44 protein-coding genes (2 of these 44 only partly in view) are annotated in these 57671 nt (G+C 68.2%); 16 read left to right on the top strand and 28 right to left on the bottom strand.

Annotated elements, in window-relative coordinates; translation table 11 throughout:
- The 8 genes from ACWYRN_RS23500 to ACWYRN_RS23535 form a co-directional block, all read right to left on the bottom strand.
- Nucleotides 1–221 carry the beginning of a TonB-dependent receptor gene (locus tag ACWYRN_RS23500; protein WP_488690222.1) on the bottom strand. It extends 2695 nt beyond the left edge of the window, so 221 of the gene's 2916 nt are visible here — the first part of the coding sequence; it begins with the start codon at nt 219–221; its stop codon lies off the left edge, out of view.
- Between the two features lie 167 nt (nt 222–388).
- Nucleotides 389–1528 (bottom strand): ABC transporter ATP-binding protein, encoded by a 1140-nt coding sequence (locus ACWYRN_RS23505; RefSeq protein ID WP_488690223.1) that lies wholly within the window; start codon nt 1526–1528, stop codon nt 389–391.
- Between the two features lie 18 nt (nt 1529–1546).
- Complete coding sequence (locus ACWYRN_RS23510; RefSeq protein ID WP_488690224.1) at nt 1547–2395, bottom strand: carbohydrate ABC transporter permease; 849 nt, start codon at nt 2393–2395, stop codon at nt 1547–1549.
- The gene (locus tag ACWYRN_RS23515; RefSeq protein WP_488690225.1) at nt 2392–3294 is read right to left on the bottom strand and encodes a carbohydrate ABC transporter permease; all 903 of its coding nucleotides are present in this window, start codon (nt 3292–3294) and stop codon (nt 2392–2394) included. The genes ACWYRN_RS23510 and ACWYRN_RS23515 overlap by 4 nt, the downstream gene beginning before the upstream one ends.
- 9 nt (nt 3295–3303) lie before the next feature.
- Nucleotides 3304–4614 carry an extracellular solute-binding protein gene (locus tag ACWYRN_RS23520; RefSeq protein WP_488690226.1) on the bottom strand — a complete coding sequence of 437 codons (1311 nt, stop codon included), beginning with the start codon at nt 4612–4614 and terminating at the stop codon, nt 3304–3306.
- Nucleotides 4615–4679: 65 nt separating this feature from the next.
- Complete coding sequence (locus tag ACWYRN_RS23525; RefSeq protein ID WP_488690227.1) at nt 4680–5648, bottom strand: glycoside hydrolase family 43 protein; 969 nt, start codon at nt 5646–5648, stop codon at nt 4680–4682.
- Between the two features lie 143 nt (nt 5649–5791).
- Complete coding sequence (locus ACWYRN_RS23530; protein WP_488690228.1) at nt 5792–6742, bottom strand: LysR substrate-binding domain-containing protein; 951 nt, start codon at nt 6740–6742, stop codon at nt 5792–5794.
- 82 nt (nt 6743–6824) lie between these two features.
- Nucleotides 6825–8153 carry a VWA domain-containing protein gene (locus tag ACWYRN_RS23535; protein ID WP_488690229.1) on the bottom strand — a complete coding sequence of 443 codons (1329 nt, stop codon included), beginning with the start codon at nt 8151–8153 and terminating at the stop codon, nt 6825–6827.
- A gap of 143 nt (nt 8154–8296) precedes the next feature.
- On the opposite strand from ACWYRN_RS23535, the gene ACWYRN_RS23540 reads away from it, so the two are divergent.
- From ACWYRN_RS23540 to ACWYRN_RS23560, 5 genes are read left to right on the top strand one after another with little or no spacing between them, the layout of a single operon-like run.
- Complete coding sequence (locus ACWYRN_RS23540) at nt 8297–12109, top strand: DUF4132 domain-containing protein (RefSeq protein WP_488690230.1); 3813 nt, start codon at nt 8297–8299, stop codon at nt 12107–12109.
- A gap of 29 nt (nt 12110–12138) precedes the next feature.
- On the top strand, nt 12139–13239 hold the full coding sequence (locus tag ACWYRN_RS23545) for an ATP-binding protein (protein ID WP_488690231.1): 1101 nt from the start codon (nt 12139–12141) through the stop codon (nt 13237–13239).
- A complete protein-coding gene (locus ACWYRN_RS23550; protein WP_488690232.1) occupies nt 13236–15695 on the top strand; it encodes a DUF5682 family protein in 2460 nt (819 codons plus the stop codon). The genes ACWYRN_RS23545 and ACWYRN_RS23550 overlap by 4 nt, the downstream gene beginning before the upstream one ends.
- Nucleotides 15692–16816: a VWA domain-containing protein gene (locus ACWYRN_RS23555; RefSeq protein ID WP_488690233.1), complete on the top strand. Its 1125-nt coding sequence runs from the start codon at nt 15692–15694 to the stop codon at nt 16814–16816. The genes ACWYRN_RS23550 and ACWYRN_RS23555 overlap by 4 nt, the downstream gene beginning before the upstream one ends.
- Nucleotides 16813–18852 (top strand): SWIM zinc finger family protein, encoded by a 2040-nt coding sequence (locus tag ACWYRN_RS23560; RefSeq protein WP_488690234.1) that lies wholly within the window; start codon nt 16813–16815, stop codon nt 18850–18852. The genes ACWYRN_RS23555 and ACWYRN_RS23560 overlap by 4 nt, the downstream gene beginning before the upstream one ends.
- A 15-nt stretch (nt 18853–18867) precedes the next feature.
- Here the strand turns inward: ACWYRN_RS23560 and ACWYRN_RS23565 are convergent, their stop codons facing one another.
- The 8 genes from ACWYRN_RS23565 to ACWYRN_RS23600 all read right to left on the bottom strand — a co-directional run bounded on the left by ACWYRN_RS23565 (nt 18868) and on the right by ACWYRN_RS23600 (nt 28122).
- A complete protein-coding gene (locus ACWYRN_RS23565) occupies nt 18868–19557 on the bottom strand; it encodes an SOS response-associated peptidase (RefSeq protein WP_488690235.1) in 690 nt (229 codons plus the stop codon).
- 12 nt (nt 19558–19569) lie between these two features.
- Complete coding sequence (locus ACWYRN_RS23570) at nt 19570–19869, bottom strand: antibiotic biosynthesis monooxygenase family protein (protein ID WP_488690236.1); 300 nt, start codon at nt 19867–19869, stop codon at nt 19570–19572.
- 182 nt (nt 19870–20051) lie between these two features.
- Nucleotides 20052–21497 carry an NAD-dependent succinate-semialdehyde dehydrogenase gene (locus tag ACWYRN_RS23575; protein ID WP_488690237.1) on the bottom strand — a complete coding sequence of 482 codons (1446 nt, stop codon included), beginning with the start codon at nt 21495–21497 and terminating at the stop codon, nt 20052–20054.
- A gap of 72 nt (nt 21498–21569) precedes the next feature.
- Nucleotides 21570–23240, bottom strand: coding sequence for a mechanosensitive ion channel family protein (locus tag ACWYRN_RS23580; protein ID WP_488690238.1), 1671 nt, complete (start codon nt 23238–23240; stop codon nt 21570–21572).
- Between the two features lie 43 nt (nt 23241–23283).
- Nucleotides 23284–25116: an amidohydrolase gene (locus ACWYRN_RS23585; RefSeq protein ID WP_488690239.1), complete on the bottom strand. Its 1833-nt coding sequence runs from the start codon at nt 25114–25116 to the stop codon at nt 23284–23286.
- A complete protein-coding gene (locus ACWYRN_RS23590) occupies nt 25113–26714 on the bottom strand; it encodes a phytoene desaturase family protein (protein ID WP_488690240.1) in 1602 nt (533 codons plus the stop codon). The genes ACWYRN_RS23585 and ACWYRN_RS23590 overlap by 4 nt, the downstream gene beginning before the upstream one ends.
- 367 nt (nt 26715–27081) lie before the next feature.
- Nucleotides 27082–27609: a hypothetical protein gene (locus tag ACWYRN_RS23595; RefSeq protein ID WP_488690241.1), complete on the bottom strand. Its 528-nt coding sequence runs from the start codon at nt 27607–27609 to the stop codon at nt 27082–27084.
- A 105-nt stretch (nt 27610–27714) separates the two neighbouring features.
- On the bottom strand, nt 27715–28122 hold the full coding sequence (locus tag ACWYRN_RS23600; RefSeq protein ID WP_488690242.1) for an HPF/RaiA family ribosome-associated protein: 408 nt from the start codon (nt 28120–28122) through the stop codon (nt 27715–27717).
- Between the two features lie 193 nt (nt 28123–28315).
- On the opposite strand from ACWYRN_RS23600, the gene ACWYRN_RS23605 reads away from it, so the two are divergent.
- The gene (locus ACWYRN_RS23605; protein ID WP_488690243.1) at nt 28316–29935 is read left to right on the top strand and encodes a sensor histidine kinase; all 1620 of its coding nucleotides are present in this window, start codon (nt 28316–28318) and stop codon (nt 29933–29935) included.
- Nucleotides 29925–30536 carry a response regulator transcription factor gene (locus ACWYRN_RS23610; protein WP_488690244.1) on the top strand — a complete coding sequence of 204 codons (612 nt, stop codon included), beginning with the start codon at nt 29925–29927 and terminating at the stop codon, nt 30534–30536. Before ACWYRN_RS23605 ends, ACWYRN_RS23610 begins: the two co-directional genes overlap by 11 nt.
- A gap of 31 nt (nt 30537–30567) precedes the next feature.
- Here ACWYRN_RS23610 and ACWYRN_RS23615 read toward each other — a convergent pair whose 3' ends face one another.
- Together ACWYRN_RS23615 and ACWYRN_RS23620 are read right to left on the bottom strand one after the other, a co-directional pair.
- Nucleotides 30568–30774, bottom strand: coding sequence for a hypothetical protein (locus tag ACWYRN_RS23615; RefSeq protein WP_488690245.1), 207 nt, complete (start codon nt 30772–30774; stop codon nt 30568–30570).
- A gap of 116 nt (nt 30775–30890) precedes the next feature.
- Nucleotides 30891–33464: an alpha/beta hydrolase family protein gene (locus ACWYRN_RS23620; protein ID WP_488690246.1), complete on the bottom strand. Its 2574-nt coding sequence runs from the start codon at nt 33462–33464 to the stop codon at nt 30891–30893.
- Nucleotides 33465–33709: 245 nt separating this feature from the next.
- Between ACWYRN_RS23620 and ACWYRN_RS23625 the strand changes: the two genes are divergently transcribed.
- Nucleotides 33710–34468 (top strand): 3-keto-disaccharide hydrolase, encoded by a 759-nt coding sequence (locus ACWYRN_RS23625; protein WP_488690247.1) that lies wholly within the window; start codon nt 33710–33712, stop codon nt 34466–34468.
- A gap of 156 nt (nt 34469–34624) precedes the next feature.
- Nucleotides 34625–35389 carry a hypothetical protein gene (locus ACWYRN_RS23630; RefSeq protein WP_488690248.1) on the top strand — a complete coding sequence of 255 codons (765 nt, stop codon included), beginning with the start codon at nt 34625–34627 and terminating at the stop codon, nt 35387–35389.
- A 139-nt stretch (nt 35390–35528) separates the two neighbouring features.
- On the opposite strand, the gene ACWYRN_RS23635 is transcribed toward ACWYRN_RS23630, so the two are convergent.
- Nucleotides 35529–37730 (bottom strand): OsmC domain/YcaO domain-containing protein, encoded by a 2202-nt coding sequence (locus ACWYRN_RS23635; protein ID WP_488690249.1) that lies wholly within the window; start codon nt 37728–37730, stop codon nt 35529–35531.
- A 158-nt stretch (nt 37731–37888) separates the two neighbouring features.
- Nucleotides 37889–39022, bottom strand: a complete 1134-nt coding sequence (locus tag ACWYRN_RS23640) for a putative bifunctional diguanylate cyclase/phosphodiesterase (RefSeq protein WP_488690250.1) — start codon at nt 39020–39022, stop codon at nt 37889–37891.
- A gap of 202 nt (nt 39023–39224) precedes the next feature.
- Here ACWYRN_RS23640 and ACWYRN_RS23645 point away from each other — a divergent pair, with 202 nt between their 5' ends.
- The 4 genes from ACWYRN_RS23645 (at nt 39225) to ACWYRN_RS23660 (ending at nt 45777) form a co-directional block, all read left to right on the top strand.
- Entirely contained in the window at nt 39225–40424 is a 1200-nt protein-coding gene (locus tag ACWYRN_RS23645) for an efflux RND transporter periplasmic adaptor subunit (protein WP_488690251.1), read from the top strand.
- Nucleotides 40425–40436: 12 nt separating this feature from the next.
- A complete protein-coding gene (locus tag ACWYRN_RS23650; RefSeq protein ID WP_488690252.1) occupies nt 40437–43610 on the top strand; it encodes an efflux RND transporter permease subunit in 3174 nt (1057 codons plus the stop codon).
- Between the two features lie 62 nt (nt 43611–43672).
- The gene (locus ACWYRN_RS23655; RefSeq protein WP_488690253.1) at nt 43673–44353 is read left to right on the top strand and encodes a response regulator transcription factor; all 681 of its coding nucleotides are present in this window, start codon (nt 43673–43675) and stop codon (nt 44351–44353) included.
- Complete coding sequence (locus tag ACWYRN_RS23660) at nt 44350–45777, top strand: sensor histidine kinase (protein ID WP_488690254.1); 1428 nt, start codon at nt 44350–44352, stop codon at nt 45775–45777. The genes ACWYRN_RS23655 and ACWYRN_RS23660 overlap by 4 nt, the downstream gene beginning before the upstream one ends.
- A gap of 374 nt (nt 45778–46151) precedes the next feature.
- On the opposite strand, the gene ACWYRN_RS23665 is transcribed toward ACWYRN_RS23660, so the two are convergent.
- The 3 genes from ACWYRN_RS23665 to ACWYRN_RS23675 form a co-directional block, all read right to left on the bottom strand.
- Nucleotides 46152–46784 (bottom strand): flavin reductase family protein, encoded by a 633-nt coding sequence (locus ACWYRN_RS23665; RefSeq protein WP_488690255.1) that lies wholly within the window; start codon nt 46782–46784, stop codon nt 46152–46154.
- Between the two features lie 69 nt (nt 46785–46853).
- Complete coding sequence (gene lhpI, locus ACWYRN_RS23670; protein ID WP_488690256.1) at nt 46854–47792, bottom strand: bifunctional Delta(1)-pyrroline-2-carboxylate/Delta(1)-piperideine-2-carboxylate reductase; 939 nt, start codon at nt 47790–47792, stop codon at nt 46854–46856.
- Between the two features lie 84 nt (nt 47793–47876).
- Nucleotides 47877–49301, bottom strand: a complete 1425-nt coding sequence (locus ACWYRN_RS23675; RefSeq protein WP_488690257.1) for a carotenoid oxygenase family protein — start codon at nt 49299–49301, stop codon at nt 47877–47879.
- A gap of 367 nt (nt 49302–49668) precedes the next feature.
- Between ACWYRN_RS23675 and ACWYRN_RS23680 the strand changes: the two genes are divergently transcribed.
- On the top strand, nt 49669–50301 hold the full coding sequence (locus ACWYRN_RS23680; RefSeq protein WP_488690258.1) for a superoxide dismutase: 633 nt from the start codon (nt 49669–49671) through the stop codon (nt 50299–50301).
- Nucleotides 50302–50394: 93 nt separating this feature from the next.
- Here ACWYRN_RS23680 and ACWYRN_RS23685 read toward each other — a convergent pair whose 3' ends face one another.
- From ACWYRN_RS23685 to ACWYRN_RS23695, 3 genes are all read right to left on the bottom strand, one after another.
- A complete protein-coding gene (locus ACWYRN_RS23685) occupies nt 50395–52533 on the bottom strand; it encodes a glycoside hydrolase family 97 protein (protein WP_488690259.1) in 2139 nt (712 codons plus the stop codon).
- A gap of 133 nt (nt 52534–52666) precedes the next feature.
- Entirely contained in the window at nt 52667–54058 is a 1392-nt protein-coding gene (locus ACWYRN_RS23690; RefSeq protein WP_488690260.1) for a chemotaxis protein CheW, read from the bottom strand.
- Nucleotides 54059–54061: 3 nt separating this feature from the next.
- Nucleotides 54062–56146, bottom strand: a complete 2085-nt coding sequence (locus tag ACWYRN_RS23695; protein WP_488690261.1) for a PAS domain-containing protein — start codon at nt 56144–56146, stop codon at nt 54062–54064.
- 344 nt (nt 56147–56490) lie between these two features.
- Between ACWYRN_RS23695 and ACWYRN_RS23700 the strand changes: the two genes are divergently transcribed.
- Complete coding sequence (locus tag ACWYRN_RS23700; RefSeq protein WP_488690262.1) at nt 56491–56757, top strand: hypothetical protein; 267 nt, start codon at nt 56491–56493, stop codon at nt 56755–56757.
- A 53-nt stretch (nt 56758–56810) separates the two neighbouring features.
- On the opposite strand, the gene ACWYRN_RS23705 is transcribed toward ACWYRN_RS23700, so the two are convergent.
- Together ACWYRN_RS23705 and ACWYRN_RS23710 are read right to left on the bottom strand one after the other, a co-directional pair.
- Entirely contained in the window at nt 56811–57050 is a 240-nt protein-coding gene (locus tag ACWYRN_RS23705) for a hypothetical protein (RefSeq protein ID WP_488690263.1), read from the bottom strand.
- A gap of 105 nt (nt 57051–57155) precedes the next feature.
- A complete protein-coding gene (locus ACWYRN_RS23710; protein WP_488690264.1) occupies nt 57156–57395 on the bottom strand; it encodes a hypothetical protein in 240 nt (79 codons plus the stop codon).
- Here ACWYRN_RS23710 and ACWYRN_RS23715 point away from each other — a divergent pair.
- Nucleotides 57394–57671: the start of a phosphocholine-specific phospholipase C gene (locus ACWYRN_RS23715; RefSeq protein ID WP_488690265.1), read on the top strand. It continues 1966 nt past the right edge of the window; the window shows 278 of its 2244 coding nt (coding positions 1–278); its start codon is at nt 57394–57396; its stop codon lies off the right edge, out of view. The two genes, ACWYRN_RS23710 and ACWYRN_RS23715, sit on opposite strands and share 2 nt — an antisense overlap.

Raw genomic sequence — 57671 nt, forward strand, 5'->3', positions numbered from 1 at the left:
TGGGCTTGTGGGGCCTCGGCGCCCGCGCCGGTGCTGCCGGCCGCGCTGGCGCCCGCGCTGGTGCTCGGGCTGGCGCCGGTGCTGGAGCTGGCGCCGGTACTGGCACTAGTGCTGGTGGCAGCAGGCGTGTTATCGGTAGCGGTTTGCGCCAGCGCCGATGCGCTGGTTGCCGTCAGCAACATGATCGCCGCGCAAATCGGCTTGACTTCGAATCGTGTCATGCATGTCTCCTGAATTTATTATGAGAAACCACGTGCCCGCCGGTCGTTGCCGGCCCCAGGCCTCATCAAATACTAAAAGAGCAAGCAGGGCGCCACCAATAACGAAACACGCTAGAGCTATCTGAAATCGTCATGGCTGACGCACGAATGACACAGTTCCAGGCGCCTTATGGAATCTGTGCTACCGGTTCGGCCGTGCTGGCCACCCAGCCTGGCGCGAACACGCGGCCGTCGGCATCGAACAGGAAGGCGCGCGTGGCCGGGAACACCAGTTCGACCCGGCTGCCCAGGGCCGGTGGCGCGGAATCGGCATCGGTCTTCACCGCCACCATCTCCCCGCCCTCGCCCACCTGGGCATACACCAGGGTGACGTCGCCCAGGTACTCGACCAGCGCCACCGTCGCCGCGATGCCGCCGCCCTCCAGGCCGGGCCGGGCCAGCTGCAGGTGCTCGGGCCGCACGCCCAGGGTGACGCGGGCGCCGGCGCCCGCGCGCGCCACGTCGGCCGCCACCTCTACCCGCTCGCCGCTCGCCAGCTGCACGCTGGCGCTGCGCGTGCCCTGCCCGGCCAGCGTGGCCTCGAAGAAGTTCATGCGCGGCGAACCGAGGAAGCCGGCCACGAACTTGTTCGCCGGGCGCTCGTACAAGTCCGACGGCGTGCCCACCTGCTCGATGCGCCCGCCGTTCAGCACCACGATCTTCTGGCCCAGGGTCATGGCCTCGACCTGGTCGTGGGTCACGTAGATCATGGTGCTTTTCAGTTCGCGGTGCAGGCGCGCCAGTTCCACGCGCGTTTGCCCGCGCAATGCCGCGTCCAGGTTCGACAGCGGCTCGTCGAACAGGAAGACCTCGGGTTTGCGCACGATGGCGCGCCCGATCGCCACGCGCTGGCGCTGCCCGCCCGACAGCGCCTTGGGCTTGCGTTCCAGTAGATGCGCGATCTGCAGGATCTCGGCGGCGCGCCCTACCCGCTCGGCGATCTCGCTCTTGGGCACCTTGGCCAGCTTCAGGGCGAAGCCCATGTTCTCGGCCACGCTCATGTGCGGGTACAGCGCATAGCTCTGGAACACCATGGCGATGCCGCGCCGCGCCGGCTCGATGTCGTTGGCCACGCGCCCGCCGATGTCGAGCGTGCCCTCGGTGATGTCTTCCAGGCCGGCGATGATGCGCAGCAGGGTCGACTTGCCGCAGCCCGAAGGCCCGACGAAGACGACGAATTCGCCATCCGCGATCTCCAGGTCCACGCCCTTGATGACGCTGTTCTTTTCGTACTGTTTCTTGATGCCGCGAAGGCTGACCGATGCCATGATGACTCCTTTATGTTCTTATCCCTTGAGCCCGCTCGCGGCGAGGAAGCCCTGGGTTACCCGGCGCTGGAACACGACGTAGGCCAGCGCCACCGGCAAGGCGCCCAGCAGCGCCGCCGCCATCAGTTGGGCATAGCGCACGCCAAAGGCGTCGTAGGTCTGGGTCAGGCCGAGCGGGATCGTCATCATGTCGTTCGAGGTGACGATGATGAAGGGCCAGAGGAAGTTGTTCCAGGCGCCGATGAAGGTGACGATCGCCATCGCCCAGACGATGTTGCCCGAGATCGGTAAATAGACGCTCCACAGCACGCGCAAGGGGTTCGCGCCGTCCATCACCGCCGCCTCGCGGAAGTCGGCCGGAATCGCATCGAAGAACTGCTTGAACACGTAGATGACCACCGGCGACACCACCTGCGGCAGCACCAGGCCGGCGTAGCTGTTGATCATGCCCAGCTGGTGCATGGTGCGGAACAGCGGCACCAGCAGCGCCTCGAAGGGCAGCAGGAAGGCGAGCATGGCGGCGCCGAACAGCAGCGCGCGGCCGCGGAAGCGCAGCTGCGAAAAGGCGTAGGCGGCCATCAGGCTGATCGCCATCGTCACTACCGTCACCAAAAAGGCGACCAGGGTGCTGTTGAACAGCCAGCGCGGCACGTTGCCGGCGCTGAGGGTCTTGGCAAAGGCGTCCAGGGTCCAGGTTTGCGGCAGCCAGTGGAACACGGCGGACACGGTTTCGTGCTCGGGCCGCAGCGCCGTCGACAGGGCCCACAGCAGGGGGAACAGCCAGAGGGCCATCAGCACCACGCTGGCCAGCACGGCGGCGACGGTCCAGCCGAGCTGGGAGCGCATGATATGGAAGCGCACGCTCATGCCGCCCTCCTCGCCACCATGCGCGCCAGCAGCGACAGCGCGATGACCACGAACATGAAGGCCATGGCCACGGCGGCCGCGTAGCCGGCGTCGCTCTGGGTGAATGCGGTTTCGTACATATAGTGCAGGGTGACGCGGCTGGTGTTGTAGGGCCCGCCGCTGGTGAGGATATAGGTTTGCCCGAACACCTTGAGCGAGGCGATCAGCTGGATCAGCAGCGCGGTGCCGACCACCGGTTTCAGGGACGGCCAGGTAATGGCGCGAAACAGCGTGAAGCCGCTGGCGCCGTCCAGGGCCGCGGCCTCGTACAGCTCGCCGGGAATATTGCGCAGGCCGGCCAGCAGCATCAGCATGTTGAAGCCGACCGTCCACCAGATGGTGCCGATTGCCACCGCCGGCAGCGCCCAGTGCACGTCGGACAGCCAGGCATTCTGGCCGCCGACGATGTGGTTGATCACGCCCGACGAAGGCTGCAGCATCCAGTCGGCGATCAGGGTCATCACCGAGATCGGCAGCACGTAGGGCAGGAAGAAGGCGCCCTGCAGCCAGGACTGGAAGCGCACGAAACGGTTCACCAGCAGCGCCATCACCAGGCCCAGCGCCGTGAGCGGAATCACGGTCAACAGCGCGAAGTAGAAGGTGTTCCAGAGCGAAGACCAGAACGAGGGGTCCTGCACCAGGGTCGCGTAGTTGGCCAGGCCGACGAACGCGCTGGTGCGCGTCAGGCTGCTCTCGGTCAGGCTCATGTAGAAGGTATGCAGCGCCGGCAGCAGGAAGAACAGCAAGAAGGCGGCGGCGAACGGCGCCAGCAGCAGCGCGGCGGGGATGCCTTCCCGGCGGCCCTCGGCGTGTTTCCTGGTGCGCGCCCCGGCGGCGGGTGTCAAGGTCGTGGTTTCCATGGGTGGCAATCAGTAGCGCGGCGGGCGTTTACGCAGCAGGCGCGAAGCCTCTTTCTCGAACATGTCCAGCGCTTCGGCCGGGGTCAGCTGGCCGGACAACGCGCCCGGCATGAATTTCGAGGCCATGGCCTCGACCGGCCCGGCCGCGCCCATGTACCAGCCGTCGGGGTCGTAGACCACGTTTTGCGCGGCCTCGGCATACAGGGCGTTCGGCATTAGCGCCCTGGCCGCGGGCGATTCGGCCACCGGGCGGTAGGCCGGCACGTGGCCGCCTTCGGCCCAGCCCATCGAATGACGGCTAACGTAGGCCATGAAGGCGAGCACGCCCTGCAGCTTGGCCGGGTCGATGGGCTTGCCCTCGTTCGAGGGCATGGCGAATGCGTGCGAGTCGGTCCAGACGCTGGCGTCCTGGTACAGGCGCGGCAGCGGCACGATGCCGTACTCGAAGCCGAGCGTGCGCTGGCGCGTGGCGCGCACCAGTTCCGGCACTTCCCACACGCCGTTGAGCATGAAGCCGGCGCCGCCGCCCATGAACTGGCTGGTCGAGGCCGGATAATCGAGGCCGGCCGGGCCATAGCCGCGCGTGAACCAGGCGCTGACCTTGGCCAGTTCCTCGACGCCGGCGCGGCCGTAGGCAAAGCGTCCGTTCTCGATCAGCGTGGCCTTGCGCTGGTTCAGCAGCGACAGCCACAGGCGCCAGATGGCGTACGAGCCCTGGCTCGCTTCCATCGCCAGGCCGGCCTTGCCGCTGCGCTCGCGCACGCCGGCAAAGGCGGCCGTCAGGGCCTCGTAGCCGACGATGGGTTTGAGCACACCGGCGCCGTCGAGCAGCCCCGCCTTGCCGGCCAGGGTCTTGTTGTAGTACATGACCATCGGGTGCATGTCGAGCGGGATGGCGTAGTTGCGGCCTTCGTAGCGCGATTTTTCCCACTGGCGCGGGAAGTAGTCGCTGCCGCGCAGCCCGGCCGCCGCCAGCTCGGCGTCGCCGATCGGGCGCAGCACGCCGCCGCCGGCCAGGTTGGGCAGGCGCGACAGGTGGACGGTGGCGATGTCGGGACCGGCGCCGACCACCGACGAGGTGATCAGCTTGGTGTAGAAAGGCTCGCCCCACTTCAGGGTGGTGCTGGTCACGCGCACGGCGCGCTGGCTGGCGTTGAAGTCCTCGACCAGCGCGCGCATGCGGGCGCCGTCGCCGCCGCTGAGCAGGGTCCACATCCGTATCTCGATAGGCCGCTGCGTGGGCCGCTGCGCCCGCGCCACCAGGGGGGCACCCATGCCCAGCAGCAGGGAAGCCGCGATAAAACGTCTGCGTTGCGCCACGATGTCTCCGTTTTCTCCGCTTTTTTTCTCGCGCCCGGCCTGTGCCGGCCGGTGCGCCATGTCTGTTACCTGATCAGGGTCGTGCCCTTCACCACCGGCTTGCCGTCCACCCAGTCGAGTTTGTCGATGTAGAGGAAGCGCCGCTCGGCGCGGGTGCCGTCAGGCTTCAGTTCCCACGCATGATAGGCGATGAAGTCCTGTTCGCCCACACGGAACACCACCTGGTGGCCGGGGCCGTACAGGTTGCGCTCGGCGCGGCTCTTCAGGAAAGGCGAGTCGTCGGCCGGCTGGCAGGGGCCGACCGGGCCGGCGCAGGTGGCGTAACCCACCGCATAGGTGCCGTTGCCGAAGTCGTTGGCCGAGTAGAACAGGGTGTACTTGCCGCCACGCTGCACCATGGTCGGCGCCTCGATCACCTTGCCTTCCCAGCTGCGGCCGTTCGTCAGCAACCAGGTCGGCTGGCCTGTCACGGCCAGGCCGTCGGGCTGCAGTTCCTGCACGAAGATGTGGGTCGGCTGGTTGCAGCAGTTGCCGTCGCTCTTGAAGTACAGGTAGAGCCGCCCGCCTTCGAGGAAGGGGCTGGCGTCGATGGTGCCGCCCAGCTCGGCCTGGCAAATCAGCGGCTTGCTGGCCTTGTCGACGAAGGGGCCGGCGGGCGAATTCGACTCCGCCACGCCCACGCACTGGCGGTCCGAGGCCAGGTCGTGCGCCGTGTAGTACAGCACGTAGCGCTCGCCGAGCTTGATGACTTCCGGCGCCCAGACGTGCGGCACTTCCTTGCGCACCCAGCTGGCCAGTACCGGCATCGCGTCCGGCAGCGCGCGCCAGGATTGCAGGTCGCGCGAATGCAGGGTCGGCAGGTTCTTGCCGTCGCCGTTGGTGGCGTAGGCATAGTAGCCGCCGGCGTCGGGTAGCACGAAGGGATCGGGGAAGTTGCCGATCGAACTCGTGACCGGCGAGGTCGGTGCCTGCGTCGTTGCGCATCCTGCCAGCACCGCCGCGCACAAGGCCACGGGCAGGACTGCCCAGCGCATCACGCCCCGCCTCCGCTCACATTCACAGTCCGCAAAAAGTCCACCATCGTCCCCTCCTCGTCTTGTCATTGCTGAGATCATACGGGGCGCAACCCCTGCCCTCCATAACGAAACGCGCGCGATGTATGCCAAATCCGTATTCGTCAGGTATGTACAGGAGGCGTCAGCCCGGCCGCTTCGCGCAGGGCCGCCAGCATCGCCTCGGCCGAGGGCGGCAAGTGATGGCGCTTGCGGGTGACGATGCCGTAGACGCCGGCGCGCAGGTCGACAGCGAGCGGCAGCACGGCCAGCGTGCCGGCGTCGAGCGCGGACTGTACCAGCTCGAGCGGCAGCGCGACCACGCGGTCGCTGTCGGCAAGCAGGCGCAGCACCAGCGGCAGCGAAATGGTTTCGACCACATCGGCAGGCTGCGGCAAGCCCCTGGCAATGAACAGCGCCATCAATTGCTCGCGCAGGCGCCCGGCCAGCGGCAGTATCCAGGGCGCCTGCGCCAGGTCTTCGAAGCCGAGGTCGGCGCGGCCCAGCCAGGGGTGGCCGGCGCGCACGATCAGGCTGTGCGGCTCGTCGGCCAGCGGCTCGAATTCGAGTTCGGCGGCGGCGCCGGGGTCGAGGATGCGGCCGATCACGATGTCGAGCTCGCCGGCGCGCAATCCCTCGATCATGGCCTGGCTGGTGTCGCTCGCCACCGCCACCTGCACGCGCGGATTGCGTTCCTTCAGCAGCCGGATCGCCTGCGGCAGCAGGGTTGCCGCCGCCGCGCGCACGCTGCCGATGGCCACGCGGCCGCCGAAGCCGGCCTGGCCCTGCATGATTTCCTGGTGCGCCGCATCCATCTCGGCGAGGGCTGCACCGGCGCGCCGGATCAGCACCTGGCCGTACCAGGTCGGCACCACGCCGCGCGGCAGGCGCTCGAACAGCGGCACGCCGAGCGCATGTTCCAGCTCGCCGATGAGTTTCGAGGCCCCGGGCTGGGTCAGCCCGGCCGCTTCGGCCGCGTGCAGGATCGAGGCGTGGCGGCCCAGTTCGACCAGCAGCACCAGGTGGCGCGTCTTGAGGTGAAAGCGGATGAACCTTGTAGACGATGAATCGCGCATGCCGCTTTGTGAAATTTTTGTTAAGAAATCTTACGGCATGCGCGGGCCGGGCGTCAATGTCGTTCCGGCAAAATGTTGTTTATCAGGAAATGATACCCTTTGCCTTTGCCGCCTTTACCCAGTCCGGATACTCGTCCATCAGCAGGTCGTAGAGGGCAGCGTCCGCATGCTCGTCGGGGCGCTCGACCGAGAAGAAACCGGCATTGTCGACCAGGCGGCCATCGAGCTCATCCAGTTTTTCAAGAAAGGGGAAATCGGAATCGGCGAAATTGATGAGCCGTTTGCTCTTCGATTTCTTGCCCTTGCCGATGCCCATGAACTGCCAGAAGATCGGCTCGCGGCTCGACCATCGCAACTGGCGCTCGGTGAGCGGCTTGTCCGAGGTGCTGCCGTCGGTAACGAACATCACGTACACCGGCAGCGCGGCCTGGCACGGCGTCTTGCGCTCGCCGCCGCGGGCGTCGGGAAAATAGTGGCGGCGCACGGCTTCCATCGCCGCGCCATAGCGGGTGTCGCCTTCCAGCGGGTGGCGCTCGATGATCTCGCGCACGTAGTTGGAGAAATTCCCCAGTCCCATCGCTTCGCCGCGGTGCACGTTGCGGCCGAACAGGAAGACATCGATCTCGCCGTCGTCGTCGAAGCGGCAGCCCAGCGCCAGGATGCGCTCGGCAAAGCGCTGCACCAGCCCTTTTTTATACAGCGCGCCCATCGAACCCGAGATGTCCAGCACCAGGCAGACGCGGGCGCGGTGCCCGGCCAGGCCGACCTTCGCCAGCGAGACCCCGGCCGACTTGACCAGGCTGACCAGCTGGGGCGCGGCCTGCTCGACGCGCTTTTCCAGGTTGATCGCGGCCGGCCTGGGCGGCGCCGGTGGAGGCACAGGCGCAGGCGTATCGGCGACGTCGGCCCCGAAGTGCTTGACCAGCGCCGCCAGCCCGCCATTGAAACCCTGGCCGACCGCCATGAAGCGCCAGCCGCCGTCCTTGCGATAGAACTCGCCCAGCATCACGGCCTGCTCGGCGGCGAAATCGCGCCCGCTGAAATCGAAGCGGGCGAACTCGCCCTGCGCGCTCACCAGGCGCAGGCAGCCGGACTGCAGCTGGGACATGGTGCCGCCGCCGTCGATGCTGGCGGTGATGGTCACGCGCTCGACGGAGGCCGGCAGCCGGGCCAGCTGGAACAGGAAACCGTGGGTGTCGCCGCCCACCGCGCCGGCACGCACGCCGCCGCAGGGACTTTCCGGCTGGTTGAAGAAAGTCATGTAGCGGTCGTCGACCAGCTTGCCGCCGGCATCCAGGCCGAAACAGGCGAAGTCGAGCGTCAATCCCTGTGCCGACAGGCCGGCCTGCACCATGCCATCGGCTGCATACTGCGCCAGCGGCAGGCGCTCGCCTCGTGTCATTCCCTTCATGCTCCCTCCCTCCAGTGCGATGCCCTATTCTCTCCCATCTGACGATTCTGAACCGCAATATTTCGGCACACGACAGACATTCCATGCAGGACACATATCCGCGCCACGGCCGGGCTTGGCAATATTGCACTTGAATATATTTCATGGCAGCATGGCGCACCACTTCCTACGGCCAGGCCATGCTCAATTCGATCCTCGGTGCACTCGACAGCGCGCGCAAAGCCCTGTCTTCCAACACGTCGCTGATCCGCCAGCTTGTCGCGCCCCTCGAGCGCATCGACCCGAAACTGGCCGCGCGCGCCGCCGCCTACCTCGCCGACGGCAGCGAAGCGACCGTGCTGGCCGAGCTGGCCCAACATTCGGCCAGGGCCAGCACCCTGCTCGGGCAGCCGGGGCGCCTGCGCAGCATTTTCTGGTACGTCGACAACGACAAGGCCGAACGTGCCAGCATCGACTCAGGCATGGCGGCGCGCCACACCCTGTACGGCCGCATCGAGTCCACGCCCGCCGACCTGGCCCTGCTGGAGCGCCTGGGCCGCCTGTTCGAAGCGGCCGACCATGGCATCACGCTCGACCGCGCCGGATCGAAGGCGCCGGACTGGCTGCAGTACGTGCTGAACGACGCACTCTGGGCCAGCGCACCGTCGAGCAACAAACACGAAGAGGACGCCGCCAGGCTGCTGGCGGCGCGGCGCGCCTGGGACATCCGCCTGCTGCGCGCGCTGCTGGACGAGACCGGCCTGGCCCAGTCGCTGGCCCTGCCCATCGTCTTCGAGCGCGGCGGCCTGCGCTCGCATTACCGCGACCAGGTGTACCGGCCGCTGCTGGTGCCGGGCGCCCTCGACGAGGACATGCTGGCCCACGCGGACGAGGTCCAGGCACTCGTCGGCACCCTGTCGGCTGATGGCCGGGTGGTGCTGGCCGGGCGCATTGCGGGCGCGCCCGCCCTGCACGCCCGCTTCGCCGGCGTGCTGGTACGCCTTGCGGCGAGCGACAGCAAGACCGTGCGGCTGGAGGCCACGCGCCACCTCGACGCGCTCGACCGCGACCTGTGCCTGGCCGAGCTGAGCGCCCTGCTAGGCGACGGCAAGGGCGAGGAACGCGGCCACGCCGCCGCCCAGCTGGCGCGCATGCAGGGAAACGCCGCCCGCGCCGTGCTCGAGGAAGCGCTGGCGCGCGAGACCAGCAAGCCGGTGCAGGAAGCGATCCGCCATGCCTTGTCGCGCATCGAGGCCGCCAGCGACGCCGCCGAAGTCGCGCTTCCGGAACCGCCGCCGCTGCCGGACCTGCCCGAGACCCGGCTGGCCGACGATGCCATGGACCTGCTGCTGGCCAACCACAAGCAGCTGCTCGACAAGCGGCGCCAGGAGGCGGAGCAGGAAGAGGAAGCCAACCGCACCAGCAAGCACAAGTCGCGCTGGAAGAGCCAGCAGTACGCGGCCTACCGCAAGCTGGGCGCCGGCCAGCTGCGCGATGCGCTGGCGGCCCTGAACGGCGAAGGCAACCCCAAGATCTTCTCGGACTACGAAGTGGTCCAGACCCTGGCCCTGGGCGGCCAACTGGAGGCGCGTGCCGACTTCGGCCTGCTGCAGGCCATGCGCTGGGAACTGGGTTCGCGCTCGGGCGAAAGCTGGGTCTGGTTCGGCCCGCGGCTGCAGGGCTGGCTGCGGCGCCAGGACCCGCACGCGGTGGACCTGCGCCAGCTGGACGCGGCGGCAACTCGCTGCGGCGCGGCGCCCGGGCTGTTTGCCAAGACCTGCCTGTACCAGAGCTGGCGTGCGGCCGCCCTGCCGCAGGCCACGCTGCCGCCCGAGCGCGTGTGGCCGCTGCTGATCCAGTTCCCGCAGCCGATCGACGAAGCCCTGGGCCTGGTGCCGACCGGGCGCAAGGGTTACGGCGAGCCGGGCGCCGCCGTGGCGCTGAGCGCGCTCGACACCTTCCCCATCGTGCCGGCGCGCTGGCTGCCGCGCGTGATGGAACTCGCCCTCGGCGACAGCAGGGTCCAGCGCCAGGCCGCCCAGCGCGTGCTCGGCAAGCTGCCCGACATCGGCAAGCGCGTGACCGAGGTGCTCGGTTCGAACAAGCAGGAACTGCGCATCGAGGCCGCGCGCTGGCTGGCGCGCATCGGCTACCGCGCCGCGGTCCCGGCGCTGTATGCGGCGCTCGACAAGGAAACCCGCGAACCGGTCAGCGCCGAACTCATGACCGCGCTGGAGCGCCTGGGCGAAGACATCTCGCCGCGCCTGTCGCCCGAGGCGCTGCTGAAGCAGGCGCGCAAGGGCCTGAAGGCCAAGGCGCCGTCCGGCCTGGCCTGGCTCAACCTGGAACAGCTGCCGGCCTGCGCCTGGGTCCATGGCACGGGGCCGGACGCGGTGGTCGATTCCGACATCATCCGCTGGTGGGTGATCCTGGCCGCCAAGCTGAAGGAACCGGCCGCCAACGCCCTGCTGGTGCGCTACCTCGGCCTGCTTGACGCCGCGAGCCGCGCCGCCCTCGGCCGCTTCCTGCTGCACCAGTTCATCGCGCGCGACACCGCCAACCCGCCGCTGGAAGAAGCCATCGCCTACGCCAACCAGCATGCGCCGGGCCGCTACCAGTCCTACCAGCAGGGCTTCAAGCAGTACCCCGAATATTATGCGGAAGTCGGCAAGCTGACCGAGGAACAGGTGTTCGAGGAGGCCAAGCGCGAGAAGCTGGCCGAATACACCGGCACCGCGATCAACGAAAAAGGCATCCTGGCGCTCACCTGCGGCGTGCCGGGCCACGAGCTGGCCGACGCGATCCGCCTCTACATGCGCGACCATTACGTGCGCCGCTTCCAGGTCGAGGCGATGCTGGAAGCGGCCAGCGTCTCGGACGATCCGGCCGTGATCCAGTTCGTGCTGGGCGTCTCGCGGCGCTACCGCACGGCCTCGGTGCAGCAGAAGGCGCGCCTGCTGGTCGAGCGTATCGCCGAGCGTAACGGCTGGACCCAGGACCAGCTGGCCGACCGCACCGTGCCCACCGGCGGCCTGGACGAAAGCGGCCGCATGACTTTCGCCTACGGCGCGCGCAGCTTCACCGTGGTGCTCGACGACAAGCTGAAACCCGTGCTGCACAACGTCGAGGGCAAGCCGCTCGCCGCCCTGCCCGCCGCGCGCCAGAACGACACGCCCGAATCGATCAAGGAAGGCAAGGCCCTGTTCACGACCTGCAAGAAGGAAGTCAAGCAGGTGGTCGAGATGCAGAGCGCACGCCTGTACGAAGCGATGTGCGCCGGCCGGCGCTGGCCGGTGGCCGACTGGGAGGAATACCTGCGGCGCCATCCGGTGGTCGGCCGCCTGGTCCAGCGCCTGGTATGGATGCGCTTCGACGCCGAGGGCCAGGTACTGGGCCTGCTGCGCCCGACCGAGGACGGCAGCCTGATCGACGCCGCCGACGACGAGGTCGAACCCGGCCCGGATGAAGGGATCGGCCTGGCCCACGCCAGCCTGCTCGACGAGGCGCAGGTCAATGCCTGGCAAGCCCACTTCAAGGACTACAAGGTGACGCCGCTGTTCGCCCAGCTGGCGCGCCGCTCGCCGCCACCGCAGGATGCAGGCGCCGATGCCATCGCCGACCGCCTCGGCTGGATCGGCGACACCTTCACCTTGCGCGGCGCCTTCGGCAAGCAAGGGTATGCGCGCGGCTCGGCCGAGGATGGCGGCGTGTTCTTCGAGTACATCAAGGATTTCGCCAGCCTCGGCATCCAGGTGCGCATCGCGTTCTCGGGCAGCGCCCTGCCCGAGGAGAACATGCCGGCGGCCCTGAAGGAGCTCGGCTTCGTGCGTCTCGGCGCAGGCGGCTACGGCGGCGGCAACCTGCCGCTGGCCAAGGTGCCGCCGGTGCTGCTGGCCGAAGCCTACGGCGACTATCACGCCGTGGCCGCCGCCTGCCAGGGCTTCGACCCCGAGTGGGAACGCAAGATGCCCTGGTAACGGGCCCGCAACGATACGACAGACCAACCATGACCCAACCCGAACCGGCCTCCGTCCTGCGCAGCAGCGCGGAAATGCGCTACCGCGCCGAACTCGACACCCTGCGCGGCGCCGACCGCGACCCGCGCCCCGCAGGCTGGCAGCTGTCGCCGCGCGCGGTGCGCCGCTTCATCCTGGGCGATGCGCAGCTTGGTGTCAGCCGCAAGTTCTACGGCGACGACCCGCTGGTCGAACGCGCCATCGTCACCCTGATGGGCAACCAGGGCCTGATGCTGGTCGGCGAACCGGGCACGGCGAAGTCGCTATTGTCCGAACTGCTGGCCACGGCGATCAGCGGCGACTCCGCGCTCACCATCCAGGGTGCGGCCGGCACCACCGAGGACCATATCCGCTACGCCTGGAACTATGCGCTGTTGCTGGCCGAAGGGCCGAGCGAACGCGCACTGGTACCCTCGCCGATGTACCGCGCCATGGTGGCCGGCAAGCTGGTGCGCTTCGAGGAAATCACGCGCTGCCCGCCCGAGATCCAGGACACCATGATCTCCCTGCTGTCGGAAAAGCAGATCGTGGTGCCGGAACTGGGCGACGGTGCTTGCGTGCATGCGCGGCGCGGCTTCAACGTCATCGCCACCGCCAATTTGCGCGACCGCGGCGTGCACGAGATGTCGTCGGCGCTGAAGCGGCGCTTCAACTTCGAGACCGTGCGCCCGATCCGCGACCATGCCTTCGAGGTCGAGCTGGTACTGGCGCAGGTGCGGCGCGAGCTCGATGGCGCCGGTCTGCAGGCGCGCATCGAACGCGACGTGGTCGGCCTCTTGGTGACGGTGTTCCAGGAACTGCGCGCCGGCAGCACGCGCGAAGGCACGCCCCTGAAGAACCTCGACGCCGTGATGTCGACCGCCGAAGCGGTGAACGTGCTGCACGCCGCCGCCCTCGAAGCCAGCTTCCTGGGCAACGGCCAGGTCACGCCGCGCGACATGGCGAACGGCTTGCAGGGTGTGCTGATCAAGGACAGCGCCGACGACGTCAAGCGCGTGCAGCACTACTTCGACACCGTGGTGCGCGAGCGCGGCCGCCGCGACAGCGCCTGGAAGAGCTTCGGCGACGCCGCACGCAGCCTGTGGGCATGACCGACAATCCGCAGGCACTTCCGGCAGAGGTCGCGGCCGGCCTGGCGCGCATGGCGATGGACGGCATCCATTTCGCGCCGGTGCGCCACCACAGCCCGGCTTGCGCCCTGGCGCTGCAGGCGATGCTGCGCGAGCTGCGTCCGGCCGCGGTGCTGGTCGAAGGGCCGGACAGCTTCGACGCCCTGCTGCCGCTGCTGCTGGACGCGCGCACCCGCCCGCCGGTGGCCATCCTGTCGCAGGCCGAGGCGGCGCGCGGCGACGATGGGCCGTCCACGCGCAGCGCCTTTTTTCCCTTTTGCGACTACAGCCCGGAATGGGTAGCCCTGCGCCTGGCGCACGAACTTGGCGCGCAGTTCAACTTCATCGACCTGCCCTGGGGAGCGCGCGAGGATGACGACGCGGGTGACGACGCGGGTGAGGTCGACCATGCACGCAGCCTGATGGCCGAGCGCTACCTGGCCCACAGCGATTACCTGGCCGCGCTGGCCCGCGCCAGCGGCTGCCGCCACCACGATGAACTCTGGGACCACCTGTTCGAGCTGCGCCCGGCGCCGGCATTGCGCGACTGGCGCAGCCTGTTCTCCGACGTCTACGCCTATTGCGCCCTGGCGCGCAGCAGCTATGAAACGGCGGTGCTGGAAGCCGAAGGCAGCCTGGCGCGCGAACGCCACATGGCCGGCCACATCCGGCGCCGCCAGGCCGCCCTGCGCGCGGCCGGCGACGGGCGCGCCATCGTGGTGGTGACCGGCGGCTTCCATACCCTGGCACTGCAGCAGATGCTGGCCGATCCGGCCCCGAAAGCGAGCAGGCCCGCGCCGGCGGCGGCCGCCGACTTCCTGATCCGCTACAGCTTCGACCGCCTCGATGCGCTGAACGGCTATGGCGCCGGCATGCCTTCGCCTGCCTGGCACCAATGGGTATGGGAAAGCGCCCAGGCCAGCGCCGATGGCCCGCAGCTGGAACAGGTGAGCGCCGAGGCCCTGGCCCGGTATGCGCGCCAAGGCCGCGAACGCGGCCTGAGCGAACAGGTATCGACCGCCGAGGTGCAGGCCGCCGTGCTGCAGGCGCAGCGCCTGGCCGCCCTGCGCGGGCACGCCGGCCCGGGCCGCGAAGACGTGCTCGATGCGCTGCGCTCCTGCTTCGTGAAAGGCGCGATCGACGAAGGCATGGCCGGCTTCACGGACGACCTGCGCCGCTTCCTGGGCGGCAGCGCGCTGGGCGACGTGCCGCCGTCGGCCGGTTCGCCGCCGCTGCTGGAAGACGCGCGGCGCCAGGCCCAGGCCCAGCGCATCCGCCTCGACGACAGCACGCCGCGCACCGTGCGCCTCGACCTGTATCGCAAGGAAAGCCACCGCCTGCGCAGCCGCTTCCTGCACCTGATGGATTACCTCGGCGCCGGCGTGGGCCGCTGGCAGGGCGGCCCCGACTTCCTGGGCGGGATGCGCCTGGAACTCCTGATCGAGGAATGGCAGGTGGCCTGGAACCCGCTGGTCGAGGCGCGCCTGATCGAGGTGGCCGGCGACGGCAGCACGCTGCAGGACGCGGCGCTGGCACGGCTACGGCGCGAGGAAGCGCTGCTCGCCACCCAGGGCCAGGGACGCAGCGCCGGCGCCGCCGTCAGGCTGCTGGTGCGCGCCTGCGTGATCGGCCTGCACGAACGCCTGCCGCGCCTGATGGATCTGCTGGCGCGCCACCTGGCCGAAGACGCCAGCCTGGCCTCGGTAACCGACTGCGCGCACCAGCTCCTGAATTTGCACCGCGCGCGCGAGCCGCTCGGCGTCCAGGACGACGATGGTGTGCGGTCGCTGCTGGAACTGGCCTGTTCGATCGGCCTGGGCCTGCTGCCCGACCTCGCCAACGTGAAGCAGGATGGGGAAGCCGCCGCCGTACGTACCCTGGTCGACCTGCGCGCGGTGCGCGCCGCGCTGGCCGGGGCCGAACCCGACGACGCCTGGCACGAGGCCCTGGCACGCCTGGCGGTGGCGCCCGCCGTGCCCGGCATCGCCGTGGCCGCCGGCGCCCTGCTCTTCCTCGACGGCGCCTGGGACGCGGCGCGGCTCGGCGCCATGCTCGGCGCCCACTTCGGTTCCGGCGCCCGGCCGCAAGAGGCGGTGCGCGCGCTGGGCGGCCTGATGGCGGCGGCGCCCGAATTGCTGCTCACCCAGCCCGGCCTGCAACGCGACCTCGACCGCATCCTGGCGGGCTGGGACGAAGCCGCCTTCATTACTTACCTGCCCGACCTGCGCCTGGCCTTTGCCCAGCTCAAGCCCTTCGAGACGGCGCGCCTGGCCGAAGCCCTGGCGCAGACCCACGTTGGGCTGGACGACGCCGTGGCGTCGGTCCAGTACGGCTTCTCGGAAACCGACATGGCCGCCGGCGCCCGGCTGCAAGGCGCGCTGGCGCTGTGCCTGGCGCGCGATGGCCTGGGCGCCTGGCTGGCGGAGGAAGCGGCATGAGCGATGAAGCGGCGCGCCGCTGGCGCCTGGTGCTGGGCCGCTATGCGGGCGACAACCTGGGCGGCGGCTTGAACGGGCGCGACCAGGAGCTCGACGCCACCCTCGACTATCTGTACGGGCGCGAGTACGCCGGCAAGGTCCGGTCCCCGCGCAATGGTCAGCGCGGGGCCGGCCTCCACCCCAGCCAGATCCAGGCGCTCGACTGGCTGCAGCGCAGCCGCAAGCTGTTCCCGCGCGAGGTGTTCGAGCGCGTGCAAGGCCATGCGCTCGACCGCTACGGCATCCGCGAACTGCTCGACGACCCGGCCACCCTGCTCTCGCTGGAACCGAACCAGGCGCTGGCGCGCACCCTGCTGCAGATGCGCGGCCGCATGAACGCAGCCACGCTGGACGCCGTGCGCAGCGTGATCCGCAAGGTGGTCGAGGAGATCACGCGCACCCTGCGCCAGGATTTCGTGAACGCCCTGCAGGGCCGGCGCAACCGCTTCCGCCAGTCGTCGCTGCGCAGCTTCCAGAACTTCGACTGGCGCGCCACCATCGGGGCCAACCTCAAGCATTACGACCCGCAATTGCGCCGCCTGCTGATCGAACGCCCGCGCTTCAACGCCCGCATCAAGCGCCAGCTGCCATGGGACGTGATCCTGTGCGTCGACCAGAGCGGCTCGATGCTCGACTCGGTGATGTACAGCGCGATCGTCGCCGGCATCCTCTCCAGCCTGCCGGCGGTGCGGGTGCGCCTGGTGGTGTTCGACACGAATGTGGTCGACCTCAGCCACCTGGCCCACGACCCGGTGCAGGTGCTCTTGACCGTGCAGCTGGGCGGCGGCACCGACATCGGCCGCGCCATGCAGTACTGCGAGAGCCTGGTGCAGTCGCCCCAGCGCACCGTGCTGGCCCTGATCAGCGACTTCATGGAGGGCGCCATGCCCGGCCCGCTGCTGGGCAGCGTCAAGCGCCTGAACGAGGCGCGCGTCAAGCTGCTAGGGCTGGCGGCGCTCGACCAGGAAGCGCAGCCGGTCTACGACCACGCCATGGCCCAGCGCCTGGCCGACCGCGGCATGCAGGTGGCCGCGCTGACACCGACCCACTTCGCGCAGTGGCTGGCCGAGGCGATGGCATGAGCGCACCGCTTGACTGGCGCGCCGTCTACGGCAACTACGACGACGATGCGCTCGCGGCCCTGGCCAGCGCCGGCCTGCTGCGGCGCGCGGCCAAGGATGTCGAAGCCGGCAAGGTCGGCTGGCACGCGGACGGCGGCGCGGCCGCAGGCGTGGTCGCGGCCGACGGCCAGCGCGTGCAGCTGGCGCCGCAAGGTCCGGGCGCGGCGCGCTGCGATTGCCCGGCGCCGGGCGTATGCAAGCACATCCTGGCCGCCGCGCTATGGCTGCGCACGGCGAGCGCTCCCGCCGCGGCCAATGAAGCTGTGCCGGATGCGGCGCCGGCGGAACAGGTCAACGTGCTGGACGAAGTGCTGGCGCTCGACGCCGACGCGCTGTTCAAGGCCGCCGGCGTGGCCGCCGTGCGCAAGGCGGCCGGCATGCAGGACGCCCTCGACACCGCTGAAATCGCGGTCCAGGGCGCGGTGCTGAACATCCGCCTGCCCGCCCTCGACCTGGTCTGCCGCTACATCGCCGGCACCGGCTATGCCGGCATGGTCTCGGAGGCCGAGCCGCGCCTGCGCAAGGCCCTGCACCTGCTGGCCCTCGCGGCGGTCAGGCGCGCGCACGGCCTGCCCTTCGCCTGGCCCGGTGAGGCCGAACAGGCGGCGGAACTGCCCGCCGGCCTGGGCGAGGACGAAACCCGCTTCCTGGCCCAGGCGCGCGACCTGGTGCACGAACTCTGCGCCGGCGGCTGGTCGCACGTGAGCGACATCGCCGCGCCGCAGCTGCGTGCCCTGGCCACCTCGGCGCGCGTCGAATCCTTTCCGCGCCTGGCCGGCCTGCTGCGCGGACTGGCCGGCGTCGCCGACCTGCTGGTGGCGCGCGACTTCGGCGTCGAGGAATCCCAGGCCCTGGCCTTGTCGGCGCAGGTGCACGCCCTGACCCGCGCCCTGGAAGCCGCCGCGCGCCAGGCCGACCCGGCGCTGCTGGCGCGCCTGCGCGGCACGGCACGCCGCAGTTTCGAGGTCGGCGCCGCGATGACGCTGCTGCCGCTCGGCGCCTACTGGTGGGAGGCGCGCAGCGGCGCACGCGGCTTGAGCTGCGCGTTCTGGGATGCGGACGCGGGCCTGCTGCGCCAGGCCGTGCTGGCGCGGCGCGACGACAGCGACCCCGGTTTCAGCCGCAGCAGCGCCTGGGGCCAGCACGCGCTGTGGCCGGGCGTGGGTCCGGCCGACAGCCTGGCGAAGGGCGCCCTGGTGCTCGAGCAGCCGCGCCTGTCCGAGGATGGCCGCCTCGGCCTGGGCGGCGTCACCCGCGCCAGCGTCACGCCGGCCTGGCAAGCAAACGATCCGCGCTGGCAGCAGGCCGGCTTCGACGACTGGAACGCCCTGCGCGGCGCCGTCGCCGGCAGCGCCGGCCTGCTCGGCGAGCCGCTGGACCTGGTGCTGCTGCGCCCCGCCGCCAGCGAGGCGCCCCGGCTCGACGAGATCAGCCAGCAGCTGGAATGGCGCGTGCTCGACCGCGAGCGGCGCGCGCTGACGCTGCGCCTGCCCTACGAACACTGGAAGGCCAGCCGCCTCGACAGCCTGGAAGCCTGGATCGCATCCGGCGTGACCGTGGCCGGCGTGGTTGCGCGCCTGGAACGCGGAGTGCAAGGCCTGCTGGAACCGGTGAGCCTGATCGTGGAACGCGGCGGCAAGCTGCAGGCGCTGTCGCTCGACTACGAACGCGGCCCGGTGCGGCCTTCGCTGGCGGCGCGGCTGGCGCGCATGCTACGCGGACGGACGGCGCCGGCAGCGGCCCAGGCGCCTGCGGCCCATGCGCGCGTGTTGCAGACGCTCCTGACGCAACTCGAACACAAGGCGATGAGCGGCCACCTGCACCTGGCCGGACCCGATGATGCGCTGCGCGCCCTGCACCCTTCGCTGCTGGCACTGGGCCTGGACGCGCCGGCGCAACTGCTGGCGCGCTACCTGGCCGCACCAGGCGTGGGCAAGGGGCTGGCCTTGTACCACGTCGGCCAGACCTGCCTGGAACTCGACACGGGATTCATGTAGGCGCCAGGCGGCGCGTCAAAACAGTTCGAGGTTCGGCGACGGTTGCGCCGGTTTGCGCCGCACCGGCGCCGGCGCCGCCGCCCAGTCGCGCATGCGCTCGGCCGGATAGTGGCGCAGGAAGGTATGGGCCATGTCCATGCTGCGGCATGACAGCCAATCCTCGACCTCTTCATGCGGCAGGATCACCAGCGAGCGTTTTTCGTCGCCCGGCTTGTGCATGCGGTTCATCAGCGGGTGGTCGTCGGCATTGATGGTGATCTGGGTGAACGACGAGGCGACGCTCCCATCGGGCTCGGGCCAGTCGCGCCACAGCCCGGCCACATAGAACAGCGATTCATCAAGCATGCCGATCGCATGGCGCACGGCGCGCCCGGTCTCGTAGCAGGGTTCGTAGAACCAGGCCATCGGCACCGCGCACAGTTGCAGGCGGCGCCAGGCCGGCGCAAACGAGCGGCGCTCGACCAGCGACTCGGCGCGCGCGTTCATGGTGTCGAAGGGTTTGACGTCGGGCGGGATCTGGCGCCGCGGGACCATGCCGTAGGTGGCGAGCAATGCTTCCGGACGGCCGTGTGCGCCGCGGCGCACGATCGGCGCCAGGTAATCCTTCCAGGTCTCTTCGGGCCAGCGCCAGTCGGCGGGCAGTTCGCTGAACGCGCCGATCGCGCCGAACTGCTCGGGCGTGGGCGGACGGTAGTTGACGCACATGGTGAACCCGCCTCAGAAACCTTCGAGCACCGTTTCCAGGTGGCTGACGCTCGGCGCGCCGTCGAAGCAGTGGCCGACCAGGCGGCGCCACTCCTGGAAATCCTCGCTGCCACGGAAGTGGACGTTATGGTCTTCCACCGTGTCCCAGCGCACCAGCAGGCGGTAGGCCAGCGGGTTTTCCACGCCGCGTTCCAGCCACATGCCGCGGCAGCCGCGCGCACGCTGGAACAGCGGCGTCGCCTGGCGCACGCCGGCTTCGAACTCGGCTTCCATGCCTTGCTTGATCAACAGCTCCGCACTCTCGATTACCATATATCTCTCTCTTCAGAAAAAAGGCGGGTTCGCGCCGTCATGCCGTTCAGTTCAGCAGTACTCCGTAGGGTGGACTCCCGAGTCCACCCTACCGGCTCTCATCGGCCGCGCCGCACGCTCGCCTACGTTCTCTCTCTTGAATTGAAAAAGGCCGGTTCGCACCGGCCTTCGTGATGGACGGCTCAGACGCCAACCATCGACACCGCCTTGGTGTTCAGGTAGGACTCCAGCGCCTCCGGGCCGCCTTCCGAACCGTAGCCCGAATCCTTGATGCCGCCGAACGGCAGCTCGGCGCTCGGCGTAGCCGGCTGGTTAATCCACAGCATGCCGACTTCGACGCGGTTCATCAAGAGTTGCGCGTTCTTGATCGAGCGCGTGAAGGCATAACCGGCCAGGCCGTAAGGCAGGCGGTTCGCTTCCGCAATCGCGTCTTCCAGGCTGTCGAAACCGCGGATCGCGGCCACCGGGCCGAAGGGTTCGTCGTTGAATACGCTCGCTTCGAGCGGCACGTCGGACAGGATGGTCGGCGAGAAGAAGTTGCCGGTCTCGCCGACGCGCTTGCCGCCCAGGGACACGGTGGCGCCCTTGGCCTGCGCATCTTCCACCACCTTGGCCATGGCCGTCAGGCGCCGTGCGTTGGCGAGTGGCCCCAGGGTCGTGCCTTCTTGCAGGCCGTCACCCAGTTTGAGGCCTTCGGCGTGCTGCACGAAGGCGCGGGTGAATTCTTCCTTGATCGCGTTGTGCACCAGGAAGCGCGTCGGCGAAATGCACACCTGCCCCGCATTGCGGAACTTGGCGGCGCCGGCGGCTTTCACGGCCAGGGCGACGTCTGCATCCTCGGCGATGATCACCGGCGCGTGGCCGCCCAGTTCCATGGTGGCGCGCTTCATGTGGGCGCCCGCGAGTGCAGCAAGCTGCTTGCCGACCGGGGTCGAGCCGGTGAAGGTGACCTTGCGGATGACCGGGTGCGGGATCAGGTAGCCCGAGATTTCGGCCGGGTCGCCGAACACCAGGCCGACCACGCCCGGCGGCACGCCGGCGTCGACGAAGCACTGCAGCAGCGCGGCCGGCGAAGCTGGCGTCTCTTCCGGTGCCTTGCACAGGAACGAGCAACCGGTGGCCAGCGCGGCCGACAGCTTGCGCACGATCTGGTTGATCGGGAAGTTCCACGGGGTGAAGGCGGCGACCGGGCCGACCGGTTCCTTCAGCACCAGCTGCTGGGCTTTCGGGTTGCGCGACGGGACGATGCGGCCATACACGCGCATGCCTTCGGCGGCAAACCAGTCGATGATCTCGGCGCCGGCCAGGGCCTCGCCCTTGGCTTCGACCAGGGGCTTGCCCTGCTCCTGGGTCAGCAGGCGGGCGATGTCGCCGGCGCGTTCGCGCAGCAGGTTGGCGGCGCGGCGCATGGTGGCGGCGCGCTCGGCGGCCGGCACGTCGCGCCAGGTGTCAAAACCCTTCTGGGCGGCGGCCAGGGCGCGGTCCAGGTCGGCGATCGATGCATGCGCCACGGTGCCGATCTCCTGCCCGGTAGCCGGGTTCAGTACCGGGATGGTCTTGCCGCCGGTGGCGTCTAACCACTCGTTGGCGATGAGGAGGCGGGTGTCGGGATAGCTGGACGTGGTCATGGCATGTCAATCCTGTGGTGGTTGAGACAAACATGATAACCCCTTACCGCGCGGCGTGCAGGGCCACCGGATTCAGCGGCCCGGCCGGTCCTCCTTCTCCAAACGGGGCCGCTCGCCGCTCTCCCTGCGCGCATCCCGTCCCTCCTGGCCGTCCTCCCTGACCTCGCCCTGGCCGTCGCCCTGGAACACGACGGTCTGGCTCGGATAGGCCAGCCGGATGCCCGCCGCCTCCAGCCGCTGGTAGATCGTGAACAGCAGGTTTTCGCGCACCGCCACCTGGACGTCGAACTCGGCGGTGTCGATGTACGAAAATACGTCGATATTGAAGGCGCGGTCGGTAATGCCGCCCAGGCGCGCGCGCCAGCCTTCGGCGATCTTTTCTTCGTCCGCCAGCACCCCGCGCACGATGCCGAGCGCTTCCTGCAGCTGGGCCGACGAGGTGGCATACGTCACCGCGATGGTCGGGTTGAACAGGAAGCGGTCGCGCGCGGCGAAGTTCTCGATCTGGCGCGCCGACAAGTCGCCGTTCGGAATGGTCACGATCGTGCGCTCCAGGGTGCGGATGCGGGTCGAGCGGATGCCCACGTCTTCCACGGTGCCGACCACGTCGCCCACCTTGATGAAGTCGCCCACCTGCAGCGGACGGTCGGCGATCACGGTCACGCTGCCGACCAGGTTTTCCACGGTCTTCTGGGCACCCAGCGCCAGCGCGATACCGCCGATACCGAGAGCCGCGATGCCGGTGGTGACGTCGATGCCGAAGGTGTCGAGGATGCCGATGCCGGAGAACACCAGCAGCAGGATCTTGACGGTGCGGCGCAGCAGCGTGACCACCGAGACGATCTGGCGCCGCTGGCGCCGCTGCATGCGCGCGATGATCAGTTCCGACACGGCGTCGACCAGGCGCAACCCGAACCACACCAGCGCGATGACGGTGACGATGCCGGTGTAGCGCAGCAGGGTCTGGCGCGCGACGATGGCCACCGCCAGGCGCTCGGCCCAGTTGTAGAAGATGGCCACCGCCAGCAGCAGGCTGGCCGGCGGCAGCGCCGCCTCGAAGAAGCGGTAGATGCCGCTAGCCGCCGAATCGGCCACCAGGCGGCGCATGGCGGCCACCACCAGCGCCGACACCAGCCACAGGCCGCCGAAGATCATCACGCCCAGGCCGAGCAGCATGCCCCAGTCTTTGACCGGCGCGCCGCCAACGAGGTATTCGTCCTGCGGCGCCTCGGTGCCCGCTGGCGTGCGGCGCGTGGCGGCCGCGATCTGGCCGAGCGTGGCCGAGGAGATGCGCCAGACCTGCTGGCCGTCGACCTCGGCGCGGGTGATCAGGATCGGGGTCTTCTTGTCTTGCACCGTGACCTCGCCAATGTTCTCCTGGTCCACGGGCAGGTCGTCATCGACGCGCCCGCTGGCCTGGTTCGACAGGGCGGCAAAGGGTTTCAGGGAGCCGCCATTGTCGAGCAGCGCATGGAAGGCGCGCGCCTGGCTGACCGCGTTCATGCGCTGACGGTTGCTGGTGGCGGCCGGCATCTCGAAGTACTGGGCGGCGCGGTCGTAGTCGAGTTCGGCCAGGGCTTCGATCAGGCCCGACACCATCGAGCGCGGCGTTTCGCGGCGCAGCGGGTCGGGGGCGGCTGTTTCTGCGGCGGGCGCCTCGGTCTCGGGCGCGGCAGGCAGGGCCTGGACCGGGCCGGCCAGGGCGAGAATGAACAGGAAGAGGAAAGAGAAGGAAAGACGCAAGCGCAAAACGGCTCCTTGGATGCGAGTGAGCTGAACGCCAAGTCTAGCATCCGATCACACAGCCCTCCGCACCGTTGCCGGACCGCGCCGGTTTGCGCCGCAAGGCGCGCGACTCGTACACGACCTCGCCGCCGACGACGGTCTGCAATACCCGGACCCTGGCGATGTCCTCATCCGGGATGGTCAGGACGTTGCGGTCGAGGACGATCAGGTCGGCCAGCTTGCCGGGTTCCAGCGATCCGGTCAGCGTTTCCTGGCGCAGCGTCCAGGCCGCGTCGGCCGTGGCGGCGCGCAGCGCGGCGGCGCGCGTCATGCCCGGCTGGGCGGTCAGGCGGCCGGCATACTCCTGGCCCGCATCCGGCGCGGCGCTGCGGGTCACCGCCACCTTCAGCGCAAACCAGGCGTCGAGCGGATCGACCGGCCAGTCGCTGCCGTAGGCGATGCGCGCCCCTGCCTGCTGCAGCACGGCCTGCGGTTCGACCCTGGCGTAGCGCGCCGGGCCCAGGTAGTCGCGCAGCGGGCCAACCGTGTCCGGCGCCGGCTTGGCCCACTGGAAGGAGAGCACCGGCGCGACGTTCAGTTGCGCAAAGCGCGGATAGTCAGCCGGGTCGACGATCTCGGCATGCGCCAGCGCCGGCCGCACCTCCTTTCCTTCCGGGCTCGCGCGCAGGTCCGCGATAGCGTCCAGCGATTCGCGTACGGCGCGGTCGCCGTCGGCGTGGATATGCGGGTCGATGCGCGCCCGCGCGAGTTGCGCCAGCGTGCTGCGCAGGGCCGGCCCTGTAAAGTAGGCCGGCGGCCCCGCGCTCGGGCCAGGCTGCCAGTCGGGCCGCTCCTCGCTGCCCCGGTTCACGAGGTAGGGTTCGAGCATGGCGCCGGTGAACGCGGGTGCGGCGATGACACCGTCCATGAACAGCTTGGCGTGGCGCACCTGCATCGACGGCGCCGCCCGCGTCGGGCCCTGATCGAATTGCCGCTGCTGGCGCAGCAGCTCGGCAACGGCGGCCTGCGGCGTGGCGCCCTTGTCGAGGTCGACCAGAACGGCGAAGTGGGCGCGCGCGGTCAGCCTGCCCTGGCGCTGCAGCGTCGCAAAGGCGGTCATGGTCTCGGGGTCGGTCCAGGCATCGAGGAAGCTGGTGATGCCCTGGCGCCGCATGGCCTTCAATGCCGCGCTCGACGCAGCCAGGTGCTCCTGTGCAGTGAGCGCAGGCACGAAGCGCATCGCCAGGTCCTGGGCCGCGTCTTCCAGCAGGCCGGTGGCGTTGCCATCGGCGTCGCGCACGATCTTGCCGCCGACTGGATCGGGCGTGTCGCGGCCGATACCGGCCAGGGCGATGGCGCGCGAATTGAGCTGCACCGAATGCCCGAACGAGGAGCGCACGATGACAGGGCGGGCCGTTTTCAGTGCGTCGAGGGTGGCCGCCGTGGTGCCGGTGCCGGCCGGCTCCATCCCCTGCTGGAACCAGTTGACCACCAACAGCGGGCGGTCCGGCGGCTGGCCCTTGTCGCGGTCGATGCAGGCCTGGATGCGCGCCTGGAACTGCGGCACGCTCAGGCGCAGGTAGTCCAGGCTGCAGTTAAGCAGGCGGCTGCCGCCGGATTGCGGATGCATGTGGGCGTCGACCAGGCCGGGCATCAGCATGCGGCCATGCAGGTCGATGACCCGGGTGCGCTTGCCGGCCAGGGCCATGGCCCCGGCATCGCTGCCGACATAGGCGATGCGCCCGGCGCGCACGGCCAGCGCCTGCCGCACGCTGTCTTGCGCGTCGACCGTGTAGACGACGCCGTTGCGGTAGACCAGGTCGGCAACGGGATCGGTTGCCTGCGCGCCGGCCCCGGCCAGCAGGAAGGCGACAACAACGAGGCGCCGCATCATGCGCGACGCCGGCGCAGGTCGCGCAGGACTTCGCGCGCCGCGTTGTGCCCCGGCGCCCCGGTCACGCCGCCGCCCGGATGGGTGCCGGCGCCGCAGGTGTACAGGCCGGGCACGGGCCCGCGGTAGTCGGCGTGGCCCAGCATCGGACGCGCCGCGAACAATTGGTCCAGGCCGAGGGCGCCGTGGAAGATGTCGCCACCTACCAGGCCGAAGCTGCGCTCCAGGTCGAGGGGGCTCATGATCTGGCGGCCCAGCACCGCGCGCCTGAAATTCGGCGCCCAGCGGTCGACAGTATCGATCATCAGGTCGGCTACCTCCTCGCGGTGCGCATCCCAGCTGGCGCCGTCGGGCAGCTGGGGCGCCACGTGCTGGCAGAACAGGCTGGCCACGTGCTGGCCGGGCGGCGCCAGGCCGGGGTCGAGCGTGGACGGAATCAGCATCTCGACGATCGGTTCGCGCGACCAGCCCCTGGCGCGCGCATCCATGTAGGCGCGTTCCATGTACTGCAAACTGGGCGCGATGATGATGCCGCTGCCGTGGTGTTCGGCGGCCGCCGTCCCCGGCAGGCAGCGGAAGCTGGGCAGCTCCGACAGCGCCACGTTCATGCGGAAGGTGCCCGAGCCGCAGCGCCAGGCCTGCATGCGGCGCAGGAAGTCGCCGGGCAGCGCGCCCGGGTCGACCAGCCTGGTGTACAGCAGGCGCGGGTTCAAATTCGAGACGACCACGCGCGCGGCGAGGCGTTCGCCCCTTGCGGTGACAGCGCCGCTGGCGCGGCCCTTCTCCAGCACGACTTCGCGCACGCCGTCATTCAGCCGGATCTCGACGCCCTGCGCCTGCCCCGCCCTGGCCATCGCCTGCGTGATGGCGCCCATGCCGCCCATGGCGTGGCCCCAGGCGCCCTTCTTGCCGTTGACCTCGCCGAACACGTGGTGCAGCAGCACATAGGCCGAGCCGGGCGCGTAGGGGCTGGCGTAGTTGCCGACCACGCTGTCGAAGCCATACGCCGCCTTGATCGGCGCGCTCTCGAACCAGCCATCAAGGTAGTCGCCGGCGGACTTGGTGAACAAATCGAGCAGGCCGCGCTGGGCGTCGAGCGACAGCGCGCGCATGCGGTTGCCGAGCCTGCCCGCCTTGATCAGTTCCGGCAGCGCGGCCAGCCAGCCGCCTTCCACCCGGTTCGGCGGCGTTTGCAGGACCAGCTCGCGCAACAGGTCGGCGGCGGCGTCGAGCTGCCTGGCGTAGTCGTCGAGGCGGCCGGCGTCGCGCTGCGAAAATTTCGCGACTTCGCCGGTGGTCTTGCCGGCGCCGAGCTTCAGGTAGTTGCCATCGTCCAGCGGGAGGAAGTTCGACAGGGGCCGCTCGACGACGCGCAGGCCGTGCCGGGCCAGGTCCATGTCGGCGATGACCTTGGGGTTGAGCAGGGAGACGGTGTAGGCGGCCACCGAATTACGGAAGCCGGGGTGGAATTCCTCGGTCACGGCGGCGCCGCCGACGACCTGGCGCTGTTCGAGTACGGTGACCTTCAAGCCGGCGCGGGCCAGGTAGAAGGCACAGACCAGGCCATTGTGGCCGGCTCCGATGATGATGGCGTCGCGCATCCGGTTCCTCCTGGGAGAATCCGGACATTATGCGCCTATGGAAGAGATGTGTAGCGGCTTTCTGCCGCTCCCGTGTCGTGGCCGCGTCCGGATGCCAGGCCTGAGGCGAGGCCGGCTCCTCGGCTACACAGGATGGGGGCAGGTATCGAATAGTCGCCGCCATTCGGCCGTCCGGCGCCCGGCGATACCGTTTCCGCCGCATGGAAAACGATCGGCGTCATGGCCAGCACCAAACATATGTTATGGATAAGCAAACAGTTGTTCATCCGTGCGGGCTCTGGTTCGATGTAGAAAAGGCCCACCCGCTGTGGGCGGGAGGGCCTTCGAATGGTGCCGAAACGGGCGGCTGCCCGCAAGCGCCCTTGGTTCAGTCGCCGGTTTCGAGATAGAAGATGGCGTAGGCCTTGGCCGGCGCGTGCTCGGTCGGCTTCTCGACCTGCAGCTGGGCGCAGTCTTCGGCGACCAGGCTGCGCCAGTTGCGGATGCCGGCGTTGGCGAACAAGGGGTTGGCCTTGGCGCCGAGGCTGATGTCGAGGGCCAGGCGGGCGTTGCGCGGTTCGGTCTTGCCATAGCTGACGCCGCGCAGTTCGATGCCGAAGGCGGCCAGCCATGGCTCCCACAGGCCGGATTCGGTGCCCATCACGATGCGCTCGAACATGTCGTGCAGCGACACGCCTTTCTTGACCACGCCGCGCAGCAGTCCCAGCGAAGGGGCGAAACGGGCGTCGGTGCTTTCCTTGCCGGCGCCGCGGTCGGCGATGGCCTTGAGTTCCTTCGAAAAGGTGGCGTCGCGTTCGGTGTAGTCGCGCACGCGGTCGTAGAACGCGCCGTCGATGAAGGGATTCTCCGGCCGGCCGCCCTGCGCGCCCGCCGATTGCTGTTTTTTGTTCGTCATGGTGTCTGCAGCCTCGTGATAAGGGCGCGAGTGTAGCACCTGCGCCCCCGGCGCGGACATGACGCTTGTCCGGCGCCGCGTCTCCTTGGCCGGCGCTCCCGGACTTTAGCCTGCCGGGACTGCGCCAACATCGGGCGCGTCGGCCACGGCCAGCGCCTCGGCCGCGGCGTAGCGGGGCCGGGCCGGGTTGCGGTGGCCCCAGCGCTCGAGGTAGCGGCGTTGCATCACCGCCTGGCGCAGCGTGTGGGCGGCGCGCTTGACGGCGCGGTCGATGGCGCTGTACAGGTCGGCCTGGACGTCGCGCACCACCAGCGCCGGCTGCCCCGGCACCGCGATCAGGATATGGCATTGCTTGTCGTTCCCGCCGCGCGGCCCGTTGATGTCGCCGAGACGCACCACGACGTCGCCGATCCGGTCGCGGGCGAAGGACAAGCCGGTGCGCAGGCGCCGTTCGGCATAGCCGCGCAAGGCCGGCGTGAGGGGGAACTGTTTTGCAAGCAGATGGACTTTCATGGCAAGCTCCTGTCGTCGTTGGGATGGCGGGACCACATCCGTGGCCCGGCTCCAGTCTCGCCCATCCGGCCGCGCTTGACCATTCGCCACTTCCCGTAAGGGTTTCCCTTATACGGTTTTCCTTTTTCCTGATACAGCGCGGGTTGCCGCCGATGCGGCGATAATGCCCGCTCCACCATCGACGAAAGGCCTTATGCACGGCACCTCCCCTGCCCGCTCGATCTGGCGCGGCTGCGCCTTCGTGGCCGCGTATGTCGCCTGCGACGTGCTGAGCGGCCCCGAGGCGCGCTACCAGGCCATCGCCCCGGTCTGGCATCCGGCCGCCGGACTGGCGGTGTACGCGGCAATCCGGCATGGCCGGCGCGCCCTGCTGCCGCTGGTGCTGGCGGCCCTGCTGGCGGCCAGCATCACGCCCGCCCTGCCGGCGCAGCCGCTGCTGTCGCTGCTGGCCGGCCTGTTGCCGGTGCCGTTGTACCTGGCGCTGGCGCTGTTCACGCGGCGCCGGCTGCCCGACGGCGCGTTCTTCGCCAGCCACCGCGGCATGCTGCTCTGGGCCGCCCTGGCGGCGCTGGCCAGCCTGCTCGGCGCCCTGCTGTATGCCGTAACCGTGCGCGGCCCCGGGACGGCTGCCGGCCTGTCCTGGGTCGATGTCCTGAGCCGCTACGCCATCGCCGAGACCGCGGGCATGCTGGCCATCGTGCCGGCCGCCTGCTGCCTGTTCGACCCGGCGCTGCGCGCCGACTGCCTGGCCCGGATCCGCAATTGGGACAGCGCCGCCTACACCGCGGCGATCGCCCTGCTGCTGGCCTTTGCGCTGCAAAGTCCGGCGCCGGCCTCGCTGGCCTACTACCTGTTGATGCTGCCGCTGGCTTGGGCCGCCTCGCGCCAGGGCATGGCGGGCGCCATCAGCGCCGCCATCGTGCTCGAAGCCGGGGTGACCATCGCCGCGCTGTGGCCGGTGCTTCACCTCGAACGCATGCCGAATTTACAGATGCTGGTCCTGAGCCTGATCCTGTCCGGCTTCCTGATCGGCATCGCGGTCGATATCGCGCGCCGCGCCAGCGACGACCTGCGCCATTCGATGCGCCTGGCGGCCGCTGGCGAAATGGCGGCCGCGGTGGCGCACGAGCTGAACCAGCCGCTGACGGCGCTCTCGGCCTACGGGAGCGCCTGCCAACGCCTGGTGCTGCGCGATGGCGGCGATCCGCTGCTGACCAGGACCGTCGACGCCATGGCGGCCGAGGCGCAGCGCGCATCGAACGTGCTCAAGCGCCTGCGCGAATTCTTCCGCAGCGGCGCCATCGCCCTCGATACCCTGACGCTGGCTGAGCTGGTGGAGGACAGCGTGGCCGCGTTCGCCGGGCAGGCCGCCGCGGCGCAGGTGGAACTCCAGGTGCGCCCGGTACCTGCCGCCGCCCTGCTGGGCGACCGCATCCAGCTCGACATCGTGCTGCGCAATGTGTTGACGAATGCGGTGCAGGCGCTGGCCGAGGGGCCGGGCAGCACGCCGCCCGGCACGCCGCGCCGCATCACGGTCGATGCGGGTGCGGACGGGCTGTCGGTATGGGTCAGGATCGCCGACAATGGACCCGGCATCGCCGACACGGTGCGCAGCCGGCTGTTCCAGCCCTTCGTCTCGCTCAAGTCGAGCGGCCTGGGACTCGGCCTGGCCATCAGCCGGGCCATCGTCGAGGCCCACGGCGGCACCCTCACGGCCGCGCCGGGGCGGCACGCGGTCTTTACCATGACATTGCCCGCACACGGAGTGCGTGGCCAAGCAAGCGGCGAAAGGATGAAACGACATGAGCACTGACAACACCGTCTACATCGTCGACGACGATGCGGCCGTGCGCGATGCGCTGGGCCTGCTACTGAGCCTGAACGGATACAGGACGGCATTCTTCGCCGATGCCGAAGCCTTCCTGCAGGGCTGGAGTCCGGCGCTGCGCGGCTGCATGCTGCTCGACATCCGCATGCCGGGCATGGATGGCCTCACCCTGCAAAAGACCTTGTGCGAACGGGGCTGCCGCTTGCCGGTGCTGGTGATCACCGGCCATGGCGACGTCGATTCGGCGCGCGAGGCGTTTCGCGCCCAGGCCGTCGATTTCCTCGAGAAGCCGCTGCAGGAGGCGCAACTGGTGCGCGCCATCGAAGAAGCCTTCGGGCGCCAGGCCAGCGACGTGCGCGCCAGCCCGGCGCAGGCGGACTATGCCCGGCGCCACGCCAGCCTGACACCGCGCGAAGGCGAAGTGATGGCGCTGGTGGTGGCCGGGCGCCATAACCGCGAGATCGCCTGCGACCTGGGTATCAGCGTGCGCACCGTGGAAGTCCACAAGGCGCGCATGATGGAAAAGCTGCAGGCGGCCAGCGTGGCCGACCTGGTGCGCCAGCACCTGCAATACGGCGGCGGCTAGCGGGCCTCGCCTGCGATGCCGGCATCCCGCGCTACCAGAGCGCGGCTTCGAACAGGGTGGCGACGGTCGCAGCGGCGGCAATGGCGCCGCCTGACAGGACCACGCCGGCCAGGCCGCGGCGCTGGCGCTGGCCGCGCGCGACGATGTCCTTGGCAATCCGGCGCTTGCCGCGCCGCTCCATGCGCAACCTGGCATGGATGGCGGCGTCGGGTGGGTGGTTCGTTGGTTTCACTGTCATTCCCTCCTGTGTGGGCGGCCCGCTGGCCGGCAGGAGGGATTATGGACGAGGGCGGCGCCAACCGAATCCGGGTCGCGCGTAAGGGTTTCCCTCACCGGCCGGCGCCGCCCTGCCCCTTACGGCGCGGCCGCCGGCGCTCCGGCTGCGGTTCCTGCCGCTGCCGCGGTTGCCGTGGCCGGCGCTTCCTTCACGTACTTGTCGAACCAGCGCAGCATCTCGTAGATCAGCTGTTCGTTCGACTCGCGCGCCGCGTACCAGTGCGGCTCGTACGGCAGCATCACCAGGCGCGTGGTGCCGCCGTTGCCGCGGATCGCCTCGTACAGTTTGGTCGATTGCAGCGGCGTGGTGCCCGGGTTCGCATCGTCGCCGCCGTGCACGATCAGGAGCGGCGTCTTGAGCTTGTCGGCGTAGAAGAAGGTCGAGGCCTTGGTGTAGACGTCCGGTGCTTCCCACACCGAGCGGCGCTCGTTCTGGAAGCCGAACGGCGTGAGCGACTTGTTGTACGAGCCGCTGGTTGCCGCGCCGGCCTTGAACAGGTTCGAGTGCGCCAGCAGGTTCGCCGTCATCAGCGCGCCGTGGCTATGGCCGGTCACGCCCACGCGGTTCGGGTCGGTCACGCCCAGGCGCACGGCTTCGTCGACGGCCGCCTTGGCGTTCGCCACCAGCTGCTCGGTATAGGTGTCGTAGGCCTTGCGCGGGTCGCCCACGATCGGGAAGGCGGCGCTGTCGATGATGGCGTAACCCGACAACAGCAGCAGGCGGTACTGGCGCAGGCGCGTGAAGGTGGCTTGCGAGCCGGTGGTCTGGCCGGCCTTGGACGCGTCGGCGTAGTCGAGCGGATAGGCGTTCAGGATGGTCGGCAGGCGCGTGTCTTCCTTGTAGCCCGGCGGCGTGTAGAGCGTGAACGAGAGGTCGACGCCATCGGCGCGCTTGTACTTCACCAGGCGCTTCTTGATCTGGCGTACCTGCGGCACCGGATCGACCAGGCGGGTCAGCGCCACGCTGGTGGACGCGTACGATGGCTCGCCGGCGGCAGCCGCCGTGGCGGCGCCGACCGTGCGCAGCATGGCGTTCGGCGTCTCGGCAGCCGACTGATACCAGGTCAACAGGCGGCGCGTGTCATCGTTGGCGAAGCCGAGGAACTGCTCGTAGGAGCTGTCGGTGCTGCGGTACAGGCGTTCGGCCTTCTGGGTCCCGAGGTCGAACTTGTCCAGGAAGGGACGGTCGCCCGCGGGCGACGAGCCGTTTCCGGACAGGTAGATCGCGTTGCCATCCTGGCGGATCACCGAGAAGCCGTTGGCCAGGGTGCGGCGCACCGGCGAACCCGGGTCGGCGTATTTTTCGTCGGTCGACATGTCCCAGACCAGGCGCCGCGAGGCTCCTGCATCGTCGACGTTGATCTGCCAGGTACGGCGCCATTTGCGGTTGACGTCGTAGTCGGTCAGCAGGGCCGTACCGGGCTGCTCGCTCCAGGCCAGGCCGGCGTAGCGCTGCTCGGTGCGGGCAAATTCCACCGGCTCACCCTTGAACGGGGCCTTCAGCATGACCAGCTTGTCGCGCTGGGCGGCCTGCACTTTCGGGTCGCCGCCGTCGAGCGCTTCGGCCCAGACCAAAGTTGCCCCATCGGTCGGACGCCAGGTGAAGTTGCGTGGGCCGGTCGGCACGCCGCGGTTCGGCACGCGATCGGCCAGCGGCAGCGCGGCGATTTCGCGCACCACCGGATTCGCGCTCTTGCCCCTGGCGGCTGCCAGGTCCCACAGATCGATCTGTTTCGGGAAGCGGTCGAAGGTGGTGACGTAGGAATACGGCGGGCGGATCTCGGTCACGACCGCATGGCGGCCGTCCGGCGCCACGTCGAGTTCTTCGTACAGGCCGGGCTTGCCGACCGGGGTGATCTTGCCGCTGGCGGCATCGACCAGCGCCAGCTGCGACTTGCCGTAGTGTTCGAACAGGGCTTCGTCGTGGCGGTTGCGCAGGGTGTCGCGGTTTTCGTAGGTGCTGCTCTGGCCGGTGGCGCCCAGGGATTCCTGGATGCCGGGGCCATCCGAGCCGGGCGGCGCGGCCGGCGGGGCCTTTTGCGCGTGCACCAGCTTCACCAGGAGGGTCTTCTGGTCGGGCATCCACTGCACCTGGTCGCCGAACATCTGGTTCAGGCGCACGCCGGGCAGGCGGCGCACGGCGCCGGTTCTGGCGTCGCCGATCCACAGCTCGACCGCTTCGTTCGTGATGTTCTCGAAGGCGAAGCGCGCGCCGTCGGCGCTCCACAGCGGGCGGCGCGGGCAGGCGCCGGCCGGCAGCTTGACCGCGGTGGTGGCGCCGTCGGCCACCTGCACCAGGTCGATCGCGCTCACGCAAGGGGGAATGCCGTAGCCGCCCGGGGTATCGTGCTGGCTATGGTTGCCCGGCTCGATGCGCACGCCGGCCAGGCGCAGGAAAGGCGTGGCGACCTTGGCGATCGACGGGTAGTCGTCCATCGTCACCAGCATCAGCTTGTCGCGCTTCGGACTCAGCGAAGGCGACGGCGAGGCCGGGGCGCGCATCACGTCGAGGATTTCCTTCGGCGGCTGGTTGTAGGCGCTCGTGGCCGGCGCGCTGGCCGGAGTAGCCACCGGCGCCGCCATCGAGATGGACGTCATGCCGAGGGCGAGCGTGGTGCCCACCAGACCGCATAACAAGGATTTTCGCTGCATATACATTCTCCGCTTTGTCGACTATGTGGAACACGAACCCGAGGAAACCTCACGCGTGATGACAAACATTGCCATAGAAACATTTCCCTAGCAACACTAAACGCTGGGCGGAAAACTTACGATACAAAACTTTTGGCGCTGTCACCGTTAGCTATGGAAGAGTATTGAACCGCTGAGCTTCGTTGCGGTCAAAGCCATTACCGCCACATGCTATGCTTTTCGTCTTTTCAAGCGGAAGGCCAGGCATGACCAGCAGACTCAGCATCGTCCTGATCGGTCTCTCGATCGCGCTCCCATCGGCTGCCCAACAGCCGCAGCCCGACCCGAAAGACACCGAAACCTGGGCGCCCGAGCCCGCCCGCGTCGTTCCCGCTTCCTCCAGCGCCGCGCCATCGGATGCGGTGGTGCTGTTCGACGGCAAGGACCTGCGCGAATGGGTAACTGCAGCCGCGCCCGACAAGCCTGCCGGCTGGACCGTGGAGGACGGCGTGCTCACCGTGCGCGGCGGCAGCGGCGATATCCAGACCCGGCGCCTGTTTGGCGACTACCAGTTGCACCTCGAATGGCGTGTGCCCGCCACCCTGGGCGGGACCGGCCAGGCGCGCGGCAACAGCGGCCTGTTCCTGGCCGCCACCGGCGCCGGCCGCGGCTACGAGCTGCAGATCCTCGACTGCGCCGCCAACAAGACCTATGTGAATGGGCAAGCCGCCAGCATCTACAAGCAATTCGCCCCGCTGGCGAATGCCTGCGCCGCCGCCGGCGAGTGGCAGACCTACGACGTCATCTGGACCGCGCCGCGCTTCGGCGCCGACGGCGCCCTGCTGGCGCCCGCCTACGTGACCGCGCTGCACAACGGCGTGCTGGTGCAGAACCACGCCGCCCTGCAGGGCGAAACAGTGTACGCCGGCAAGCCGTTCTACCGCGCCCACGGCCCCGCCCCGATCAAGCTGCAGGACCACGGCGACGCGGTCGCCTTCCGGAACATCTGGGTGCGGCCACTCTGAGCGCACCACGCCTTGCGCTCAGTTCACTGGCTTGTTCAGCGTCACCGGCAAACGGGGCCCATCCCGGGAGGACGGTTTGCAGTCTGGGCAGTATCTAAATGGCAAGCTCGTGTTATAGAATGGATAACAAGATGATCATTTGACGCGAAGCGACCCATGCCCCGTTTCTTCCTGCTCCCTGGCGTACTTTGCAGCGCCGCCCTGCTTGCCGCATGCTCTCCCTCTCCTCCCTCACCTGCCACGTCCGGCGAAACCGGCCAGGCCGGTGGCCGCTCGTATCATGTCGTCACGGTCGAACGTCCGGCGTCGGCCACGGACCATCATCGCCTGCAGAAAGGCATGTACGACATGTGCGTGACCGTGCACCAGTTGAAGACGAAGTCGCCCCCCAAACCTTTCGTGACATTCCCGGCCGACTTCATTACCGCACGCAAGACCTACGTCAGCGATGGCACATCGTATCTGTTCAAGGAAGAGCGCTTCGACGTCGAGGTGGGCGACGCGGACCATGCTTGCGAAAGCCGGATCGTTCGCACCTGGACCACTTTCCTGGGGCGTGACGGCAAACTGCACTACGACGGCATTGACAAGGAGGGGAAGCGCCTGGAGTCACCGCCCGGCGAATTCATGCCGCCGGAAACCGAGGGTAAAGCCGATCATTTCACCGAGGCGCGCACCATCGAAGGAATTGCGGTCAAGTGCATGCCGATTCCTCCCGGGATGCAGCAAGCGGTGAGCCAGATATGTGTGGCGGACGCAAAGCCGGGCACCCTGGTGGACGTGCACGGCGAGCCGATCACCCTGTTTTCCGAGACCGCCATCGTACAAGATATGGCAAGCGTGTTGCGTACCGAAGCGAAGTCGGTCCGGATAGGCGGCAAGGTGGACCAGGCCGTGTTCGACGCGGTCGCGGCGCCCTGAGACCGAAAGCGCGCGCCGAACACCGTCACCTGAGGATGCAGGCACCTCGTGGCGCCTGCCGGCGATGCGTCAAGCGGTGTCGCCAGGCGTTCCGGCGTCCGGGGCCGGAACGCCCCCGCATCGGGAACCGGTCAACCCATCAACCGCGCTTCGCCGCCTCGGCACGTGCCTTGTGCAGCTTGCGGTAGCTGTCCATCAGGCGGTGGTGACGGTCGAGTCCTTCCAGCCCCATGCTCGTCGGCGTGAGACCGAAGAAGCGGACATTCCCGTCCACCGACCCCAGCGCCGCATCCATGCGCGCATCGCCGAACATGCGGCGGAAGTTGTGCACGTAGTCGCTTAGCTCCAGCTCGTCGTCGAGCACCACTTCCAGCACCACGTTCAGCGCCCCGTAGAACAGGCGGCGCTCGGCGGTGTTGTCGTTGTACTGCAGGAAGGCCCCGACCAGCTCGTGTGCTTCGTCGAACTGCTTCAGCGCGAGGTTGATCAGGAGGCGCAGTTCGAGCACGGTCAATTGGCCCCAATCGGTGTTCTCGTCGAACTCGATGCCGATCAGGCTGGCGATGTCGCCGTATTCGTCCAGCTCGTTGGTCTCGAGGCGCTCCAGCAAGTCGGCCAGTTGCTCGTCGTCGAGGCGGTGCAGGTTCAGGATGTCTTCGCGGAACAGCAGCGCCTTGTTGGTGTTGTCCCAGACCAGGTCTTCGACCGGATAGACTTCCGAGTAGCCAGGCACCAGAATGCGGCAGGCGGTCGCGCCTAGGCCATCGTGGACCGCCATGTACACTTCCTTGCCCATCTCCTGCAGGATGCCGAGCAGGGTCGCGGCTTCGTCGGCGTTCGAGTTCTCGCCGTGGCCGGAGAAGTCCCACTCGACGAAATCGTAGTCCGATCTGGCGCTGAAGAAGCGCCACGACACCACGCCGCTGGAATCGATGAAGTGCTCGACAAAGTTGTACGGCTCGGTGACCGCTTCGCTGGCAAAGGTCGGCTGCGGCAGGTCGTTCAGGCCCTCGAAGCTGCGGCCCTGCAGCAGTTCGGTCAGGCTGCGCTCCAGCGCCACCTCGAAGCTCGGGTGCGCGCCGAAGGAAGCGAACACGCCGCCGGTCTTCGGGTTCATCAGCGTCACGCACATCACCGGATAGCGGCCGCCGAGCGAGGCATCCTTGACCAGCACCGGGAAGCCCTGCTCTTCCAGGCCCTTGATGCCGGCCACGATGCCGGGGTATTTATCCAGCACCTCCTGCGGCACGTCCGGCAGGGCGAATTCGCCTTCCAGGATCTCGCGTTTCACGGCACGCTCGAAAATCTCGGACAGGCACTGCACCTGCGCTTCGGCCAGGGTGTTCCCGGCGCTCATGCCGTTGCTGGCGTACAGGTTTTCGATCAGGCTGACCGGGAAGTACACCGTTGCGCCGTCCGAATGGCGCGTGTACGGCAGCGACACGATGCCGCGCGCCGCATTGCCGGAGTTGGTGTCGACCAGGTGCGCGCCGCGCAGTTCGCCTTCGGGATCGTATATCTCCAGCGTGTAGTCGTCGAGGATCTCCTTCGGCAGCGCATCGCGGTGGCCGGGCTTGAACCAGCGCTCGTTCGGGTAGTGCACGAAGTCGGCGTTGGCGAATTCTTCGCCCCAGTAGGCGCCGGCGTAGAAATGGTTGTTGCTGATGCGTTCGAGGTACTCGCCCAGGGCCGAGGCCAGCGCGCTTTCCTTGGTCGCGCCCTTGCCGTTGGTGAAGCACATCGGCGAATGGGCGTCGCGGATGTGCAGCGACCACACGTTCGGCACGATGTTGCGCCAGGACGCGATCTCGATCTTGATGCCCAGGCTGGCCAGCAGGCCCGACATGTTGGCGATGGTCTGTTCGAGGGGCAGGTCCTTGCCCGGGATGTAGGTGGCGGCGCCGGCGTCGGGCTGCAGGGTCAGCAGCGCCTGGGCGTCGGCATCCAGGTTCTCGACTTCCTCGATCACGAATTCCGGCCCCTGCTGCACGACCTTCTTCACCGTGCAGCGGTCGATCGAGCGCAGGATGCCCTGGCGGTCCTTGTCCGAGATGTCGGCCGGGAGCTCGACCTGGATCTTGAAGATCTGGGCATAGCGGTTTTCCGGGTCGACGATGTTGTTCTGCGAAAGGCGGATGTTCTCGGTCGGGATGTTGCGGGTGTCGCAGTACAGCTTCACGAAATAGGCCGCGCACAGGGCCGACGAGGCCAGGAAGTAGTCGAAGGGGCCGGGGGCCGAGCCGTCGCCCTTGTAGCGGATCGGCTGGTCGGCGATGACGGTGAAGTCGTCGAACTTGGCTTCCAGGCGCAGCTTGTCGAGGAAGTTGACTTTGATTTCCATGGGAATTCCAGATTTTTACGCGAAAAGATGCGCGCATTATCCGTGGTTTCCGCCGCGCGCGAAAGGCAAGAATGCGAAAAGCCCTGTAAAAACAGGGCTCTATAATCGCGTTGCGGTGTCCTGTGCGCGGGCCGGCGCAGGCCAGGCGCTCCGCCAGGTCATGCGCCCACGGTGCCCCTGTCGCGATACAGCCGCTCGAAATCCGCGATCGGCACCGGCCGCCCCAGCAGGTATCCCTGCAGCGCGCCGCAGCCGCCTTCGACCAGGAAGCTGCGCTGCGCTTCGTGCTCGACGCCCTCGGCGACGATGTCGAGCCGGAGTCCGCGCGCCAGGGCGATGATGGCTTCGATGATCGGCGCGGCGGCGGGATCGAGATGCACGTCGTGCACGAACGAGCGGTCGATCTTCAGCGCGGCCAGCGGAAAGCGGCGCAGGTAGGCGAGCGAGGAATAGCCGGTGCCGAAGTCGTCGAGCGAAAACTGCACGCCAAGGCCGCACAGCGTGTGCATGTGCGCGATCAGTTCGGCGACGTTTTCGGCGAACACGCTTTCGGTCAGCTCCAGGCACAGCTGGGCGGGCGGGGCACCGGTGTCGTGCAGGATGCGCGCCACCTGCTCGGGAAACGCGGCGCTGCGCAACTGCTGCACGCTGACGTTGACGGCGAGCTTCAGCTGGTCCAGCGCCGCATCGCCCCGCCAGCGCGCCAGTGCGCGGCAGCTTTCTTCGAGCACGTGGCGGCCGAGGGGCACGATCAGGCCCGAGGCTTCGGCCAGGCCGATGAACTGGTCCGGCCCGAGCAGCACGCCGTCGGCGCGGCGCCAGCGCAGCAGCACCTCGGCCCCGAGCAGCGCACCGCTGCTGCTGAACTGCGGCTGGCAATACAGCACGAACTCGTGCGCCGACAAGCCCTCGCGCAGCGCGCGTTCGAGCGAGGCCTTGCGCTCGGCCGACGCCTGCATGCCCGGATCGAAAAAGCGCGCGGTGTTGCGCCCCTGTGCCTTGGCCTGGTACATGGCGAGGTCGGCCTGCCTGAGCAGGGTGTCGACGTCGCTCGAGACGCCGTCGAACAGCACCAGCCCCATGCTCGGGGTACTCACGAAGGGGCGGCCGTCCAGGCTGTAGGGTTGGTCCAGGACCAGCTTCAGCTTGTCGACCACGATATTCGCTTCGCGCACCGCTTCTTCGCCCGACCCGCCCAGTTCTTCCAGCACCAGCACGAACTCGTCGCCGCCCAGGCGTGCCAGGTGGTCATCGAGCCGGCGCTGGATCTCCACGGCAGTGCTGGAATGCATGGTCGCTGGATGATGCGTTAGTGCCTGCGGCCATACTAGCATGGCAAGCCGCGCGGGCGGCGTGCGTATGTACGCGGCTTGCCGCCCCCGCCTGCGGATAAACATTAACAATCCTTAATGTTCCAGACATCCACAGTTTAGTTCGCCAGTGGCATAGTGCTCCGCTACGCGATGTTCGCCAACCTCGACTACCAACTCTTCAATGCCATTCCACCTTCCTGAATGCCGCAAGGGACTGCCGGCCACCGGCAGCGCCCTCCTTCTTGCATGTCTGCTCGCCGCCTGCGGCAAGGACGCCACACCGCCCGCCCCGGCCGTACCCGAAGTCACGGTCCTGCCCGTGCTGCGCAGCGCCGTGCGGATGGACGTCGAGCTGCCGGGCCGTACTTCGCCCTCGCTGCTGGCCGAAGTGCGGGCGCGGGTGGACGGCATCGTGCAGGAGCGCAGCTTTACGGAGGGCAGCGACGTGCGCGCCGGGCAGCCGCTGTACCGGATCGACCCGGCTCCCTACCGCACCGCCCTGGCCAGCGCCGAGGCGCAACTCAAGCGCGCGCAGGCGAACCTGGCCAGCAGCACCGCCCAGCTGAAGCGCTACAAGGTGCTCATCGTCAGCAACGCCATCAGCAAGCAGGACTTCGACGATGCCGAAGCGGCGCAGCTGCAGGCCGCCGCCGACGTCGCCGCGGCCGAAGCTGCCGCCAGCAATGCCCGCATCAACCTCGGCTACACCAGCGTCACGGCGCCGATCGCCGGCCGCAGCAGCATTTCACAGGTGACGAAAGGCGCCTACGTGCAGGGCGGCTCGGCCACCCTGATGACCACCATCCAGCAACTCGACCCGATGTTCGTCGACCTGCAGCAGTCGAGCGTGGAAGGCCTGGCCCTGCGCCGCGACATCGCGGCCGGCAAGCTGACGGCGGGCGGCCAGCAGACCAGGGTCAGGCTGCAGCTCGAGGACGGCAGCACCTATGCCCACGAGGGCACGCTGGAAGTGAGCGGCGTGACCGTGGACCCGGCCACCGGCTCGGTGACGCTGCGCGCGCGCTTCCCGAACCCCGACCATTTGCTGCTGCCGGGGATGTTCGTGCGTGCTTCAGTGAACCAGGGCATGCGCCCGAACGTGGTGCAGGTGCCGGCGCCGGCCGTTAGGCGTAACCAGAAGGGTGACGCCAGCGTGATGCTGGTCGGCGCGAACGGCAAGACCGTGCTGCGCCCGGTGCGCACCGGCGCCCTGGCGAACGGCCAGTGGCTGGTCGAGGAAGGCCTGGAGGAAGGCGAGCGCGTGATCGTGAGCGGCACCCAGAAGCTCAAGCCGGACATGGCGGTGAAGGTGCGCGCCGCCGCTGCTGCTCCTGTTGCTGCACCTGCTCCTGCCGCGCCAACCCCTGCCGCCGCAAGCTGAGGACCGTCCCCGATGCCTAAATTCTTCATCGAGCGGCCGATCTTCGCGATCGTCATTTCGCTTCTCATCATGCTGGTCGGCGGTATCACGCTGCACAACATGCCGGTCGAGCAGTACCCGCCGGTGTCGCCGCCGGCCGTGCAGATCCGCGCCAGCTTCCCGGGTGCCTCGGCCGAGACCATGCAGAACACCGTGGTCCAGGTGATCGAGCAGCAGATGACCGGGATCGACAACATGCTCTACATGTCGTCGAGCAGCGACGAGACCGGCCAGTCGACCACTACCCTCACCTTCGCGCCGGGCACCGACCCCGACATCGCCCAGGTGCAGGTGCAGAACCAGCTGCAGGCGGCGGTGCCGCGCCTGCCGCGCGACGTGCAGAATGCCGGTCTGCGCGTGAGCAAATCGACCAGCGACTTCCTGATGGTGGCCGCCTTTGTGTCCGACAACGACAGCATGTCGAAATTCGACATCGCCAACTACGTGGCCTCGAACGTGCAGGACCCCTTGAGCCGCATCCCCGGCGTGGGCAGCATGAATTTGTTCGGCACCCAGTACGCGATGCGCATCTGGCTCGACCCGGTCAAGCTCACGGGCTTTGCGCTCACGCCGCTCGACGTGAACGCCGCCATCGAGGCCCAGAACGTGCAGGTCTCGGGCGGCCAGCTGGGCGGCCTGCCGGCCGTACCCGGCCAGACCCTGAGCGCCACCATCAACCAGGCCAGCCTGCTGCGCACGCCCGAACAGTTCGAGCGCATCCTGCTGAAAGTCCGCCCGGACGGCTCCAGCGTGCGCGTCAAGGACGTGGCGCGCGTGGCGCTCGGCCCGGAAAACTACAACGTCGACGTACGCTACAACGGCAAGCCGGCCTCGGGCCTGGGCATCCAGCTCGGCCCGGACGCCAACGCCCTCGATACCGCCGACGCCGTGCGCGCGCGCCTCAAAGAATTGAGCGCCTTCTTCCCCGAAGGCCTGCGCGTGGTCTACCCGAACGACATCACGCCTTTCATCGAGGTGTCGATCCACGAGGTGGTAAAGACCCTCATCGAAGGCATCGTGCTGGTGTTCCTGGTGATGTACCTGTTCCTGCAAAACTTCCGCGCCACCCTGATCCCGTCGATCACGGTGCCGGTGGTGCTGCTCGGGACCTTCGGCATCATGTCGGCGCTGGGCTTCACGATCAATACGCTGTCGATGTTCGGCCTGGTGCTGGCGATCGGCCTCCTGGTCGACGATGCGATCGTCGTGGTCGAGAACGTCGAGCGCGTGATGCACGAGGACGGCCTGGAACCGTACGAAGCGACGAAAAAGGCGATGGGCCAGATCACCAGCGCCCTGATCGGCGTGGCCCTGGTGCTGTCGGCCGTGTTCGTGCCGGTGGCCTTCTCCAGCGGCACGGTGGGCGCGATCTACCGCGAATTTTCGCTGACGGTGGTGGCCTCGATGCTGCTGTCGGTGTTCGTCGCGCTGACCCTGACGCCGGCGCTGTGCGCGATGCTGCTCAAGCGCCCCGACCCGAACCACCACGAGAAGCGCGGCTTCTTCGGCTGGTTCAACCGCAATTTCGAGCGCGAGCGCGACCGCTACCTCGGCAGCGTCACGGCGATTCTCGGCCGGCGCGGCCTGTGGATGCTGGTCTACGCGCTCATGATCGGCTTGGTGCTGGCGCTGTTCATGCGCCTGCCGGGCGGCTTCCTGCCGAAGGAAGACCAGGGCTATATGTTCGTGCAGGTGGAAACGGCGGCCGGCAGCACGGTCGAGACCACGGGCAAGGTACTGGAACAGATCGACCATTACCTGCTGAACGACGAAAAGGCGATGGTCGACGCCACCTTCATGACCATCGGCGCCAACAACCCGGCGCGCGGCCAGAACCAGGGCCGCCTGTTCGTGCGCCTGAAGACCTGGGACGAGCGCAAGGACGCCGAGCTGAGCGTCGCCGCCCTGAGCAGCCGCATCGCGGCGCGCTATGGCAACTTCCAGGGTGCGCGCATCACACCGGTGGAACCGCCGCCGATCCGCGGCCTGGGCTCGGCGGCCGGCTTCTCGCTGCAGCTGCAGGACCGCGGCAACCTCGGCCACGAAGCGCTGGGCAAGGCGCGCGACCAGCTGCTGGCCCTCGCCGCCAAGGAACCAAGCCTGGTGCGGGTGCGCTTTACCGGCCAGGCCGACAGCTCGACCTACAAGATCTCGATCGACCACGAAAAGGCGGCGGCGCTCGGCGTCAGTCTGTCCAGCGTCGACCAGATCTTCTCGACCGCCTGGGGCGCCAAGTACGTGAACAACTTCTTCGACACCGACAACCGCATCAAGCGCGTCTACGTGCAGGCCGATGCGCGCTTTCGCATGAACCCGGACGATCTCCGCCTGCTCCACGTGAGGAACGCCGACGGCCAGATGGTACCCTTCTCCTCGTTCGCGAAAGCCGAGTGGTCGTGGGGCGCGCCGGCGATGCAGCGCTATAACGGCATCGAGTCAGCCGAGATCCTGGGCCAGGCCGCGCCCGGCACCAGCAGCGGCGAAGCGATGCAGATCATGGACCGCCTGGTGAAGCAGCTGCCGGCCGGTATCGGCTACGAGTGGAGCGGCATCTCGCTGCAGGAATCCCAGGCCGGCGCCCAGGCACCCCTGCTGTACGCGCTGTCGATCCTGGTGGTCTTCCTGAGCCTGGCGGCGCTGTACGAAAGCTGGAGCGTGCCGGTGTCGGTGATCATGGTGGTGCCGATCGGCGTGCTCGGCGCGCTGGGCGCGGCCACCGCCTTCGGCCAGCAGAACGACGTGTTCTTCCAGGTGGGGCTCCTGACCACCATCGGCCTGTCGGCCAAGAATGCGATCCTGATTGTCGAATTCGCGCGCGAACTGCAGCAACAGGGCTACGGCGTGGTGGAAGCGGCGCTGGAATCGGCCAAGCTGCGCCTGCGCCCGATCATCATGACCTCGATGGCGTTCGTCCTGGGCGTGCTGCCGCTGGCAATCGCCACAGGCGCCGGCGCCGCCAGCCAGAACGCGCTCGGCATCGGCGTCATCGGCGGCATGCTGACGGCGACCTTCCTGGCGACCTATTTGATTCCGCTGTTCTTCGTGCTGATTGCGCGGCCGATCAAGCGGCGCAAGGCGGCGGCTGGTTCGGCTCCGGCCGTGCATGTGGCGGATGAACACAAGGTGGCCAGACATGGCGCCCTCTGACATGCGGGCCGGTACAATGACGGCATCGCGCCCGCCATGTGCGGGAACCTGAAGGAAACGCTGTGAAACTGCTGCTAGTCGAAGACAACGAACGGGTCGCGCGCTTCGTATGCAAGGGCCTGGTCGAGGCCGGCCATACCGTGCACCATGCCGACAATGGCCGCGACGGCATGTACCACGCCGTCAGCGAGCCGTATGACGCCATCGTCATGGACCGCATGCTCCCCGGCGGCATCGACGGCCTGGCCATCGTGGAAACGCTGCGCCAGGGCGGCAACCGGGTGCCGATCCTGGTGCTGAGCGCCCTCGACGGCGTGGACGACCGCATCCTCGGCCTGAAGCGCGGCGGCGACGACTACCTGGTGAAACCCTTCGCCTTTGGCGAGTTGCTGGCGCGCCTGGACGCGCTGATGCGCCGCTCGCAGGTGCAGGCGGCGGACACCACGCTGGCGCTCGGCGACCTGAGCGTCGATCTGCTGGCGCACAAGGTCACCCGCGCCGGCACGGCGATTGCCCTGCAGCCGCGCGAATTCAAGCTGCTCGAATACCTGCTGCGCCACGCGAACCAGGTGGTCACGCGGACCATGCTGCTCGAGAACGTATGGGATTACCACTTCGACCCGCAGACCAACGTGATCGACGTCCACATCAGTAAACTGCGCCAGAAGATCGACGCGCCCTTTGCCACGCCGCTGCTGAAGACCGTGCGCAATGCCGGCTACATGCTGACCGACCGGCCGTGAATCAGCTTTCCGTCTGCAGGCGCCTGGCCTCCCTGCTCAGGGTCCCGACCTTTTCCGCGCGCACCATCGCCGCCGGCTATGGCGTCGTGAGCCTGCTGGTACTGGCCATGTTCGCCGGCCCGCTGTGGTACGCCTGGCATACGAACATCGAACAGGTGCGCACCGAACTGCTGCGCTCCGACGCCCAGCGCCTGGCCAATCTATTCACGCGCAGCGGCGAGGCGGCGCTGGCGAACGCCATCGACACCCAGGTGGTCGGCACCAACGACGGCGTGCGCAAGATCATGCTGCTGGCCGCCCCCGGCGGCGCCCGCATCGCCGGCAACCTGCCCGCCTGGCCGCAGGGCTTGCCCGACCGCGACGGCCTGTGCTCGGGCACCATCCATGTGGACGGCGCGGCGCGCCGCATCGAGGCGATGCGCGTCACCCTGCCCGGCGGCTACCGGCTGCTGGTGGCCAGTAACCTGAACCGCTTCGACGAACTGGAACGCCTGTTCGTGTATGGCCTGCTGGCCTGCGCCGTCACGGTACTGGTGGGTGCGATCCTGGGCGGGATGCTGATCCGGCGCGCGCTGCTCGAGCGCATCGGCGGCATCAGCCAGACCACCGCCGCCATCATCGAAGGCAAGCTCTCGCGCCGCCTGGCCGAGCCGCACGACGGCGAGGAACTGCGGCTCCTGACCCAGACGGTGAACCGCATGCTCGACCAGATCGAGCAGCTGGTGACGAGCGTGCAGGACGTGTCGAACTCGATCGCCCACGATTTGCGCACGCCGCTGAGCGAACTGCGCGCGCGGCTGGAAGAGCTGGCGATCACGCGGCCGGATACCGAGGAGACCTTTGCCGAGATCGATGCGGCGATCGGCGACATCGACCGCGTGATGCGCATCTTCCAGGCCCTGCTGCGCCTGGCCGAAATCGACAGCGGCAGCCGGCGCAACGGCTTCGTGGAAGTCGACCTGGAGCGCCTGGGAGCGGAAGTGACCGAGTTCTACCTGCCGGTGGCGGAGCTGAAGGAGATCGACCTGGGCTTCCACGCCGAGGGCGCCTTGAAGGTGGTGGGCGACCCGCTGCTGATTGCGCAGGCGCTCGGCAACCTGGTCGAGAATGCGCTCAAGTACGCGCCGGAACACGGGGCGATCGCGGTGTCGGCGCGGCCGGAACCGGGTGGCGTGCTCGCCTTGGCGGTGGCGGACGATGGGCCGGGCATCGCCGAGGACGAGCGGCCGAAGGTGGTGCAGCGCTTCTACCGCGTGGACGGCAGCCGCGGCACGCCGGGCGTGGGGCTGGGCCTGAGCGTGGTGTCGGCGGTGGCGCGGCTGCATGGCGGAAGCCTGCGACTCGAAGACAATGCGCCGGGGCTGCGCGCGACGCTGGTGCTGCCGGTGCAAACCACGCACGCGGCCGTCGAACGCACCGGCTAACCATACGGTGGGGTCATTGATGCCGGGGGCATCGATCACGAAGTGCCCACGCGGTTACGTGCGTATCACCCGGACACGTGCGGTGACGGGTCGCTCGAAACACTCGCCCCGGACGAATACCGGTCAACGCATACCGCCATGCTGCATACTTCACTGAAATCTACACACTCGTAGGGTGGGCACCCCGTGACCACGCGGTACGCACGTTTCGCCCGGACACGTGCGGCGAGGTGTCGCTCGAAGTATCTACCTCGGACGAAACGCGGTAATCGCTTGTCGTCCGATGCTGCAGACGTCACGGAAACCTGCGGCGCGGCCAACGGCAACAGGATACGCACGTAACCGCGTGGGCACAGTGTGCCCACCCTACGGAATCATCGATCAATCGGGTAACCCGGCCGCTGCATCCGGAACAACTGGCCCTCCGTGATCTCGAAATAATCCGCCGGCCCGCCGCCGCGCAGGATGTGCTGCGCATTGGCGGTATCGTAGATGCCGTCCTTGAGCAAATGCCGGGCGATGTGCACGCCCACCACTTCCCCCAGCACCAGCCGGTTACCGGTATCGCTGCCGGCCGTGGTCTGCAGCGGGATGACCTGAGTAACGCGGCACTCGAAGGCGACCGGCGATTCAGCCACGCGCGGCGTCCCGACCACGCGTGCCGGCGCAGGCGTCAGCCCGGCCAGTTCGAACTCATCGACCTCGGGCGGCGCCGGCGCGCAGCTGACGTTCATCGCTTCGGCCAGCGGACGCGTGGCCAGGTTCCACACGAATTCGCCGGTCGCCTCGATGTTGTTGAGCGTGTCCTTGCGGCCCTGGCTGGAGAAGCCGATGATCGGCGGGACATAATTGAAGGCGTTGAAGAAGCTGTACGGCGCCAGGTTCAGGACGCCGTCCGCGCTGCGGCTGGAGATCCAGCCGATCGGGCGCGGGCCGATGATGGCATTGAAGGGGTCGTGCGGCAGGCCGTGGCCGCGCGCCGGTTCGTAGAAGTGGTCGTCACGCACGTGAGCATTCCTTTGGGATGGCAGGTTGCCTATTCTGCCAAAGGATGCGAATCGGTGCCGGACGCTGCTCTAGGCAAGCGCCGCACGGCGCAGCGCCACGCGCGCCGCGGCAAGGTCCCAGGCCGCCGTGCCGACGCTCTTGAACACCGCCGGGCGCGTGCCGTCGGCCGGCATGCGCAACAAGGCGCCGAGCGAAACTACGCGCGACCAGTCGACGCCGGCGCGCAGCAAATCGCCCGCTTCGTGGCGCGCGCCAGGCGGATCGTCGGCGTACAAATCGCTCCCGGCTAGCGTCGTCGCACCGATCTCGGCCATCTCGGGCCGGAAGGCGCCGACGCCGATCACCAGGCAGCCGGGCCGCGGCGCTTCGTCGTACACCGGTTCCCGGCTGGTGGTGAGCGTGATCACCACGTCGAAGGCGGGCGCATCCGCCGTGCGCGGGCGCAGGCCGCCGTGCCATGCGCCGTGCGCCTCGCAAAAGCACGCGGCAGCATCGTGGGTGCGCGCCTGGACCCAGACCTGCGCCTGCGGGTACAAGGCATGCAGGGCCTGCATGTGATAGCGCGCCTGGGTGCCGGTGCCGACGAGCAGGATGTGCCGGGGCGCCTGCGGCAGCAGCTGGCGAATCGCCAGCAAGCTGACGGCGGCAGTGCGGCGGCCGGTGACTTCCGGCCCGTCGAGCAGGCATCGCAGCTGGCCGGTGGCCGTGTCGCAGACGGTGACGGCGCCGTGGATGGCAGGCAGGCCGAGGTGCTTGTTACCGTGATGGACGTTGACCAGCTTGTGGATGGCGATGTCCTCGGCCGCGGCGGGCATGCTGAGCATGACCGCGCCGGCGCCAAGCGGCACGACCAGCCGCTCCGGGCTGCGGATGGCGCCGGCCTCGAGCTCCTGTGCGGCGGTGGCGATGGCATCGACCAGCTCGGCGAAGTCGAGCAAGGCGGCGGTCTGGGCGCGGTCGTGGATGCTGATGCCGGCGGGGATGGCGGCCGGACGGGGAGCGTTCATGTGCGTTCTCGTGGCGGGTCGGGAATCGGACCATGATGGCCGATTGTTGAATATTGCGCAACAACCGGCCGGCCCGGCGCGGCATCAGTGCACGAACGAACCGTGAAAGCCCAATGGAATCGCGCTGGCCACGGTGGCGCGGGCGAGCGGCGTCATGGTCCTGGCGTCGATGACGGCAAGCTGGGCCGAGTCGGCTTCTTGCGCCGAGCCGACTGTCAGCAGCACGCCGTCGTCTTCTTCTTCCCCATGCGGGCGCGCGACAAAGACCGGTTCGCCGAATACCCAGGCATCGTCGCGGAACGCGCTGGACGTGCCGCTGTCGAGGTCGAGCTTGACGACCGCCGAGGCATAGGCCTGCCCGGCCTGCGGCCAGTTCGCCGCGCCATACGCATAGCGATACGGGCGGCCGTTCACGCGCCGGTAGTTCGTGGCCGGGAATTCGAAGCCGGTGTCGCCCAGCGTTTCCACCGTGGCCCGCGTCACGCCCTGGCGCATGACGATGCGCAGCAGCGCGGGCCGCAGGTCGGGCAGTTCCTCTACCATGCGCTCGATGCGCAGCGCGTCCACGATGCCGGCGTCCGGATAGGCCAGCAGGTCGAGCACGGTCTCGTCGCCGCGCTCGAAGGCATTCACCGTGTGGAAGGCGAAGAAGGGCTCGGTCACGTGTTCGCGCACGGCGCCGCTGTCGCGGTCGATGAGGACCAGGTGCGTGCCCGCTTCCGGGTGCCAGTCGAAATGGTCGATGTAGCCCTTGCTCGACCATAGCATGTTGGACGTCTTCACCGCAAACGGATGGGCGACCAGGATCGCGTTGCGCGGCGTTAGCCCGAAGGTGTGGACATAGGGAATGCGCCCCGTCTGCCAGGCGCCGACCACCTCGCGCCGGCGCGCGCCCGGTGCGTGTTCATACACCGAGATGGTGCCCTTCCTGCCGAAGGCCGTCGCAACGTTCACCACGCTGTTGCGCTCGGCGTCGAAATGCGGGTGCGCCGTCATGATCGCCCCGTGCAGGGCGTCGCTGGCATAGCGCACCGGGCCGTCCACGGCGAGGGTGGTGTCGTCGATGACGAGCTGGCGGTTGCCTTCGGTCATGGCCACCAGGTCCTGGCCGATGCGCGCGATGTTCACGTTGTCGTTGTCGGTGATGCGCGGCACCGGCTCGACCAGGCGCTGCCACAGCGGGCGCACGGTCGGCGTGCCGAAGCTGCCGAGCCTGGCCTTGCCCTGCCAGGCATCGCGCGCTGCTTCCGAGTCGAGCAGGCGCGAGCGAAAGCCGATGCCGGCCTCGCCGATGCGGAAGACATACACCATACCCAGCCCATCGAACCAGTGCCGGGCATGCCAGCCGGCCGCGTCGAACACGGCCGGACAGGTGCGCACCAGCTCGCCGCGCAGCCAGTGCGGCACCTCACCCTCGACCACGGCAGGAACGGCGGTGTGGCATTCGCGCGAACGGCGGAACGGCGCGCGCGTCTCGATAGAGGGCGGGTGGGCAAGCATGGTGGCCATGATGTTTCTTTCCTGCGCTCAAGACGCATGCGTTTCGACGTGATCGTCCAACGATGTAGATCACATTCCGCACCGGGAGGTTCCGTGATGACCGAACCGGAAAACGCCGATCCTGCAGCAGCATGGCTGAGCAGCGCATGCCCTTGGCCAGCGGCTGGCGAGCATGCGCTGGTCAGCCGCGCGCCCCGGTCTCGCGCCCTCCATTACGCTATGAGGGTCGGGCTGGCGAATGCGCTTGACCTCATGTCCACTTACGGACGTTGCATGCGGGCAGCAGTCCTGCTGCACATGCCGGCAAGAGGCCGGTGTCTGCTGCGGTATGCGCTGTTGTCCGCATGGCGTCCATCGACCAAAAAGGAGAACGATCATGGCTTACGAATTGCCACCTCTGCCTTACGCATACGATGCACTCGAGCCGCATTTCGATGCGCGCACGATGGAAATCCACCATACCAAACACCACCAGACCTACGTCACCAACCTGAACAACGCGCTGAAGGAAGCCGGTGTCGACGACAGCGCGCCGGTCGAAGAGCTGATCACGCGCATCGATACCCTGCCCCAGCAGATCCAGACCGCCGTGCGCAACAACGGCGGCGGCCACGCCAACCACTCGCTGTTCTGGACGGTGCTGAAGGCCGGCGGCGGCGGCCAGCCGTCGGGCGCGGTTGCCGACGCCATCGAGCGCGATCTCGGCGGCTACGACAAGTTTAAGGAAGCCTTTACCAAGGCCGCGCAGACCCGCTTCGGCAGCGGCTGGGCCTGGCTAACGGTGGGGTCGGACGGCAAGCTGCTGGTGGAAAGCAGCGCCAACCAGGACCACCCGCAGATGGGCGGTTTTGCCGGGCTGTCGGGCGGCACGCCGATCCTGGGGCTGGACGTGTGGGAACACGCGTACTACCTGAACTACCAGAACCGCCGGCCGGATTATATTGCGGCGTTCTTCAACATCATCAATTGGGATGAGGTGAACCGGCGCTACGAGGCGGCGGTGAAGTAAGGCACGACGGGTCGGCTTCGCGCCGGCCATTCCCATGTGCGGGCCTGCCTGCAGCGAGCAGGCGGCCTCGCATACAGCGCTGCGGGTCGCCGCTTACTCGGCCACCAGGCTGATGGCGTACCCGCCTCCAGGCGCACAATACTGGCTCAGCTTCGTCTTGCCGGTCACCCTGGTCTTGCGGATGCCATAAGCTTTCGGGTTGGTCTCATAGTGCGCATCCTTGCGGTCCGCATAGATCGTGGCAGTGTAGTGTTTGCCAGGATCGAGGAAGCCCAGGTCGACCGTCGACGTCCGCCCCTGCTCGTCGCACGTGCTCCCCACGAACCAGCTGCTCTTGCCCTTGGCCTTGCGCGCAATCGTGATGTAGTCGCCCGGCTCGGCTTCCAGCACTTTGCTATCGTCCCAGTCGACAGCCACGTCCTTGATGAACTGGAACGCATCCAGGTATTTCTCGTAGGTCTCCGGCAGATCGGCCGCCATCTGCAGCGGCGAGTACATGGTCACGTACAGGGCCAACTGGCGCGCCAGCGTGCTGTGCACGAAGGACTTGTTCTTCGGATTGTAGGCGCTGATCCGCGTCTCGAAAATCCCGGGCGTATAGTCCATCGGGCCGCCGATCAGCCGGGTGAACGGCAGGATGGTCGTGTGGTCCGCATGGTTGCCGCCGAAGGATTCGTACTCCGTGCCGCGCGCCGACTCGTTGCCGATCAAATTCGGATAGGTGCGCGACAGTCCGGTCGGGCGCACGGCCTCGTGCGCATTGACCATGATCTTGTACTTGGCCGCCTCGGTAACGGCATACAGGTAATGGTTGTTCATCCACTGCCCATAGTGGTATTCGCCGCGCGGCAGGATGTTGCCCACGTAGCCGCTCTTCACCGAGTTGTAGCCGTTGTCGACCATGAACTGGTAGGCCGCCGGCAGGTGCCGCTCGTAGTTGCGGATCGAACCGCTGGTTTCGTGGTGCATCATCATCTTGATGCCCTTGCCCGCCGCATAGCGGTGCAGCTCCTGCACGTCGAAGTCCGGGTACGGCGTGACGAAGTCGAACACGGCATCCTTGTGCTTGCCGAACCAGTCTTCCCAGCCCACGTTCCAGCCCTCGACCAGCACCGCATCGAGTTGATGTTTGGCGGCGAAGTCGATGTAGCGTTTTACATTCGCGGTATTCGCGGCGTGGGTGCCGTTCGGCCTGGCCTTGGCATAGTCGAAGCTGCCGAGCTTGATGTTGCCTTCGTCGGTGTAGGACCAGGAACTGCGCCCCGTGATCATCTCCCACCACACGCCCACGTACTTGATCGGCTTGATCCACGAGACATCCTTGTATTCGGTCGGCTCGTTCAGGTTCAGCACCAGCTTCGATTCGAGGATGTCCCCTGCCCGGTCGCTGACGATGATCGTGCGCCACGGCGTCACGGCCGGCGTTTGCAGGTAGCCCTTGTCGCCGCGCGCGTCGGGCGTCAGGTGCGATTCGAGCACCATGTTCCTGTCGTCGAGGTCGAGCGACATGGCCGCGTAGTCGACCAGCGCCGCTTCATGCAGGTTGATGTACAGGCCGTCCTGGCTCTTGAGCATGAGCGGCGTCTGCACGCCGGTCGGCGAGAAGGTGGTCTGCGAGGCGTTTGGCGTGACCGCCTTTTTCATCAGGCCGCGTACTTCCGACAGCTTCGAGGTCGTGGTGTGGTATTCCTGGGTGTCGTAGTCACCCGGTAGCCAGAAGGCCTTGTGATCGCCCGCCAGCGCAAATTGCGTGCGCTCTTCCTTGATCACGAAATAGTCGAGGTTAGGCTGCTTCGGGAAATCGTAACGGAAACCGAGGCCGTCGTCGAACAGGCGGAAGTGCAGCAGCATGGTGCGCTTCGTGGCCGCCTGGGTCAGCGTGACAGTGAGCCCGTTGTAGTGGTTGCGGATGGTCTTGACCTCGCCCCACACCGGGTTCCAGCTTTCGTCGACCGTGCTGGTGCTGCTGGACGCCACGGCGAAGCCGCTGGTAAGGCCCGGGCCTTCCTTCAGGTCCAGGCCGAGGCGGCTGGTCTTGATGACGGGGCGGCCCTTGTAGCTCAGGCTGTAGGTGGGTTCGCCACCCGCGCCGAGCGCGAAGTGGAGCGTGAGCTGGCGGTTCGGCGAGTGGATGTCCTCGGCCCGGGCGGCATGGGCCGACAGGCAGAGGGCCAGCAACAGGAAACGGGAAAGCAGCGCGCGGACGGCGTGGGGGCGGAAGATATTGGTCATAAGTAATTATATACTTGGCAAACCCACGCTTCGCTCCGTTCAGGCCCGCTCACCGCAACGAGTGCGGTAGCGAGCGCCTGCATGACAACCGGACCTGCGCGACGCCATCAACAGCCTGCAGCCTGCGGCCGACTCAGGCTGCCAGCGCCCCCAGCTCGACGATCCGGTAGCTGGCCTGCGGCGCATCGTCACCGCTGGTGGCGATGAACTCCCATCCCGCGCCCGCGCCGCCCATGCGGTAGACCCGTCCGCTGCCGGGCGGCAGCAGCAGGTGCACGCGCGAGACGACGTAGCCGACGCAGGCGCCGCCGCTGCGCACCACCATCACGTCGCCGTGTGCTGCATCGACCACAGCGGCGGCATCGCCGGTGCGCAGATCGCGCATCGGGATACTCTGCCCTTCCCACGCCATGGCGCCGTTGCCATCGGTTGCCGCCTCGCGCAGGCTGACGATGCGCTCCACCGTGTCGATGGCGGTGGCGAACATGCCGCCGCCTTCGAACACGATGTAGGCGGTGGCGTTGGCCGCACGCCTATCCTGCTCGTGGCCGTGGACTGTGCCGGGGCGTACGCCGCCACCTGTGCCCGGATCGCGGCTGAGCGCTGCCTCGGGAAACCGCGCGAACAGGCGCGCTTCGTCGAGCAGGCGCAGCGGCGCACCGTCGGCGTCAAACAGGGTCGACAGCAAGCCGTCCGCCGCCGCCAGGCTTGCCGTATCGACAGTTTGCAGGCCCAGCGCCGCGTGCACCGGCAAGCCCAGCGCCAGGCCGCCGTGCTCGACGATCGCCAGCAGCGCAGGGGCGGCGCCGTCCGCCATCGCGTCCAGCCCCAGCGCCGCATGCGCCAGCACCGGCACGTGGCGGCCGCGCCAGATGCAGTAGCCCATGCCGGCGCCCAGGGGTCCCAGCGCCGGCATGGGCAGCACCTCAATCAGCGCGTCGGCCGCCAGCGCCAGCCTGTCGGCGCCTGCCTGCAGCACCGCATACGAGCGCGCGGCAGGCGGCGGCGTGTCCGCCGTGGCCGCCGGCATGACGGAATCCGGCGAATAGCCGGCGTCCTGGTGCCAGGCCGCCGCCAGCCGCGCCAGGCGCTCGACGTCGAGCAGGCTCAGGATGCGCCCGCTGGCCGGCTCGCGCACGGCGCAGTGAAAGACTTCGTCCGCGCAGTCGTCGTGGTGCAGGCGCATGACGGTGTGCGCGGCCACCGCGGCCAGGCCGCCGACGGTGTCGGCCTTCAGGCCGATGGTGCGCCCGCCGGCGTGCAGGATCAGCACGCGCGCCGCGGCGGCCGGACTTGCCTGCCCCTGTTCTGGCGCCGTGCCGACATCGACCCAGCGCGCCAGGTCGACCACCGGCACCAGCCGCCTGTCATGTTCGACCACGCCAAGCAGCGCGCCATGGCGGCGCGGCAGCAGGGCCGGCGCGGGCGGCAACGTGACCGCCTGCAGCACGCTCTGCGCCGGAATGCCGACCCATACCGCGCCGATCCCGGCCTCGGCCAGGTGCAGGAGTTCTGCCAACGGCATCGCTCAGCGCTCCGTGGCGATGCGTTCCAATTCGCCCAGCAGCGCCGAGGCGTTGCGCGTGGCGCTGGCCTGGGCGCTGGTCGAGGCATGGATGCCGCCGATCGACTCGCTGGTCTTTTCCACCGACACGACGATGCGGCCGAACGCATCTTCGACCTCGCCGGACAGGCGCGTGCCCTCGCTGACCCGGGCCACGGTTTCGTTGATCAGCTTGGCGATCTCGCGCGCGGCCAGCGCCGATTTCTCGGCCAGCTTGCGCACCTCGTTGGCCACCACCGAGAAGCCCTTGCCGTGCTCGCCCGCGCGCGCCGCCTCGATCGCCGCGTTGAAGGCAAGCAGGTGGGTCTGGCCGGCGATGTCGCTGATGGTGTCGATGATCTCGCGCACGTTGCCAGAGGCCTGCTGGATCGCCCCGATCGACTGGCGCGAACGCGCCAGCAGCTTGCTGCCTTCGGCCGCGTCCTGCTGGGTGCGCGTGGCCAGTTCGCTCGACTGCTGCGAACCCTGGGCGATCGCCGCGATCGACTGGGTCAGCTCGCTGAGCACGCCGGCAATCGCCTTGACCTTGGCGCTGACCAGCTCTTCGCGGTGCACCTGCTCGGTGACGTCCATCGCGAATTTCACGACTTTATAGGGCTTGCCGTTGACGTCGAGGATGGGGTTGTAGGTGGCGACGATCCAGATGTCGGCGTCGTGCTTGCCGCGCCGCTGGAAGCGTCCGGACTGGAACTGGCCCTGGGCCAGGTTGGCCCAGAAATGGCGGTAGGCCGCGCTCCTCACCAGCGCCGGGTCGCAGAACATGCTGTGGTGGGCGCCCGCGACTTCGTCGCTTGTATAGCCCATGGTGCGCAGGAAGTTATCGTTCGCGTTCAATACATTGCCGCGCAGGTCGAATTCGATCACGGCCTGCGAGCGCCCGATCGACTCCAGCTTGCCCTTGACCTCGGTGTCCTGGCGCTTCTGCTGCGTGATGTCGGTGGCGAACTTGACGATCTTGATCGGCTTGCCGTCGGCGTCGAAGATCGGGTTGTACGAGGCCAGCAGCCAGACTTCCTTGCCGGCGCGCGTCACGCGGCGGTACTCGCCGGCGTTGAATTCGCCGCGGCCCAGGCGGTCCCAGAAGGCCAGGTACTCGGACGAACCGGCCAGGGTCGGGTCGCAGAACATGCGGTGGTGCTGGCCGCGGATCTCGTCCAGCGTGTACCCCATGGCATCGAGGAAGTTGCTGTTCGCCGTCAGTACCCGGCCCTGCAGATCGAACTCGATCACGGCCTGGACCCGGTCGATCGCCTGGTTCTTGCCTTCGTAGTCGGCGTTGCGCAGGGTTTGCTCGGTGATGTCGGTGGCGTACTTGATGACCTTGCACGGCTTGCCGTCGGGGCCGAACACCGGGTTGTACGAGGCACTGATCCAGACATCGCGCCCGGACTTGTGGCGGCGCTTGAACTGGCCCGCGTGGACTTCGCCCTTGCCCAAGTGGGCCCAGAACAGCGCGTACTCGGGCGACGCCGCATAAGCCGGCTCGCAGAACAGGCGGTGGTGCTGGCCGCGCAGCTCGTCCAGCGAGTAGCCGAGCGTGTCCAGGAATTTCGCGTTGGCGTGCAGGATGCTGCCGTCGAGACCGAATTCGATCACGGCCTGGACCCGGTCGATGGCATCGATCTTGGCCGCGTTCTCGGCCTGCTGCAGCCGGGATTGGCTAATGTTGGTGGCGAACTTGATCACCTTGGCCGGGCGGCCTGCGCCGTCGAACACCGGGTTGTACGAGGCCTGCAGCCAGACCGGCACACCGTCGCGCCCGAGGCGCATGTATTCGCCCTGGCTCGGGTGGCCGCTGCCCAGCGCGTCCCAGAAAGCCACATAGGCATCGGACGCAACGTAATCGGCGGCGCAGAACAGGCGGTGATGGCGGCCCACGATCTCGCCCAGCGTATAGCCCATCGCATCGAGGAAGTTCTGGTTCGCGTGCAGGACATGGCCCTGCATGTCGAAGTCGACCACGGCCTGGGTGCGCTGGATGGCGTCGAGTGCGGCGTGCGCCATGTCGAGCCGGCTGTCGGGTGTAGCGAGGATGGTGGAGGCGAGCATTCTTGTTGTTGGTGTCCGGTAGGTGGAGGGTGGCGTGACCGTGGGGTGCCAAATGGATGGCTTTCCAAGGGGAAACAAGAATAGCAGTGCAGCAGCGAAGAACTAGCAAAAATTCAATTGAATCAGACAATAAATGCGGCGCGTTCAGGGTCCGTTGTTATTCGACAACAGCCAATGTCAGATTTGCTGAAAGCGGTGATCTGCCCGGTCATTTTGCTGCCGGGATTGGGAGCGCCATTGGTTGCCCGCCTGACGACGCTTGATCGGCGAGATTGCCTGCGCGAACAAGATCGGCGATGCCAGGACAATCGCGGATGCCGGCGCGGCGCCGCGATCGCGGCGACATGGAGAACGTATTTGGCTACCTGATGGTGGCCGAGCAGGGAAAGACAGGTTACCGCAGCGTGGCAACCCGCGTGCACTACGGCGGCGCCGTATGCCGCGTCACCAGTTGGACCCTGGTCGGGCATGCCGACCTCGATGCCGACGGCAGCGACGAATTGCTGGTCCAGGCCTGGGGCTGGGAGTCGACGGGCCTGGCCATCCTGCGCCGGGCCGGGGGGCGCTGGCGCAGCGCACTGGAGACGGACCGCTCGGCGCCAGGCTGCTGAAGGCGCGGCGGCTCGTTACTGCCGCCGCGCCCGCTTTTCATGCAACCCGCAGCTCAGGACTTCTTGGCCGTGCTGCGCCGCGTGCGCGCGTGGCTGCTGCGGCTCTTGCGGCGCGATGCCGTACGGCGTTTCGGCTTGTGCTTGGTCTTGGTTTCGCCGGCAGCGGCGCGCTGCTTGTTGACGATGCGGGCCGCGACTTCGTCCTCGCGTCCCTTGTACCGTTTTTCCTTCTTGAACTTGCGTTCCAGTTTCTTGGCTTCGCGTTCGCGTTTCGGGCTGGCTCCTCTTGGCATCGCATGCTCCTGTTGACTTTGACGTCTTCATGGTAGACAGGAGAACGCGACCGTGGCGCACGCGTCGCGCCCAGGACGCGTAGCGCAACGCGCGGGTTTCGCTTATCAGCCGGGCGTCGCGAAGTCGAGCGGGGCGTATTGCGCGCCATGCCGATCGACTCGCTTCCCGCCGACGCCATCCGCTGGGGATGCAAGGTCGCGTCCTTTGCCGGCACCCTGTTCGCGTGTCATCGCGAGGTCATGCGCCCGGCTTACATTGGCTGCGTCCTGCAGTCGTATCGGCATGACAACAAAATGCAACGTGAGTTGCATACGAGCAAACACAACTTTCTTCGGGAATGTCATGACCTCACGACGCAGATTCTTGCGCGGCAGCGCCCAGGCGGGCATCGCCGCTGCAACCTACGCAGCTTTCCCTCCGGCCATCCAGCGCGCCCTCGCTATCCCGGCCAACAACGCGACGCGCAGCATCCGCGACGTCGAACACGTGGTGATCCTGATGCAGGAGAACCGCGCATTCGACCACTACTTCGGCACGCTTGCCGGCGTGCGCGGCTTCGGCGACCGCTTTCCCATCCCGCTGCCCGAGGGCCGCAATGTGTGGCAGCAGCGTATGGCGAA

It is taken from the genome of Massilia sp. BAP21, assembly GCF_057801335.1.

Excerpts from the sequence above, each read along its gene's own strand:
- ACWYRN_RS23635 (WP_488690249.1), bottom strand. The coding sequence starts at position 37,730 with ATGGAAATCAAAGTCAACTTCCTCGACAAGCTGCGCCTGGAAGCCAAG.
- ACWYRN_RS23695 (WP_488690261.1), bottom strand. The coding sequence starts at position 56,146 with ATGCTCGCCTCCACCATCCTCGCTACACCCGACAGCCGGCTCGACATG.
- ACWYRN_RS23630 (WP_488690248.1), top strand. The coding sequence starts at position 34,625 with ATGCCCCGTTTCTTCCTGCTCCCTGGCGTACTTTGCAGCGCCGCCCTG.
- ACWYRN_RS23550 (WP_488690232.1), top strand. The coding sequence starts at position 13,236 with ATGACCGACAATCCGCAGGCACTTCCGGCAGAGGTCGCGGCCGGCCTG.
- ACWYRN_RS23615 (WP_488690245.1), bottom strand. The coding sequence starts at position 30,774 with ATGACAGTGAAACCAACGAACCACCCACCCGACGCCGCCATCCATGCC.
- ACWYRN_RS23525 (WP_488690227.1), bottom strand. The coding sequence starts at position 5,648 with ATGCGCTGGGCAGTCCTGCCCGTGGCCTTGTGCGCGGCGGTGCTGGCA.
- ACWYRN_RS23690 (WP_488690260.1), bottom strand. The coding sequence starts at position 54,058 with ATGCCGTTGGCAGAACTCCTGCACCTGGCCGAGGCCGGGATCGGCGCG.
- ACWYRN_RS23570 (WP_488690236.1), bottom strand. The coding sequence starts at position 19,869 with ATGGTAATCGAGAGTGCGGAGCTGTTGATCAAGCAAGGCATGGAAGCC.
- ACWYRN_RS23530 (WP_488690228.1), bottom strand. The coding sequence starts at position 6,742 with ATGCGCGATTCATCGTCTACAAGGTTCATCCGCTTTCACCTCAAGACG.
- ACWYRN_RS23540 (WP_488690230.1), top strand. The coding sequence starts at position 8,297 with ATGGCAGCATGGCGCACCACTTCCTACGGCCAGGCCATGCTCAATTCG.
- ACWYRN_RS23575 (WP_488690237.1), bottom strand. The coding sequence starts at position 21,497 with ATGACCACGTCCAGCTATCCCGACACCCGCCTCCTCATCGCCAACGAG.
- ACWYRN_RS23590 (WP_488690240.1), bottom strand. The coding sequence starts at position 26,714 with ATGCGCGACGCCATCATCATCGGAGCCGGCCACAATGGCCTGGTCTGT.
- ACWYRN_RS23555 (WP_488690233.1), top strand. The coding sequence starts at position 15,692 with ATGAGCGATGAAGCGGCGCGCCGCTGGCGCCTGGTGCTGGGCCGCTAT.
- ACWYRN_RS23605 (WP_488690243.1), top strand. The coding sequence starts at position 28,316 with ATGCACGGCACCTCCCCTGCCCGCTCGATCTGGCGCGGCTGCGCCTTC.
- ACWYRN_RS23515 (WP_488690225.1), bottom strand. The coding sequence starts at position 3,294 with ATGGAAACCACGACCTTGACACCCGCCGCCGGGGCGCGCACCAGGAAA.
- ACWYRN_RS23705 (WP_488690263.1), bottom strand. The coding sequence starts at position 57,050 with ATGCCAAGAGGAGCCAGCCCGAAACGCGAACGCGAAGCCAAGAAACTG.
- ACWYRN_RS23595 (WP_488690241.1), bottom strand. The coding sequence starts at position 27,609 with ATGACGAACAAAAAACAGCAATCGGCGGGCGCGCAGGGCGGCCGGCCG.
- ACWYRN_RS23505 (WP_488690223.1), bottom strand. The coding sequence starts at position 1,528 with ATGGCATCGGTCAGCCTTCGCGGCATCAAGAAACAGTACGAAAAGAAC.
- ACWYRN_RS23710 (WP_488690264.1), bottom strand. The coding sequence starts at position 57,395 with ATGACATTCCCGAAGAAAGTTGTGTTTGCTCGTATGCAACTCACGTTG.
- ACWYRN_RS23680 (WP_488690258.1), top strand. The coding sequence starts at position 49,669 with ATGGCTTACGAATTGCCACCTCTGCCTTACGCATACGATGCACTCGAG.
- ACWYRN_RS23585 (WP_488690239.1), bottom strand. The coding sequence starts at position 25,116 with ATGATGCGGCGCCTCGTTGTTGTCGCCTTCCTGCTGGCCGGGGCCGGC.
- ACWYRN_RS23625 (WP_488690247.1), top strand. The coding sequence starts at position 33,710 with ATGACCAGCAGACTCAGCATCGTCCTGATCGGTCTCTCGATCGCGCTC.
- ACWYRN_RS23700 (WP_488690262.1), top strand. The coding sequence starts at position 56,491 with ATGGAGAACGTATTTGGCTACCTGATGGTGGCCGAGCAGGGAAAGACA.
- ACWYRN_RS23650 (WP_488690252.1), top strand. The coding sequence starts at position 40,437 with ATGCCTAAATTCTTCATCGAGCGGCCGATCTTCGCGATCGTCATTTCG.
- ACWYRN_RS23600 (WP_488690242.1), bottom strand. The coding sequence starts at position 28,122 with ATGAAAGTCCATCTGCTTGCAAAACAGTTCCCCCTCACGCCGGCCTTG.
- lhpI (WP_488690256.1), bottom strand. The coding sequence starts at position 47,792 with ATGAACGCTCCCCGTCCGGCCGCCATCCCCGCCGGCATCAGCATCCAC.
- ACWYRN_RS23645 (WP_488690251.1), top strand. The coding sequence starts at position 39,225 with ATGCCATTCCACCTTCCTGAATGCCGCAAGGGACTGCCGGCCACCGGC.
- ACWYRN_RS23510 (WP_488690224.1), bottom strand. The coding sequence starts at position 2,395 with ATGAGCGTGCGCTTCCATATCATGCGCTCCCAGCTCGGCTGGACCGTC.
- ACWYRN_RS23685 (WP_488690259.1), bottom strand. The coding sequence starts at position 52,533 with ATGACCAATATCTTCCGCCCCCACGCCGTCCGCGCGCTGCTTTCCCGT.
- ACWYRN_RS23640 (WP_488690250.1), bottom strand. The coding sequence starts at position 39,022 with ATGCATTCCAGCACTGCCGTGGAGATCCAGCGCCGGCTCGATGACCAC.
- ACWYRN_RS23535 (WP_488690229.1), bottom strand. The coding sequence starts at position 8,153 with ATGAAGGGAATGACACGAGGCGAGCGCCTGCCGCTGGCGCAGTATGCA.
- ACWYRN_RS23565 (WP_488690235.1), bottom strand. The coding sequence starts at position 19,557 with ATGTGCGTCAACTACCGTCCGCCCACGCCCGAGCAGTTCGGCGCGATC.
- ACWYRN_RS23560 (WP_488690234.1), top strand. The coding sequence starts at position 16,813 with ATGAGCGCACCGCTTGACTGGCGCGCCGTCTACGGCAACTACGACGAC.
- ACWYRN_RS23675 (WP_488690257.1), bottom strand. The coding sequence starts at position 49,301 with ATGGCCACCATGCTTGCCCACCCGCCCTCTATCGAGACGCGCGCGCCG.
- ACWYRN_RS23620 (WP_488690246.1), bottom strand. The coding sequence starts at position 33,464 with ATGCAGCGAAAATCCTTGTTATGCGGTCTGGTGGGCACCACGCTCGCC.
- ACWYRN_RS23610 (WP_488690244.1), top strand. The coding sequence starts at position 29,925 with ATGAGCACTGACAACACCGTCTACATCGTCGACGACGATGCGGCCGTG.
- ACWYRN_RS23545 (WP_488690231.1), top strand. The coding sequence starts at position 12,139 with ATGACCCAACCCGAACCGGCCTCCGTCCTGCGCAGCAGCGCGGAAATG.